Raw genomic sequence first — 57671 nt, 5'->3', positions numbered from 1 at the left:
CCGAAGCCCGAACCGAGCGAAAAGCCGGAGACGCCGAAGGTGCAGCCGACGCGCGGCAACGACAAACCCGTTGAGCCGACCGCGACGCCGAAAGAACCTCGGTAGCGGTGAGGTCCAGGCCACCGTCGGACCCCCTTCCCCGAACCCGGGCGAGCCGCTAGACTTGGGAAGTCTGTGGAAAACCGCAGGCGCATGCATGACCCTCCTGCCACGGAAGGACCGTGGCCGCGATAGACCACAGGAGGTGGGGATTTACACATGCGTAAGTACGAAATGGTCGTGATCCTGGACCCGTCGATCGACGAGCGTACCGTGGACACCACTTTTGAGAAGCTCATCAAGGTTGTTCCTGCTGAGGGCGGCACCGTCGACAACACCGACGTGTGGGGCAAGCGCAAGTTCGCCTACGAGATCGACAAGAAGCAGGAAGGCATCTACGTCGTCCTGAGCTTCACCTCGAAGCCCGAGACCGCCAAGGAGCTCGACCGCCAGCTCGGCCTCAACGAGTCCGTTCTGCGCACGAAGCTCATGCGCGTCGACGAGAAGTAAAAACCTCGTTTACAAGCCACACCGCACCATCAGCTGAAGGAGAGTCATGGCGAACGATACCGTCATCACCGTCGTCGGAAACCTGACCGCCGATCCCGAGCTGCGCTTTACGAACTCGGGGATTCCCGTCGCGTCGTTCACCGTCGCGTCGACCCCCCGCACGTTCGACCGCCAGTCGGGCGAATGGAAGGACGGCGAAGCTCTCTTCCTGCGCTGCTCCATCTGGCGCGATGCAGCCGAGAACGTCGCCGAGTCCCTCACGAAGGGCACCCGCGTGATCGTTCAGGGCCGCCTCCAGCAGCGCTCCTACACCGACCGCGAAGGCAATAACCGCACCTCGATCGAACTCCAGGTCGACGAGATCGGTCCTTCGCTTCGCTACGCGACCGCGAAGCCGACCCGCACTCAGCGCGGCGGCAGCGGAAACTTCGGTGGCGGTTTCAACGGTGGTAACAGCGGTGGCGGCAACTACGGTGGCGGCCAAGGCGGCTACTCCAACCAGGGAGGCTACGGCGGTAACCGCGGTGGCGCCCAGGGTGGACCGCAGGGCGGCCAGAACCCCGCCGATATCGATCCCTGGAGCAACGGCGGCGCTGAAGAGCCACCGCCCTTCTAAATCGCGCCGTGCCACTCGGCACACATCCTCAATTTATCCATTCCATCCCGGGTAGAAAGCCCGGGCTCCCCTCACTCAAAGGAGCACCACGATGGCGAAGCCAGAGCTTCGTAAGCCCAAGAAGAAGCAGAACCCGCTCAAGAGCGCCGGTATCGAGAACATCGACTACAAGGACCCCGCGGTTCTGCGTAAGTTCATTTCGGATCGCGGAAAGATCCGTGCACGCCGCGTGACCGGCGTCAGTGTCCAGGAGCAGCGCAAGATCGCGAAGGCCGTCAAGAACGCCCGCGAGATCGCCCTCCTTCCCTACTCGACCTCCGGTCGCTGAGCCAAGGAAGGATAGAGAAAAATGGCTACTACCAAGCTCATCCTCACCAACGAGGTTTCCAAGCTCGGCGGCCCCGGCGATGTCGTCGAGGTCAAGGCCGGCTACGCGCGCAACTACCTTCTGCCGCGCGGCCTTGCCACGCCGTGGACCAAGGGCGCTGAGCGTCAGCTCGAGCAGATGGCTGCCGCAAACTCGAAGCGCGCCGTGGCGTCGCTCGAGGATGCGCAGGCACTGCGTGACCTCCTCCAGACCAAGCCGGTCGTCGTGGCCGAGCGCGCGGGCCAGAACGGCCGCCTCTTTGGCGCCGTGACCGCCGCCGAGGTTGCCGAGGCCGTTAAGGCTGGCTTCGATCGCGAGATCGATCGCCGCAAGGTCGAGTTCACCGCGCCGATCAAGTCGCTCGGCGAGTACACCGTGACGGTGCGCCTGCACGAAGAGGTTTACGCAAACCTCGTTGTCCAGGTCGTTGCCGCGAAGGGTGCGCGCGCCTGAACGGCATAGCGTAAACGCTCGAATGAGAGCGAACGAGGAAGCGGCGGGTCCACACCCGCCGCTTTTTCGTGTCATCTGGTGGTCTTTCGCGCGCCCTGCCAAAAAATTGAATACATTTATGCAATGACCTCGCAATCCTCACACCCGCCTACGGCCGGCGATCCCCACGAACACGGCCACCTTTCCCGATCACTTACGCATCGGCAGATGGCCATGATCGCGATGGGCTCCGCACTCGGTACCGGCTTGTTCCTCGGTTCCGGAGATGCGATCGCCGTGGCCGGTCCCGCCGTGATCATCAGCTTTGCGATCGGCTCCGCCATTGCCATGACGATCGCCCTCGCGATGGGCGAGATGGCCTCGCGTCACCCCGTCCAGGGTGGATTTGGCACACTCGCCGCGCGCTACCTCTCGCCTTTTTGGGGGTATCTCGTGCGGTGGCTCTACTGGATCGTGACGGTCGGGGTGACCGCCGCAGAACTGTATGCGTGCAGCCTGTATCTCCAGTTCTGGGCTCCGGATCTTCCTCAGTGGGCGGGGGTCGCGATCCTCGGCGCGATCGTCGTTGCGATCAACGTGGTGAGCGTCAAGAGCTTCGGCACGATCGAGTTTTGGCTTTCGAGCATCAAGGTCATCGCGGTCGTCGTCTTCATTCTCGTGGGGCTGTGTCTCGTGTTCTTCGGGCTCCCGGGAACACCTGCTGCCGGGGTCTCGAACTGGACGAACGACGGTGGCTTCATGCCCTTTGGTTTCAAAGGCGTGTGGGTCTCGATGGCGCTCGTGATGTTTTCCTTCGGCGGCATCGAGATGCTGTCGATCTCGGCCGCAGAGGCGAAGGATCCCGCGCGGTCGATCCGCACGGCCGCGCAGTCGACCGTGGTTCGATTGAGCTTCTTTTACGTCGTGGCGATCGGGATTATCGTCGCGCTCGTGCCGTGGAAAGAGGCCTCGGGTGCCGCTGGTGACGTGCGCTTGTCACCGTTCGTCATGGTGTTCCACGAGCTCGGGATTCCCGCCGCGGCGGGCCTCACGAACCTCATCGTGGTGATCACCGCGCTTTCCGCCGCGAACGCGAACGTGTATGCGGGCTCGCGCTTTCTTCACTCGCTCGCCGCGGATTCGCTCGCCCCGCAAATGCTCGAGCGCACGACCAGGCGCGGCATTCCGCTGCCCGGCATCATCGTGCACGCATGCGGGATCCTGGTCGTCGTGGCACTTGCAATGACGGGCATCGGCGGCCTGTTCCCCCTCATCATGTCGACCGTGATCTTCTCGGCGGTCATCGTGTGGGTTTTGATCCTGGTGACCTACGTGGTCTATCACCGCACGCGCGACGGCCGCGAATTATTCCGCATGCCCGGTGGCGTGGTGACGGCGATTGCGGGCATTGCCGGCCTCCTTTTCGTGTTCTCGACGGTGATCGCCGTTGAGCGCATGCAGCTCGCGGCCATGGTGGGCATCCCGTTCGTGCTGCTCGTGACCCTCGCGTACGTGCTCGTGTTCCGCCACCGCATTAGCGTTGAGGCCATCGACGCGAGCTTTGCCGAGGCTGAAAAGGCGCGCGCCGACTTCTCGTAACCTTGATCCCATGCCTTCGACACCTCAGCGGCGCTATGTGCCAATGCTCGATGTTGTGCGTATTTCGGCGATCGTCGCTGTCGTAGGCATCCACTGTCTCGCGCCCGTCGCCACTGCCGAAAGCGCCCCCTGGGCTCTCGTTGTGTTCCGCTCGATGCTGAACGCTGCAGTGCCCGTGTTCATCATGATCTCCGGCGCCCTGAACCTCGCTCCGGTGGCGATGCGCAATGGAGCATGGCCGTTTCTACGTTCGCGTTTCGCGCGGCTCATTCCCGCGACCATCGTGTGGACGCTCGTGTATGGCGTTGTGATCAATGGCGTGGTTCTGGGTCGCGACCTGACCGCGGAGCGGCTAGGCAAGGAAGCGCTCATGGGGGATCAGTCCCCGCAGCTGTACTTTCTGTGGCTCATCATGGGACTGTCCATCATTACCCCCGTGCTCGGCTCGTTCGTTGCGCATTCGAAAGCGCGTGCGTGGGCTGCCACCGGTGTGAGCCTCGCGTGGGGTTTGTCTGTGTATCTTGCTCCGAACGCGTTTGAGGCGGTCGGGCAACCCACGGGTGTGATTTCCGGGGCGGTGCTCACCTACTGGATTTTCTACGTAGGGCACTACCTTGCCGGTCACGTCGCGTTCGCCCACCCGGTCCGACGGCGCCTTGCGCCCGCCGTGCTCGCCCTCGGTATCGCGCTGCTCGTGGCTCTTGGCGTGTGTGGCGGTCTCGGTATTGAGAACGAGGGATGGGGCAAGCTCGTCAGCGGCAACTACCGCTCACCCTTGAATGTCGGTGCGTCGTTCGCGCTTGTGGCGGGCCTTCTTGCCGTGAGCCGCGAGTGGGAGGTTTCCGATCGCGTGCAGGGTGTGTTGCGGCGCCTCGGCGATGCGTCGTTCGGCGTGTTCCTGTGCCATTTCGTTGTGCTCATAGGTGTGCGCCTCCTAGTGCCCGGGCTCGACTCGAGCGGAACACTCGCGTGCGTGGGCGCATGGGTGCTCGTGCTCGGGCTTTCGTGGGCAGTGTCGCTTGTCGCGGCGCGAATCCCTTATGTACGAGCGGTGTTTTAGCGCCGCGGCCTCGTAAGGCGCCTGGTAGCCGTCGGACCCTGCCTGCCGCTCGAGCGTGCGGCCTTTCCTTCACAACCTCCACACTTTGCAAAGTCTTTACTTTTTGCGTGGGGCGCGGGAAGATATGTCAGCACGCACTTCCCTCGTGCCCATGTGTAGAGGAGATTATCCATGTCGATGAGGTCCACGTTCCGCGGCGCATCCGCCGCGTTCGCCGCCGCGCTTGTGCTCGCTTCGTGCGGGGCTACGGGCGGTGAGGTGTCCACGCCAACCGAGACCCCCACCCACGCACCCGAAACGGCGAAGCCGAGCCCCACCCAGATTCCCTCGGCCAAAGAAAGCGACAAGCCGAGTGCGGAGCCGAGCGCGAGCGAGGATGCGAGCGCAACGCCGAGCGAGAGCTCGAGCCCAACCGCTTCTTCTGATTCTGAAGCCAAGGTGGGCGCGGCTCCCGCGATAATTGCTCACTTCACGGAGGACACCAATCCGGATATCGGCGACTTCCCCTTTAGCCGCGACGTGATTGCTACGTCCATCTCGGGCGTCTTCGATGATGGCGGTGAGGCAACCGTGGAGTGCGATGGCGATATCGACATCACCGCGGGCAAGCCGAAGACCCACTGCACGGTGACGACGGGAGACAGGACCCGCGAGGCCTACGCTTACGGCACCTTCTCGAATGTGCAGGGCCCCGGCCTTCTCGTCGCCTTTGACAACGACTTCGATGCCTCGCTCAGCGCGAAGTTCACCGAACCCGGAACCGAGGTTCTCGCCTACGGCATCGGTGACATGTGGGCCGTCGATTCTCCCGTGGATGGCGCAACGGTGTCCGAAAAAGCACTCAAGGCGATGCAGTCCCTCGAGATGCCCATCTCGAAGTTCGAGTGCGCGGGTGAGATGTCGATCGCCGAAGGGCGCAACTCCCAGAAGTGCCCGATCGAAGCGGAATGGGGCAAGGCAGAGGCGACGGTCATCGCAGCGACGATCCTCAATTCCCAGGACTCGGGTGTGCTCGTCGTGACGCAGGTGCCTACCGACGACTAGTTCGCCCCGTGGCGTTGCCCACCTGGCCCGTGCGCGGATTCGCGCGCGCGAGGCGGTGGGGCTATATTAGGGAGCGCTTCGATCTCGGTGTGCCGTGAAACCCGGTGTCGAAGTACCCGCGCAAGTGGCGGAATTGGTAGACGCGCACGGTTCAGGTCCGTGTGCCTTTGCGGGCGTGGGGGTTCAAGTCCCCCCTTGCGCACCCCATGCGGGCCCCTCCTAAGGGAGGGGCTTTCGCGTATCTGCACGCGTGTACTCGGGTGAGGGGTTGAGCAGCATGAGTGAGGAGACACCCTCGGGCTCGCGCACAAACTCATGGCTCGGTGCCGTGGGGGAGGGCGCGGGGTTCGTTCCGACGGCTGCCGATCGGGCCGCCGCTGCCGGCGTTTTTGACAACCTTCCCCTCGCGGGTGCGCAGCTCGAGCTTCCGGACGTGCACGATCCCGACTGGTGGATCAAATCGCGCATATCCTCCGGCGAATTCGATCGCGAGGCGCTGCTGCCCGCCGCTGTGGTGCTGCGCAAGGAACACGATATGCTCGCGCATACTCTTCGCTCGCTCCCATCGCAAGACGCGGTGCGCGAATACCTCGAGGACTACAACGCTAGGGCGCGCCGCGAAAACAGCGCGGCGGTCCGTGACGCTTCGCTGCGGCCCGCCTCAAGCGAGAAACCTCCGCTTCTCGTGCCTCTCGTCGATGTCGAGGGCTGGGTCTCTCGCTGGCACCGCCTCCGCGAGCAGTGAGGGCCTGCCGCCCGGCTGTGCACGCCCTCAGGGCAGAGGGGGCGCGGCGGCGAAGGGATCCGAATCGCTATCGGTGTTGGCCGTGTATTCGGCCTTCGCGAGGGCCCGATCACGTGCCTCGGGGCCGCACAGGGAGGCGATGAGGGCGGCGGTCATGTCCATCCCAGCGGCCACGCCCGAGGACGTCCAGCGATCACGATCCTCAACCCAGCGAGCCTCCCTCTGCCAGGCAACCGCCTGACCGAAGGTGCGCGCCCACTCGAACGCGGCTTTATTGCTCGTTGCGCGGTAGCCTTCGAGCAGCCCAGCCGAAGCGAGGAGCGCCGAGCCCGTGCACACGGACGCGAGGAGCCGGGCACGCGTGCCGGCCTCGGTAAGCCACGCGAGAAACGGCGCATCGTCGACGAGCGTGCGCGTGCCGGGCCCTCCCGGGACGAGAAGGATGTCGATCGGCTCCTTGGAGAGCTCCCGGAACGAACGCGCACACTCCACGCGAAGGCCCTGCGCGCTCGAGATGAGACCCGCCTCGGGCCCCACAAAGTCGAGCGTGATGCCCTCGACGTGGCTCAAAAGCTCAACCGGCCCGCACACGTCAAGCAGCTCGAATGCGTCAAAGAGGACGACGCTTACTCGTCTCGTCATCGATTACTCTCCTTTGAGATGCGCTGGTCGAATCACGTCAATATCGACCTTCGTGGAAATTCCGTCAACTGTGCCGTCAAAACGCAGCTGCCATACCGCCCAGCGATCCTCCTTGGGTCGCGACGACTCGGAAAAGAGCCAGGTTGGGCGGCCTTCGGCGTGCGGGAGGTCGTAGTGGCGCCGCCACTCGGCACTCGAGTAGATCACGAGCTTTCGCCCCCACGCCTTCTCGACAATGCTCACGAAGTCGGCGACCTCCGCGTTTGCGTGCTGCGCCTCGGGGCGTTCGTCGCACGCGCCATCAAACTCGAGGTCGAGGGCGGGTGGAAGCGCACCCGAATCCGGAGGGGCCGCCTTCAAGAAATCGCGCGCCTGATCCGCGCCGGGGGAGCACAACGTGAAGTAGTGGTAGGCGCCCGGGGTGATGCCGTTTTTCGTGGTGCCCTCCCAGTTCGCGGCAAACTGCGGGTCTTTATAGCCGGTGCCTTCGGTCGCCTTGATGTACGCAAAGCTCACGCCCGCATCGGCGACATCGCCCCAGTCAATCGTCTTTTGGTGCGAGGACACATCGATGCCGAGGCTTTCGCCCTCGCGCAGATCCACCCCGCGCGGCAGGTTTGTGAGGGCGGAGGCATCCGCGGGGGTGTCCGGGATGGTCATCACGCGCGCCTTCACGGGTGCGGGCGCGGCGGGGACCGCCCGTTGGTCCGACGGCTGCCCGGCCGCAATGGTGCTCACGAGCGTGCCAATCGAGACGAGCACGCAGGACGCGGCGAAGATGGCGACGATCGCTTTGTATTGGCGCCGATAGACGTCGGCGCGAGAAAAGCGCGGCATACCGAAAGTGTAGTGGTCAAGCGCTCACGGATGTGGGTGCGACGCTAGATGAGCAAGCGTCGGAACGGACCCTGTAGCGTGGTGGTGTGCCCTCCCAGTTTCCGCCACTGACCACCCAGTTCGCGCGCGAGTTTCCCGATCTCGTGCGCGAGTGCGCGCCCAGCATCCCCACCGATACGCGCGTGGGGGCCGCGAATGCGCCGCTCGGGAGGGAGCTCGGGATCGATTCCGGGGCGGAAATCGAGGCGGTCGAGAGCCTCGCGCGCAGCTTTGCGAATGCGCACAGTGCGCACGCCATGGCGTATTCGGGCCACCAGTTTGGCACCTTCTCGCCCGTCCTCGGCGACGGCCGCGCCCACCTCATGGGCGAGCTGACCTGCGGCGATGCGATCGTGGACGTGCACCTTAAGGGTAGCGGGCTCACGCCGTTCTCGCGTCCTGGATCGGACGGCAAAGCGCCGCTCAGCGCGATGTATCGCGAATACCTCGTCTCGGAGGCGCTTGACGCCCTCGGCATTCCCACGAGCCGCGCGCTTGCGATTCTCGAGACGGGGGAGCGGATCAGGCGCCGCGCACCCGAGCCGGAACCTGCGGGGATCCTCGTGCGCACGGCTGCAAGCCACGTTCGCGTGGGCACCTTCCAGTTCGCGAGGGTCGCGGGCGATCAGGGATCAATCGCGGCGGATACGCGCGACACGCTCGTACGATTCGTCCTCGATCGGCACTACCCCGGACGGGAAGAGAGTGCCGACGCTCGCCGGCGGCCTGCCCTTGCTCTCCTTCGCGGCGTCGCAGCGCGCCAGGCGCGGCTCGTGGCCCAGTGGATGGGGGTGGGGTTCGTGCACGGCGTTCTCAATACCGACAACGTCAGCGTTGCGGGCGAATCGATCGACTTTGGGCCGTGTGCCTTCCTCGATCGGTACGAGGCCGGGGCGTGCTTCAGCTCGATCGACACCGGCGGCCGCTACGCCTACGGCCAGCAGCCGGCCATTACGCAGTGGAACCTCGCGCGCTTCGCCGAAGTCCTGCTCGACCTCATCGACCCGGATCCGCAGCGCGCGATCGACGACGCGAGTGCGGTACTAGCGGAGTTTGAGGAGGAGTACCGCGCTGCCTTCACGCGAGTGTTCGCGCGAAAGCTCGGAATTGAGGCGGAACCGGACGCCGCGTTGGCGCAGTTCGTTGCGAACACCCTCGAGTCCCTCGAGCGCGAGCACATGGACTTCACCCTGTTTTTCAGGGCCCTCGCCGAAGGAAAAAGCATCGACGGAGAGTTTGCCGCGGGCAGTGCGTGGCGAGCTGAACTCGAGGAGCTTCGCTCGCGCGGGGGAACGAGCCTCGAGCGCGCGGAGGCGCTCATGCGCGAGACGAACCCGATCTACATTCCCCGCAACCACCACGTCGAGGCAGCACTGCGCGACGTCGAGCGCGGCGAGCGGGGAAAATTCGAGCGCCTCCTTGCCGCGATTCGCGAGCCGTGGACACGCCGCGACGGATTCGAGGACCTCGAGGCGCCACCGCCCAACGCTCGATTCTTCACGAGCTTTTGCGGGACGTGAGCCGCTTTCCCGAGGATCGATTCAGCCGCCGAGCTCGAACGCGAAGCGCTCGAGCGGAGTGTGGCCCGCCTCGGTGACCGAGGTGGCGCGGTCATTCGTGCCATCGCGCTTATCGAACGCTTCGGCAAGGGGAAGCGCCGTGCTGCGCGCCGCTTCAATGAACTCCTCGACGGTTGTGTCTTCGCCGTTGAGGCCCTTGATCGCCATCGCGCCGTACCCGGCGCGCGTAAGCTCGCTCGCCACCACGATCAGCTGCTTGAGCGCCGCAAGGTACATGCTCGGGGCGAGGCCCTCGTGGCGTACGTTCGGCAAGTGGCGCACGAAGAGCATCGCCGCCATGCGCACATTGCCCGTCGCGAGAAGGAACAGCATGTGGTCGATCTGGTGGCTGAGATGCATCGGTGAGGACATGATCAGCGGGTAGGAAAACTCCGCGAGTGCCGCGGCCTCGGGAAGCCTCCCGGCGCGCGCGAACGCGAACAACGCCTCCGAGGCGATCGACTGGGGCTCTTCCGCGCACTCGTAGCCCCGGTCGAGGATTTCGTCCACGAGGCGAAGCGCTGCCTCCGGCTCGTCGATCTGCCACAAAATCGTGGCTTCCTGCGCCCTCGCGCACGCGTCGCAATTGGAGTATTCGTCGGGAGGGCACGCCTTGATGCGAGTGAGAACCTCGCGGGCTTCGTCGACATTGCCCGTCTCGAGCGCGAAAGAGAGTTCAGCCCACAGGATTCCGGCTTCCCCGGCTCCTTCGCGTTGATAGGCGGCGCGCATCATGTCGAGCGCGGAACGCACCTGGGAAAGCGAGTACTGGGGGTAGCTCAGAAGCATGACCGTGAGCCACTTGTACCACCACAGGAGGTCGACGTCCGGCTGAGTCTCGAGAGGACGCACGGGGTAGCGAGAGGGATCGGAATCGTGCATGTGCGCGCACCACAGGAACAGCGTGAGCTGCTCCGTGGCCTCGGCTGCCTGGAAGGCGAAACCTACGAGCCGCATGCGGATCTCGTAGAGGGCTCGCTTATCGCCTCGCTCCTCTGCGAGTCGCTCGGCGCGCTTGCCGATCTCCCACCGCTCCCGCGGCGGCATCGGCGCAGGGGAGTCGAAGCGGCGCGCGAGGCTTTCGACGGTCTCTGTTTCGCTCATCGCGACTCCGGGGTGCCCTTCCACCACGTGTCGGTGATGGTCACGGGCGTTGTGCGCTTGTGTCGCGACGAGAGATAGCGGCGCTCAATGTTCTCTGCGGAGGGCGCGGGGATGTCTCGGCCTTCGAGGTAGTCGTCGATGTCGTCGTAGCTCACGCCGAGCTCGTCCTCGTCCGTGCGCCCGGGGTTGCCATCGAGCAGGTCGGCGGTCGGCACCTTGGTCCAGAGCGGATCCGGTGCGCCCAGATGTTCGAGAAGCGAGCGGATCTGGCGCTTGTTGAGCCCGTAGAGAGGGAGGATGTCCGCGCCACCGTCGCCAAACTTCGTAAAGAACCCGACCGTGGACTCGGCGGCGTGATCCGTGCCGATCACGAGGAGCCCTTCGTCACCGCCGATCGCGTACTGAGCGACCATGCGCAGGCGCGCCTTGATGTTGCCCGCGTTGAAATCGCTTGTCTCATGCCCCGCCGCAGACGCAAACTCGTGGCGAAGTGCATCCGCAGCGCCCTTGATGTTGATGGTCATCTCGCGGTCCGCGCCGATCCACGCCATTGCCGCGGCCGCATCGGCCTCATCGTGCTGCACCCCGTGTGGAAGGCGCACCGCGACGAAATGAGCGTCGCCGCCCTCGGCACGCACCTTCTGAACCGCGAGCTGAGCGAGGCGGCCCGCGAGAGTCGAATCGACGCCGCCGCTAATGCCGAGCACAAAGCCGTTCGCGCCGGTCGAACGCAGGTACTCGGTCAGGAAAGCGACGCGGCGCTCGACCTCTGCCGCAGGGTCGATCTGGGGCTTCACGCCCATCTCGTTGATAATCGATGCTTGGAGTTCACGCATGGTCCCAGCCTAACTTTCGGTGCCTTCGCCCGGTTCGAGAAAATCCTCGATCGAGAGATCGCGCCGCATGAGATTCGTGGAAAGCGCGAGCATGTCGGAAAGGGACTCGTTGAGGATCGCGCGATCCGCGGGCCGCAGCGGGTTGTGCCCCGCGAGCATCGCCTGCACGTAGATGAGCCGCACCGTTCGCGAGGCCACCACCTGATCCTCGCTCTCGATGCCCGCGAGCATTTTCACGAGGGGGCTATTCCAGTTGAGAACGAGTGTGGCAAGGGTGGGCAGGCTCGAGTCTGGGCCTTCCGGCGCACGCTCCGTTTCCGGTGAGGAGGCCGTGACCTCACGCATGAGGTCGCCCCAGAAGCCGCTCGTCGATTCCTCAAGGCGGCGCAGCTCCATGCTCCTCAAAACATCGGGATCAACGACGTAGAGGGCCGGGACATCCTCGGGAGTAAATGCGCGCACCTGGACGTCGCAATCGAGCCCAAACAGCGCGGTTTCGGCGAATGCGCGCACGCGTTCGGCGGCCTCTTTGTCTGGACCGAACACCGCCCCGAACTGCGCAATCACATCGCCAAGGGTGATGGGCGCGGCGCTCGCGGACGCAATAGTCTCGCCGAGCATCCGCATGAGGTCTTTTTCGTACACGTAGCCGGCATTGACGACGACCTGGTCGCTCGGGACTACGCCCGCGAGCTGGCGGAATTCCTCCGTTGTTTCGGCGTAGCGCACACGCGGGTTCGCCTCGACGATCTCGCTCACGAGCATGCGCCCCTGGTTCGTCTCGAACGTGAAATGAGGCAGCACGATCCGCGCGAGCTCCACATCGTGAACGGCGAGGGAGCGCAGGGCCAAGTCGTGAATGGCAAGGAAACGCTGGAGGCCGCGCGGATCGCTCTCAGCAAGCGAGAGGATCCAGGACCGCAAGGTCGAGGCAATCGCGCGCTTCGTGACCGCGAGCGCCTCATCGTTGACGAAACCTTCGCGCGAGGCGGTGGGGGTGAGCCCCGTGGAATCGAGAACGACTCGCACGAAAAATGCCCATTCGGGCAGGAGATCGGGGAGGGCTTCGGAGACGAGAAGCCCGCCCATGTAGGCGCGCGTGGCCTGCCGCGCGCCTGGAGAGGGGGAGGCCGGAAGAACGAAAGCGGTTCCTCGCGTGCCCGTTTCGGGAACGGAAATGTCGATTATGTCGAGGGGTTGTGCACCGAGAAGTTCAGTTCCGTACTCGGCGAGGTGCTCGAGATCCCGCTCGAGGGCCCAAGCGTGAAGGTCATCTTCGCTGCCCTCCACGGGAGCATCTGCCGCCGAGGGGAGCACCCCGGGGGAGAGGTGACGGGTAAAAAACGGGGTGCGGTTGACGAAACGCTCGGTTCCACGCGGCCCGCAGACCTCGAGCGTCACGGGGAGGAACTCCGCGAACGTGGTCGCGAGCTCCCACACGCGAACGTATGACGTGAGCTCGCGAGCATCCGGCCGGGGGGTGAGCCGCACGCTCGTGCCGACTGCAACGTGAGAGCCGGCCGAACCCTCGAGAGATTCGAGCGTGAACGTGCCGTCGCTGCGGCCCACCCAACGGCTCGCCTCCCCACCGGAGGCGGGGCGGGTCTCGACCACGATTTCATCGCTCACCATGAAGCAGCTCAGCAGCCCGATGCCGAACTGCCCCAGCCGATCCGTGCGAGGCAAGTCGAAAATGTCCCGCTTGCTCGATTGGCCGACGGTCGAGAGGAGCTCCGCCATTTCCTCGCGGTGCATGCCCGCGCCGTTATCGGTGACAACGAGCTCGCCAGATTCGGGGCCCACGGGCGTCACCTGGATGAGGGCATCATCGAGGGTCAGCGTGCCCGCCTCGATGCGCGTCATGATCGCATCGCGAGCGTTCTGAATGAGCTCGCGCAGGAACACGCGCGGATTCGAGTAGATGTGCGTGCTCAGAAGCTCGACGACCGCGTGAAGGTTGACCTGAAACGGATGGGAGGGAAGCGTCATGCCTCGATCCTACGGAAACAGGTGAGCCTTGGCAGTCGTCGGACCCTCGATTGTGGATAACTCGCGCCCGGTGCCCGTCAGGCCTTCTCCCCGGGTGCCGAACCCTCACCGCTCTCGGGCGTTTCGGATTCGGCCGCCTCGCCAGCGTCCTGCTGCTCTTCAGCAACCGCGGACTCCTCGGTGTCCTCCGTGTCCTCGGCGCCCTCAGCATCACCGGGCTGCGGAGCATCCTCCGTATCCGAAGAACCGTCGGACTCCTCAGCGCCTTCTGCACCCTCTCCAGTCGACGCTTCGTCCTGAGCCGCGTTCTCGACACGGTCGTGAAGCTTCTTCTTGATTTTCTCCACCCGGCGCTTCGCACGGATACCGAACAAGAGCATCACGAAGGCGACCGCCGAATAGGCAACCATGATCCAAATGAGGTGGGCGAAGTTGATCGAGCCGCCCGCGATCGCGACCCTCAGTGCGTTCACGACCGACGTGAAGGGCAAGTACGGGCTGATGATCTGGAAGAACTTCGGAGTCGTCTCAATCGGGTACGTAGCACCCGCCGACGCGAGCTGAAGCACCGTGAAGATGAGCGACATGAAGCGCCCCACGGGGCCAAAGCACGCGACGAGTGCCTGGTTGAGAGCCATGAACGTGAGCGAGGCGATGAACGAAATAAGGAACGCCTGGCCAAGACGCATCATGTCGATCCCCACGAGGAAGTGCACGGTCGAAACCATGAGCACCGACTGAAGCACGCTCACCAAGGCACCCGGAAGGTAGCTCGCAAGGGCGACCATTGCGGCAGGCATGTTGCTGCCCACGCGGCGACCGCTCAGGGCCGGGAACACCAGGAAGAACGCGAGCGCGCCGATCCACAGCGAAAGCGTCATGAAGTACGGGCCAAGGCCGTAGCCGTAGCTTTCAACCTCGTGCAGGCGGTGCTTCGACAGGTCTACTTGCTGAGAGGCAACGCTCGCGAGATGATCCTTCTCAGACGTGGAGTAATTCGGCACTTGCTCGACGCCATCGGCAAGGCCGTCGTGGAGCTCGTTCGCGCCGTCCTTGAGTTCACCGAGGCCGCCACCGAGTTTGTGCGCACCGTCGTCGAGCTGACCGATGCCGTCATCGAGCTTGACCGCGCCGTCGTTGAGCTTGCCGAGACCGCCGTCAAGCTGGATTGCACCATCCTTGAGCTTCGACGCACCATTCGACAGATCGCCAGTGCCGGTCGCGAGGCGCTGCGCGCCGTCGTTGAGCTTGCCGCTCGCGGCATCGAGTTTCTTCGCGCCATCGGCGAGGGTCGAGGCGCCCGCATACGCGGTGCCCGTGCCGTCCTTGAGCTGGCTTGTGCCGTCCGCGAGGCGTCCCGTGCCGTTCGACAGCTCTCCCGCACCGTCGGAAAGCTGACCGAGGCCACTATTGAGCGAGTTCGCGCCGGTCGCAAGCTGGTTGATGCCGTCAACGAGCTGGGTGGATTTCGCATCCAGCTCCCGCACGCCGTCATCGAGCCGCTTGAACTTATCGGCGACCTCGCGCGATTTCTCTGCCGCCCGATCGAGCAGTGCGGGAAGTTCGTCGACCTTCTTATCGACCGCGTGGGCAGCGAGGTCGAGCGGCGCGATGATCTTCAGGTCGAGATCACTCACGCCCGCATTGATCGTGCGGGAGCGCTCCGCGATCTGATCCGCGCCGTCCTTGAGGCCGTCGATCGTTTGCTTTTGCTGTTCGGGGCTCATTTCGTCCCAGTGCGCCTGAATGTCCGCGAGCGACTCGGCGTAGGCCTCGGTGCCCTCGACATCCTCGGTCGTGAGCTGCTTGAGCTGCACGGCCTCGTCGTGCGCACCTCGCGTCTTGTTCTTGAGGTCGTGGAGGTCCTCCACAATCTCGGGGCCGCGAGCATCGAGATCGTCGAGGCGCTCGGCGATGAGCTCGGAACCGTCGGCAAGGGCTGCCGATCCCTTCTTAAGTTCCGCGACCGCTTCCGGCAGGATTGCCGTTTTCGAGTTCAATTCATTGAGGCCAGCGGCGATCTTCGCCGAGCCGTCCTGGGCATCCGTGAGGCCGTCGCGAAGGCGCAGAGCACCGTCATTGACCTGCGTTGCGCCGTCGTTGAGCTGGTTTGCGGCCGAGTCGAGTCGACCCACGCCGTTTGCGAGATCACCCGCACCGGAGGCGGCGCGGCCCGTCGCATCCTTGAGCTGGGTCGTGCCGTTCGCGAGGGTGGAGGCACCATCCGAGAGCTTGACCGCGCCGTCCTTGAGATCCCCGAGGCCGACGACGAGTTTGCCCGAGCCATCCTTCGCGGTCGCTGTCCCGTCGGCAAGCTGGCCGGCGCCGTCCTTTGCGCTCGTGGTGCCGTCGGCGAGCTTGTCGGCGCCGTCCTTCGCCTCCGAAGAACCGTCGGCGAGCTGGCCTGCGCCATCTTCGGCATCCGAGAGCGAGTCGTGCATGTCGTTGAAGCCCGCGTAGATGTTGTGGAGGTACTCGTCGCTCACCTTTTCGTTGAGCGAATCCGTGACCTTCGTGAGGATGCTCTGGGCGAGGTTGCCCGAGATCATATTTTTCGCGTCGTTGGTCGTGATTGAGAGTTCGGCTTTCGCGGCCGTCGAGGGGTCGTCGTTTCCAACAGAGGCGACGTTGGTGCTGAAGTTCTCGGGGATTGTCAAGACCGCGTAGACCTCGCCGTCTTCGAGTGCCTGGTTTGCGCGCGACTCGGACATCTCCGTCCAGTCGAGGTTGTTGTTCGAGGTCGAATCGAGGAGTTCATCGGTCAGCTCGTCGCCGAGGTCGAGGTCGGGATCGGTGTTGCCCTTGTCGAGGTTGACGACGGCGGCGGGCACCTGGTGGAGCCTGTTGATGGGGTCGACGTTCGACCACGTGAGAAGCGCCGCGTACACGAGCGGAACGAGCGAAACGCCGATCACGAGGATCATGACGCGAATGATGGAAAGGCTGTTTCCGGAACTGCGGAGGCGTCGCGCGATGGAATTGGCCTTGGCCGTGCGCATGGCCTTCAGATTGTTCTGTGACATAAAACGTTCTCCTTAGGCGGCCTTGTGGCCAGTCGCGGCCGCGAGGAAGTCGGTTGTCGTTTCGACCATCGCTGAGACCGGGAGGTCGTCGCGGAGGTCCTTGGTGGCTTGCGAAATGAGACCCGCCGAGAGGAACTCGGCGTAGCGCGCGGCGCGGGGACCGGTGAGACAGGTCAGCGCGTCGCGGAGCGTGCCGATGCCGAGCATGCGCCCTGCAAGGAAGCGCGTGAGTTCGCTTTCGGCGGCGCGCCCGCTCGGGCCGTCGAGAACCGCGAGGTAAAACGTGCGGTTCTCGCTCAGGTGCGTGAAGAGCGCCGTAAAGCTTTCGGCTGCGAAGCGGGTCCAGTTTTCGGGGTGGTCGGGGTTGTCCGACGCCTGCTGGGGGAGCGTCGCGAAGGCCTCTTCGAGGCGAGCCATAGCCGCGGCGTGCATGAGCGTGGGAATGTCCCCGAAGTGCTGGTAGAACGTGGGGCGGCTCGCGCCGGCGCGTCGAACAAGTTCGGAGACGCTCGGGGGCTGCGGGTTTTCGTCGAGGGCGTCGACCATGACGCGGATGAGCGATTCGCGCGATTTTTGAGCGCGCGGATCGATCGGCGTCTCCTCGACGTGATGGCTGAGGGCGCGCCGTGCGGCATACAGGACAGACATGGGGCCTCGACTCTGCTCTTTCTTACAGGTGCCAGTTTTTTCGACCGGGTCAAACGTAAAGCACTGATTTACAGATGTAAAGAGCGCTGGCTTACGTTTGTAAGAAATGTGTCATACCTCGCGTTAGGTAGTTCCTAGCCTTTATCGGTGCAGAACACTGTTACTTTATTGTCATCCCCTCAATGCTGAACCTTTTCTCCCTAGGACCCCCGTGCCCAGATCCAGCAAGAAAGAGTACGCCCTTAAGGTGGCGTACCACCTCGTCACCGAGACCGGTTGCGTTGACGGCCTCACCTTCGATTCGCTCGCGGCAGCCACAGGTATGTCGAAGTCGGGCCTCATCTATCACTTCCCTTCTCGTCACGATCTCCTCGTCGATCTTCACCAGTACGCCGCGAAACTGTGGGAGCGTGAGCTCGCCCGCGTGAGCGGCGGGAAGGCCCCCGAAGACCTCACGCCGGCCGAACGTGAGCGTGCCCTTGTAGTCGCCCTCGAGCGCGAAGAGCCCCTCGCAGAAATTCTTCTCAATATCCAGGCGCTGAGCCACCGTGACTATGAGCGGGCATGGGACGAGATTGATGAACGCTGGCTTCTCAACCCGAGTGAGGATGTCGAGAGCGACGACGACTTAGAGCGACTTGAGGATCACGTTCTCAGTGCTGGGCTTTGGGTGTATAACCACCTCAGCGGGCGCCCGATTTCCGAAAGGAACAGGGCGAAGCTCGTCGCGCGACTGGTAGCGCGAGCCGAAGCGCGCGGGTTGCGCGCCTAAGCGGCTTCGGGAACCGCCCTGATCGCGTTCGCGATCTGAGCGCTCAACTCGATGCGCTGCCCGCCACCTTCGATGCTCATGAGGCCCGTCGAATCCATTTCCTCGAGGATCGTGATTCGGGTGCCCGGGGCGAGCATGCGCTTCGCGCAGTAGCGAAGGATGTCCGGGTTTTCGTCGGAGACGCGCGAAATAACTCCGCTCTCGCCCCTCTCGCAGCGCGTGAGCGGAACGCCGGGGTCGGGCGCGTCGTGAATATCGCACGGGATCGGATCGCCGTGGGGGTCGACTGCGGGGTGCCCGAGCATGTCGTCCATGCGCGCAATCAGTCGGTCGCTTGTCGCGTGCTCGAGCTTGTCTGCCTCCTCGTGAACCTCGTCCCACGCGAGGCCGAGGTGCTCGACGAGGAAGGTTTCGAGGATCCGGTGTCGCCGCACGACCTGACGCGCGATCGTCTCGCCCTCGGCGGTGAGGGCGATCGCGCCGTAGGGGTGGTAGTCGATAAGGCCGTCGGTCGCGAGGCGTTTGAGCTGCGCTGACACCGTCGAGAGCGAAACCCCGAGTGCGGAGGCGATCGCACTCGTTGCGGGGGTGTGCCCGTCGTCGGGCCACTCGCTCGCCTTCCAGATGACGGCGAGGTAGTCCTCGGTGACCCTGGTTGGTTCGGGCGTGGCGTTCATGCGGGGTGAGCCTCTCGTGGGCGGGCGGCGAAGGGCCCTACGGCCCGTGTCAAGAATCGCCCGCGCGCTATTCTCCGTCAAATTGTTTGGACGTCCTCACTTTCGTTTTCCTCTAGACACACCGCATGTCGAGGCGAAAGTGTTGACAGACGTGGACATCATCGCACTCCTGCTCGTGGGCGTCGGGCTTGCCGCCGATGCCTTCGCCGCCGCTCTCACGCAGGGTGTGCACATGCGCCAGTTGTCCTACCGCGTGGCGCTCCTCATCGCCGTCGTGTTCGGGGCGTTTCAGGGCCTCATGCCCGTGCTCGGGTGGGCACTCGCATCCCAGTTCTCCCAGGTGCTCGCCCCCATCGACCACTGGATCGCCTTCGCGCTGCTCGCGCTCATCGGCGCGCACATGATCCGTGAGGCTTTCGTGGTCGAGGAGGAAGACGCTAGCGGCGAGCAAGCGGCGATCAACCTCAAAACACTTCTTCTTCTGGGCATCGGCACGAGCGTCGACGCCGCCGCGATCGGCGTGTCCTTCGCGATGCTCGCCGTCAACATCGTTGAGGCGGCTGCGATCATCGCCCTCGTCACCTTCGCCCTGTCGTTCGTTGCGGTCATCATTGGTCATCGTGTCGGGGCCCGATTCCGAACTCCCGCCGCGGTAGCGGGCGGCCTTGTCCTCATCGCTCTGGGCGCCAAGATCTTGATCGAACACCTCACAACGTGAGTTGATGCGGGCGATGATGCGCGCGCCTCGCGAATGGTTTTATCCTGAGGCACGTGCCTTCTCCCCGCGTCTCTCGTCATCGCCGGACATTTCTGCACGCGATTCCCGCCGAGGCGAGGGTTCATGTCGGCTCGAGCGCCCGGACCTTTGTGACCCTCGGCGAGGCGCGAGGCGAGTTCGTCCCCGCGGTGCGCATCTCCTTTTCGGTTGCGGTCCCCCTCGTGATTCTCCTTTTCTTGGGACGCCTTGATCTTTCACTCTTTGCGTCATTTGGCACCTTCAGCTCGCTTTATGGCCGATTCGTTCCCACGCGCGAGCGCGTGCGGCAACAGGCCATTGCGGGAGGCGCCCTGGTAGCGTGCGAGGTTTTCGCGACCGCTGCGCGCCACGCGGAGATGCTGGTTCCGACGTTTCCTGGGGCCTGGATCGTCGTCATCGTCGGCACGATGGTGGCGGCCCTGACGTCGGGCCTCGTGCCTCGCTTTTCGCTGAGGCCGCGGGGCGTGCTCTTCTTCGTTTTTGCGGCGACGGCTATCGCGACGAGCCCGCACGTGTTCCCGCTGTGGATACCGCTTGTATTCGGCGGCGGAAGCGTGCTGATTTCCTTAGCGTTCAGCGTGCTCTTTCACGTGCTCGGCGAGGCCAACACGGGCCGCCCGGTGCCGGTGCCGGAGCGCGTGAGCGTTGCCGATTACGCACAGGATGCGGGCCGCTTCGCGAGCGCGGCATTGATTGCGGGGTCGATCTCAACGGCGCTCATGATTCCTTCGCCATATTGGGCGCAAGTGGCGGCCGTGGCTCCTCTTTCAGAAACCCGCCGCGTGGGGCAGGTCAACCGTGCCCTTCACCGCGTTGTGGGGACCGTCCTTGGCGTCGCCATCGCGGCGTTCCTCATGTCGTTTCCGAGTCAGCCGTGGCAGACAGTCGTGTGGATCGTCGCGATGCAGTTCCTCGCGGAGATGTTCGTGACGCGCAATTATTCATTTGGGCTCGTATTCGTCACGCCGCTCGCCTTGCTCATGGTGCATCTTGCGAACCCCGCGAGGCATTACGAGATGCTCGTTCCCCGCATCGTCGAAACATCGATTGGTGCGGGCGTCGGCATTGTCGTCGTCATCGTCGGCCTCTTTGTGGAGCGCTGGTGGATGTCGCATAAGATGACGTGAAATCTATGTCCTTAGAAAGAGATGGAGTGTTCACGTGGTTGCGCGTCGAAAAATTATCCAGGCTGCCGCAGTGTTGCCTGCACTGTCACTGATTGCCGCGTGCGGATCCTCGGAGAATTCGGCGCGGCCTCTTCGCGTCAGCGCGATTCCGGATCAGGATCCTGACGTGCTCACCGAGCGCGAAGAAGCGTTTGCTCAATACCTCGCCACAAAACTCGAACGGGATGTCGAATACGTTGCCGTCCCCGACTATTCGGCCTCGGTAGCACAGCTCGGCACTGGCGACCTGGATCTCGTGTTTTACGGCGGTCTCACGGGCGTGCAGGCGCGGAAGCAGAGCCCGGACGTCACGATTATCGGCCAGCGCGATATCGACGCGACGTTCACGAGTACTTTCATCGCCAATTCCGATTCGGGGATCGAGCCCGTCAGTGACGTGGCAGGGCTTTCGGTGTACGCCGGCAAGCGCTTCACCTTTGGTTCGGAGACATCGACTTCGGGCCGTCTCATGCCATCGTCGTTCCTTGCGGAGGCCGGCGTCGAGGAGAGCGACCTCGCTGGTGAACCTGGTTTCTCGGGCTCTCACGACAAGACTATCGAGCTTGTCCAGGCAGGCACCTATGAGGGCGGCGCCGTGAACTCGCAGGTGTGGAAGAGCCGCCTCGAAGAGGGCACGATCGACACGGCCAAAGTGATCGCCGTCCTCGAATCACCCACGTTCCACGACTACCACTGGATTCTTCGCGAGGAGGCGGAGAAGGACTTCGGCGACGGGTTCGCTCAAAACCTCAAGGACGTCCTTTTCGCGATGCACGAGGATGAGGCTGGCAAGTCCGTTCTCGAACTGTACAAGGCCGCCAGCATTATCGACGCGAAGCCGGAAGATTACGCGCGCATCGAAGAGGCAGCCGAGAAGCTGGACCTTCTTGGCTGAGATGTCCGGCAGCGATGACGCCGCCGCGTGCCTCGAGAACATCGAGGTTCGCTTCGGCACGCGCCGTGCTCTCGCCGGGAGTGTGAGTGTTGCCCCAGGCGAAAGGGTTGCGCTCATTGGTCCGAGCGGCGCGGGCAAAAGCACCCTTCTTCGACTGTGTACGGGGGCGGTGAGCCCGAGTGCGGGGACGGTGCGCATCGGCGGTAAGAACCTCGCCGAACTTTCCGGCCGTGAACTTCGCTCTGTGCGAGCCAGCATCGGTACGGTGCACCAGGGGCTTCACCTCATCGAGCCGCTTTCGGTGCTCCAGAACGTTCTCGCGGGCAACCTGGGCCGGTGGGGGAGTCTCCGAGCGCTCGCGTCACTCGTCTTTCCTCGCGAGCGCGAGGTTGCCGAGGATGCCATGGATGCACTCGGTATCGCCCACCTCGCTTCTGCGCGTACTGGCCTTCTGTCGGGCGGTGAACAGCAGCGCGTCGCTCTCGCCCGCATCCTCGTACAGCGACCCGGGCTGATCCTTGCCGATGAGCCTATCGCCGCACTCGATCCCGCTCGTGCTCGTGAGGTTATGTCGATCCTGTCCGCGGTGGTCGACGAGACGGGGGCGGCGCTCATTGTGAGCCTCCACGATCCCAAGGTTGCGATCGACTTTGCCGATCGCATCGTGGGTCTGCGCTCGGGGAAGATCGAGTTCGACCTTCCGGCGGGCGATGTGGATCTCGAGCGCACGCGGGCCCTCTACAGGATCGACGCATGACTAAAGCGCGAAGCGCGCGGTGGTGGAGTATTGCCGCTATCGCGGCTGTTCTCGTTTCCGTCGTAAGCGTTATGCCGGGCGTCGCTCTGGCACCGGGGGGAGTTCCGACGCTTGCCCGGTTCTGGCTTGCGGCTTTTTCTCCGGACCTGGACCTCACCTATATTTCACGCATCCTCGGGGCGACACTGACGACACTCGCGTTCTCCGTGCTCGGCACGCTCCTCGCGGTCGCGATCGGCTTCTTCGGCGGCGTGCTCATGAGCGAAGGCTGGTGGCGATCCCGCGGGGGGTGGCTCACGACGCGTCTCGCATTCGCGCTCCCGCGTGGAGTCCACGAAACCGTGTGGGCGGTTGTGCTTTTGCTTGTGCTCGGAAGAGACCCACTCGTGGGCGTTCTCGCGATTGGCATCCCGTTCGGAGCGATCACCGCGAAGGTCTACGCGGAGATTATCGACGAAACCCCCACGGGCCCCTCGGATGCACTTCGCCTCGCGGGTGCAGGTAAAGTCGCGGCGTTCGCGTATGGCACGCTCCCGCGCGTGTGGAGGGACTTCGTGGCCTACGCCTTCTATCGGCTCGACTGTGCGCTGCGCGCTGCGGTAATCCTTGGCATGCTCGGCGTAGGCGGGCTTGGTTTTGAGCTCTCCACGGCGTTCCAGGGTCTCGCGTTCGAACGCATGTGGACCGTGATGTACGCGCTTCTCCTCGTGGGACTCGCGTGCGAATGGTGGAGCCGGAAGCTTCGCGATCCATCTCGTCGATTTATGGCATGCTCGTCGATCGCGATCGCGGCGCTCACCGTTCTTTCGACCTTTCACTTGCGCGTGAGCATTCTTGAGCTTGACCTTTCGCGCATCGCCGAACGCGCAGCTCGGGTCGTGCAGAAAGCCATTCCGCCCACGCTTCCCTCGACTCTCCCGCAACTTCTCGTGGACTCGGCGCTCACGCTCACGATGTCGATCGCGGCTATTGCCGTGGCCTCACTTCTCGGGGGTTTCATGGCTTTCATTGCGACTCCGCCGCCCGTCACGCCCGAGGGCACCCGCGGCCCGCTTCGGCTCGCGCGCGAAGCTCTCGGTTTCCTCGCGCGAGCGATCCTTTTGCTCGTGCGCGTGACCTCGCCGCCCGTATGGGCGCTCCTCTTGCTCTTTTTGCTTTTCCCGGGTCCGCTTCCCGGAACCCTCGCCCTCGGAATTTACAACGCGGGTGTGCTCGGGCGCCTTTATGCAGAAGCCCTCGAAACGGTCGACCGCCGGCCATCTCTCGCCTTGCGCTATGCGGGTGCACATCGACTCATCGAGGCTGTGTATGGGGTGATTCCACTCGTCAAAGGGCGTTTTTCTGCCTACAGCCTTTACCGGTGGGAGGTGACGATCCGGGAGAGCGTCGTGGTCGGGGTCGTCGGTGCAGGAGGGCTTGGTCGCGTGCTCGAAGCCGAACGCACGGCCTTCGACTATTCGTCGATGCTGACCGTTGTCATCGCACTGCTCGTGCTCTCGATCCTCGTGGATCTCGTGAGCGCCTCTGCACGCAAAGCCTGGAGGTAGATGGGCAGGCGTCGGCCACTCTTCCCGGGCGGGCTACTGCGCTGCGCGCTGGAGCCGGTATTCGAGGTGCGCGCGCACGGTGGGCCACTCGTGGTCGAGGATCGAGTACAGCGCCGTGTCGCGTGTGGTGCCGTTTTTGAGAACTCGGTGGCGCCGCATGACCCCTTCAAAGGTGGCGCCGAGTTTTTCGATCGCCGCGCGTGAGTGCCTGTTGAAGGTGTGGGTGCGCAGCTCGATGCGCTGGAACTTTTCGACCTCAAAGAGGTGGCGCAAGAGAAGGAACTTCGCTTCCGGATTCACCGCGGTGCCCTGCACGCTCTGCGCGTACCAGGTTGCGCCGATCTCGGCGACCCGGTTCGCCCGGTCGATGTTGATGACGTTCGTCATCCCGGCGATGTAGCCGGAATCCTCGTCGACTTTGCGGATCACGGTATAGGGGAGCATCGAGCCTGCTGCGCACAGGTCGAGACGCCTCTCGATGTCCTGGCGCATTTCCGCGGGCTTCGCGATGTTCGCGTACCAGAGTTTCCATAGTTCGCCGTCGTTCACCGCGTCCTTGAGTCCCTCGAGATGTTCGAGTGAGAGTGGTTCGAGGACAACGAAGTCGCCGGCGAGGCGAAGGGGTGAAGTGGGCATGCGGTGCATCCTACGCCGCGCATTCTTCGAGCCCTTTGAGAAGAGTTGTTGCGTTGCGCCTCCATTCCTCGCTCACGGTGAGGCTCCCGTTCTTCACGTCGGCGCGGTAGCTCGTGTAACCGAGCAGCGGCTCCACGAGATCCATCCGAAGCGATGCGGCGACGGGGGTGAGCGCGCGTGCCGCATCGAGCCCGCCGTTGGAGTAGCCCCACGCGATGATGCCGAGCGGCTTGCCTTCCCATTCCGCGGAGAGGTAGTCGATCGCGTTCTTGAGCGGCGCCGAGAAAGAGCCGTTGTACTGCGGTGTTGCCCAGACTATTGCGTCAGCTCGCGCGACGATGGCTGCCCACGCACGCGTGTGCGGGCGCTCGTAGTTCCCGGATCGAGGGTGGTCGAGCTCGTCGAGGAACGGCAGGTTAATGTCCTTGAGATCCGCGAACTCGACGTCGAAGGTCGTGGTCTCCTTCGCAAGGCTTTCGAGTGCGCGCGACACGAGGATCCCCGAGCGCGATGGACGCGTAGTTCCGTGAATTATCAATAACGTGGGCATGTGTCGAGGTTACGCCTCAACCGCTCAATTCGGCCCGCGCTAAGTCGCGCATGACACAGTGAGAACATGAAAAGCTACACCGCAGAGCACGTTTTCGCCCTCGGGTATCGCGCTGCCGCTGACGCCCTGACGGCAGCTCTCGCCTCGGGCTTCGATCCGGCAGGCGACCCTGAACGCACCTTCACGAGTGTCGGGACCGGCGAATTCCTCACGATGCCCTCAAGGGTCGGTGACGATGCCGGCATCAAAATACTGACCCTTGCGCCGCACAACCCGGACAAGTCTCTCCCGTTCATCCAGGGCACGTATCTGCTGTGCGACGCGCAGACGCTGACGCCGCGCTCGCTCGTCGACGGGATCGCCCTCACCGCGCTTCGCACGCCCGCGGTGGCCATCGCCGCGGCACGCCCGGCATTACGCGCGATCGCCGCGCACGTCACGCGCCGGCCGAACGTCGTCGCCTTCGGCGCGGGAGTTCAGGGGGAGGGGCTCGTGCGGGCGCTCGCCGATGAGTGCGGCAGCGGGGGCGTGGGCTTCGACGCTCTCGGGTCTGTCACCTACGCCGTGCGCAGCCCGGAAAACGTGAGTGAAAGCGCGCTCGCGGTGGGCGCGGGCGGGAGTGCAGGCGAGGTTGGAACGGTGAAGGCAGGTTCCGACGCCTGCCGCGCTGCCGTCGAGGCCGCCGACGTGATCGTGTGTGCGAGCGCGGCAAAGGAGGCGGTGTTTGACGACGCGTGGGTGCAGGCGCACGCGGCCGTCCTCGCCGTCGGCGCGCATACGCCGCAGACCCGCGAGGTCCCCGCCGAGACGATGGGACGTGCCCGCGTGATCGTCGAGGATCAGGCGGTCGCCTTGCGCGAGAACGGGGACGTCGTGCGCGCGATCGCCGACGGGTTCCTTGCCGACAGCGCCCTCGTGAGCATGAAGGCGCTCCTTGGCGAAGAGGCGACTATGGCGGCAGGTGAGGTGAACGTTCCGGATACCCCCACGGTCGTGACGACCGTGGGTATGAGCTGGCAGGATCTCGTCGTGGCCGCCGCGGTTGCCCGCCACGCGGATGAGAACGCAAGCTTCAGGAAGAGTTGCGAGAATTGAGGCATGAGTGAAACCACCGCACAGCTGAGCGTTATTGAGCGCAGCAAGCGCGTCGCCAGGCGGGCCGCACTCGCGACGACTGCCGGTATTGCCGCATCTCAAGCAGTCGCCGTGGGCACCCTTCTCGCCATGGACGCCTACACGAAACGCGGGCGCAAGAAGCGCCGTGCGCCCAAGCCCGGGACGTTCGATTCGAGCGTCGAGAAGTCCGACATCAGGATCTTCACGAGCGGCGAGGAACTTTACGATTCGATGATCGAGTCGATCGACAATGCCGAGCACACGGTTATGCTCGCGACCTTCATCTGGAAGGGAGACCGCGTAGGCCAGCGCTTCATGGACGCCGTGAACAACGCGGCTGCGCGCGGAGTCGATGTGTTCCTCATTTGGGACGTCTTCGCGAATCTCGTGGTTCCTCGCCAGTTCTTCGAGCAACTTGATGAGCGCATCAACGTTCACCGCATGTACCCCATCTCGGGGTCGTTTTGGCGTGCCCCGATCCGTTCGACCGGTCTGCTCCACTCCAAGGTCCTCGTCGTCGACGACGAGGTGGGGTACGTGGGCGGCTTCAACATCGGCGATGCCTACGAGAGTGAATGGCGCGACACCCACGTGCGCGAGGTGGGGCCCGCCGTGTGGGAGCTGCGCCAGGCGTTCGTCAACGTGTGGAACGAGGATCGTCGCGCCGATGAACGTATTGACTGGATCGCGCCACACGCATGGAATACGCGCGTCGAGGTCCACCCCAACCTCCCGCTCCAGGCCGTCTACCCGATTCGCCGCATGTACCTCGCGGCCATCGAGCGCGCCCAGAAGAACATCTGGCTCTCGACCCCGTACTTCGTTCCCGACGGCAAGCTCCTCGAGCCGCTTCGTGCCGCTGCCGCGCGCGGGGTCGATGTGCGCCTCATGCTCCCCGAACAGTCCAACCACGTCGTCGTCGACTGGGTCGCGCGGGGCTTCTACCAGGATCTACTCGACGCTGGCGTGCGCATCTTCCTCTACACGCCCGCGATGAACCACTCGAAGATCGCGACGATCGACGGGATGTGGGCAACCGTCGGAACCGCCAACCTTGACCGGCTTTCGCTCGCGCTTAACTACGAAACCAACCTCGAGGTTGCCGATCCGGCATTCGCCGAGGCTCTCGAGAAAGTGTTTGAGGCCGACTTCAAGGACTGCTTCGAGGTGGATCCCGAGAAGTGGAAGGCGCGCGCAGGAATCGAGAAAGTTACCGAGAAGCTGCTCGTTCCGCTGCGCCCCATAATGTAACGCGGCTCGTTCACCTGTAGGCCACCGTCGCGTCAACCGCCCGTGGAATTGCCACCTTAGCCTGGCCCGATCACGCGCGGTCGACATGCGTGAACACGCCCCACGAAAAAGGAGTTTCCCGTGAAGTACACGCACCGAGTGCAGGTCTCGGCGCCCTTCGATGTTGCCCTTGAGGCGGTGCGCCACGCCCTCGCCGAGGAAGGCTTCGGGGTGGTGTACGAACTGAACATGCAGGGCACCCTCTCCAACAAGATCGGCGCTGAAGCTGGCGCCGAGCTCGGCCCGTACGTGATTCTCGGTGCGTGCATCCCGGCGCTCGCGAGGCGCGCTCTTAATGCCGATCCGTCGATGGGGGCGCTTTTGCCGTGCAACGTCGTCGTGCGCGCGGGGGGGAGCTACGAGCAGAGCATCGTTGAGTGCATCGACCCGACCGTCATGAGCGGGCTCAGCAGGGGCGAGGAGGTCCGCGCGATGACGGAAGATGCCGACCACGGCCTCCGTACCGTTCTCGCGAGCATCGACCATTTCGTCCCCGCGCAGGGAGCAGGAACCGGCGCCCCCGCGGCCGTCACGGAAGCGCCCGCCGTGCGCCCGCCGCAAGCATCGCATGCCGAAGGCGTCGAGGTCGCGGGGGTCGAGGGCTACCGACCCGTGATCGTTGGCCACCGCGGAGCAGCGCTCGTGACGACCGAGAACACGCTCGCGGGCTTCCGCCAGGCAAAGACGGACGGCGCTGGCGTCGTCGAATGCGACGTGCACCTGAGCGCCGACGGCACGCCGATCATCATGCACGACGAGACGATCGACCGCATGGCCGATCCAGCTTCTATTCCCGCAAAAGGCGCTATTAAGGACCTCACGAACGCCGAACTTGCACAGGTGTCACTCCAGGGTGGCCACGGCGTTCCGCTTCTCACGGAGCTTCTCGCGATGGACGACCTCGAGCTTTATGTCGAGGTCAAGGTCGCGTCGGCCGCGACGGCTTCGGCGCAGCTCATCCACGATAAACGCCCGGGGCACGGCGAGCGCGACACGGTCATTTCCTTCGTCCCCGAGGCTCTCGCGGCTGTGCACGAGGTTGCCCCGCACGTGGGGCTCGGTCTCCTCGTGGATGAGGTCGAGGAGTCGACGTGGGACACGCTCGAGGAGCTCGGCTGCACGTGGCTGAGCTGCAGTGTGGACGGTCTCACCCCCGAGGCCGCGAAGGAAGCGCACGCGCGTGGTTACAAGATCAACGTGTGGACGGTGAACACGGAGGAGCAGCTCACAAGGGCCATCGAGCTCCGCCCCGAGTCGATCTCCACGGATGATCCCCGCTGGGCGATCGAACAGCTCGCGGCCCGCTAAAGCGTCGCGTCTCTCATCCTGAGACCGCGACTTCCCGAAAGGTGGCCGCGGCGTGTAAGTTTTCAAGAGCGCCTTTACCACTCAGTATCGACAGAGGTGTACGAAGACGACTGCATACACACACGACAAAGGATGATTGATGGCCACTTCACTTGATGCGACCCTTGACGCCGTTTTACGCCGTAATCCCGGCGAAGGCGAATTCCACCAGGCGGTCAGGGAGGTTTTCGAATCGCTCGAACTGCTCCACGCTCGGCGCCCCGAATACGCCGAAGCCGCGATCCTCGAGCGCATCGCCGAGCCGGAACGCCAGATCATCTTCCGCGTCCCCTGGGTCGACGATGAGGGCAAGGTGCGGGTGAACCGCGGCTTTCGCATCGAGTTCAACTCGGCGCTTGGCCCCTACAAAGGGGGATTGCGCTTCCACCGCAGCGTCAACCTCGGCATCGTGAAGTTCCTCGGCTTCGAGCAGATCTTTAAGAACTCCCTCACGGGCCTGCCAATCGGCGGCGGCAAGGGCGGCTCCGATTTTGATCCGCACGGCAAGTCCGACGCTGAAATCATGCGCTTTTGCCAGTCGTTTATGACCGAACTTTTCCGCCACATCGGCCCCGATACCGACGTCCCCGCGGGCGACATCGGCGTGGGCGGCCGCGAGATCGGCTACCTCTTTGGCCAGTACAAGCGGCTTGCGAACCGCTTCGATGCCGGCACCCTCACCGGCAAGGGCCTCAACTGGGGTGGCTCGCTCGTGCGCACGGAGGCGACCGGCTACGGGGCCGCGATCTTCGCGAACGAGATGCTCAAGGCGAAAGGCCTCGACTTCGAAGGTCGCCGCGTGCTCGTGTCCGGCTCCGGCAACGTCGCGCTCTATGCCATTGAGAAGGCCCAGCAGCTCGGCGGTACCGCGATCACGGCTTCCGACTCGAGCGGTTACGTCGTCGACGAGGAGGGCATCGACCTCGACCTGCTCAAGCAGATCAAGGAGGTCGAGCGCGGCCGCATCCGCGAGTACGCCGAACGTCGCGGCGGCAAAGCGCGCTTCGTGGAGGGTGGCAACGTGTGGGACGTCCCCGGCGAGATCGCCATTCCTTCCGCTACCCAGAACGAGCTCGACGCCGCGAGCGCAAAGACGCTCCTCAAGAACGGCCTCATCGCGGTGTCCGAGGGTGCGAACATGCCCTCGACCCCCGAAGCCGTGGACCTTTTCCAGGAGGCCGACATCGCCTTCGGCCCCGGCAAGGCGGCTAATGCGGGCGGCGTGGCAACCTCGGCCCTCGAAATGCAGCAAAATGCCGCGCGGGACTCGTGGACGTTCGAGGACACCGAAAAGCGCCTCACCGACATCATGGTGAACATCCACGACACGTGCGCCGCGACAGCCGATGAGTACGGCCGCCCCGGTGACTACGTCGTCGGCGCCAACATTGCGGGCTTCGTGAAGGTTGCCGACGCGATGCTCGATTTCGGTGTGATCTAGGCGTGCAGCTCGCGGTGGCGCGATGAACGCCGTCGTCTTCGCGGCGGTGATCGGCGTGGGCATCGGCCTCGTGGTCGGTGCCCTCGGCGCGGGTGGAGGCATCCTTTCTGTCCCCGTGCTCGTGTTCGTGCTCGGCATGGCGCCCCACGACGCGACCGGTGCCTCACTCGTCGTCGTGGGCCTCACTGCGATCGTCGCGCTCCGCCACCCCGCACAGCAGGGCAATGTCCGCTGGAGGGAGGGACTCACCTTCGGCGCCATTGCCATCGTCGGCGCCGCCCTCGCCTCGCGACTCTCCCTTTTCGTGCCCGAGCGAGCCCTGATGCTCAGCTTTGGTGCACTCTTGCTCATCGTCGCAATCGTCATGGCGCGCCGCTCCTACACGACGAGGCTCGAAGAGAACGTGAAAGAGAGGGGGCCGACGCTTGCTGGGCAACCGTCGGAACCCGAATCCCAACCGTCTCGGCTTGCCCTTGTGCTCGCCGCGAGCGCCACGGGGCTCCTCACGGGCTTTTTCGGCGTCGGTGGGGGATTCCTTGCCGTGCCGATGCTCGTGATCGCGCTCGGCATGCCCATGCGTGCGGCGTCGGGCACGAGCCTGCTCGTCATGATCATGACGTCCGCCGCGGCGCTGCTCGCGAGGATCGGAACCCCCACGCACATCGATTGGCCGTCGGTACTCATATTCGCGGCCGGAACGGTGCTCGGGGGGATGGCCGGTGGGCCCCTCTCGGCGAAGGCGCGGCCCTCGAGCCTCACGGCACTTTTCGCGGTTCTCCTCGCGGGCGTTGGGGTGTTGACGCTCGCGACCGCGTGAGCATTCGTATCCTTCAACACGTATGGATCCCCTCGGGGACCTTTCCACTTTCCCCTCGGGACAACGGCGTTTACTGTGGGGGTGTTCCTGCGTCTGCGACACGCCTAGGAGGTCCCAGTGGTAGAGACCTACCCGATCCTCACCCTCGTTCCGCCGATCCTCGCGATTCTCCTCGTGATCGTGACGAAACGTGTGCTCATATCGCTCTTCGCAGGCGTCGTGGCCGGCGCGATATTGATCGCTGACTTTTCTCCGCTCGGCTCGCTTGGCGAGGTCGGTAAGGCCGCCCTCGGACTCGTGTGGGAAGACGGCGGGCTGAACTGGTACACGATCCTCATCATCGCCTTCCTGCTCGAACTCGGCACCATCACGTCTCTCGTCCTCATGGCTGGCGGGACGTCGGCGTTTTCGGACTGGGTGGAAAAGCGCGTGAAGACACGGCGCGGGGCCCAAATTCTCACGGGCCTTTTGAGCCTTTCGTTCTTTATCGACGACTACTTCAACGCTCTTTCGGTGGGGCAGATCGCGCGGCCCATCTCGGATCGGCAACGCGTCTCGCGCGCCAAGCTTGCATACCTGATCGATTCGGGCGCGGCCCCCGTCGTCGTGCTCATCCCGTTCTCGAGCTGGGGTGCCTCCCTCATCGGCATCATGGCCCCGATCCTCGCGGCCTCCGCACTTCAGATGAGCGAGGTCGAGGCCTTCGTGCGCGCCGCGCTCATGAACTTTTACGCGGTTGCTGCGCTCGTATTTGTGTGGCTCGTGATCGCCTGGCAGCTCGACTTCGGGCCCATGCGTAAGGAAGAGGAGCGGGCCTTCGCCGGCGACGGCGTGCACGCCGATGAAAAGGACGCTCCCAGCCAGGCGACTGACAAGCTCCCGCGTCACGAACCGGGAGCGAAGCGCGCGCTGCTCGTCCCGTTCGTTCTGCTGATCCTCGGTGTCGTGGGCGGAATGTACGTCACCGGTGGCATCGAGGCCGGCGCGTGGGATCTCTTCTCGACGATGGCCAATGCCAACGTGGCGCTGTCCCTCAACGTCGGCGGCATCATCGGCCTCATCGTCGCGTTCTACTACCTGTACCGTTACACGCTCTCCAACCCGGTCTTCTCCTCAACCGTGCGTTTCGGTGGCGCTTTCCAGGGCGCGAAGTCGATGCTTCCCGCGATTTCGATTCTTCTTCTCGCGTGGATGCTCGGCGCCGTCATCGGCGATCTCGGCACGGGCAGCTTCCTCGCCGACGTCGTTGCGAACGTGAACCTCCCGGCCCACTGGCTCGTCCCGATCCTGTTTGCGATGGCCGGTCTCATGGCGTTCGCGACCGGCTCCTCGTGGGGCGCTTTCGGCATTCTGCTGCCGCTCGCGGGCCAGCTCATGAATGCGTCCCCCGGAGGCAATGAGCTTCTGATCGCCGCGTTCGGCGCGGTCATCGCCGGCAGCGTTTTCGGCGATCACTGCTCGCCGATTTCCGACACTACGATCCTGTCGAGCACGGGCGCCGGCTGCAAGGTGAGTACGCACGTGAACACCCAACTTCCCTACGCGCTCGTCGCGGCCGGATCCTCGCTCGTGGGTTACGTCGTGTTTGCGGCAACGGGGATGGCACCAGCGGGCTTCGCCGTGACGCTTCTTGTGCTCGTCGCCGCGGCCCTCGTGCTGCGTGCGCGTTGCGGCGGTGAACGATCCGTGAACTCCGGTGTTGCCGCTGGTGCAACCTGAAATTCACCGACGGGCAAGACTCTGTGAGGACTCGATTTCTAGCCTGAGCTCGGCACTGTTTGTCGAGTTCAGGATAGAAATCATGCCCCGAGCATCCCGGTCTCGACACCCGTCACCTCAACCAGGTAACGGCAACCGTGGAAACTGGCGACACTGCCTACGTCGACGGCAACGGCACCACGGAGACCATCACAAAATCCAGCTGGCAAACGCCCCTCTCCGCCTGCTGCCAACCCGCCAGCAGACACAGCACCGACAACATCATCATCGAAGCCCACCCAAAGAGCTGACGTCATTCAACCTTGAGGGGACTTAAGTCCGCTTCTCGCTCCTTTTACGTGGCAGTAAAGTTTCTCTGACTCCCTCTTCGGGGCGTTACGGGAGCAGCAGTGATGCTGCAAGTGAGTAGAGGATTCTCGCGTGGGTGGCTGGTCTAGTAATCGTGTGTTTCGTCGTGCTGTTTTGTTGACGGCGTATGGGGTGTCGGCGGCGTTGGTGTCGGCGGGTTTGGTGCCTGCATCGCAGGCCTGGGCTGATACCACTCCTGCCCCTTCTCCTTCGCCTGTGGAGCAGGCCACTCCCACCTCGGGTGGTGTGGTTGATTTTCCGTCGGCTGTGATCCAGGCCCGAGCGACGGGCAAGCGTGTGGAGGTGACGGCGGAACGGTCGGAGTCCTCGAGCACGTGGGTGAATGCGGATGGGTCGGTGACGACAGAGCAGTTCGCGGCCCCGGTGCGGTTCAAGAACGATAAGGGTGAATGGACCTCATTCAATACTGATCTGGTTGAGAAGGCGGATGGTTCGCTTGCTCCCACGTCAGTGCCCGAGGGGGTTGTGTTGGCGGGTGAGGTGAAGGGCACAGATGCTCAACCGGCTGAGGTAGCGTCGCTGTCAGGTGGGGCAGCGGATTCGCAGATCGCGGTGACGTGGCCGGATTCGCTTGGTGCACCGCGTGTGGAGGGGCCGACGGCAACGTATGCGAAAGCGTGGCCGGGGATTGATCTTCAGGTAACAGCGACGCGCGATGGGTTCGAGCAGTCGTTCATTATTGCGGACCGCACCGCTGCCGAGTCTTATGCTGCGGACCAATCGGGTTCGCTGGTGACATGGGATGTGCCGTTGTCGATCCCAGAGGGTGTGACGGCCCGCGAAATCACAGGTGAGCGTGTCGAATTCGTTGATGCGGCTGGGAACGTGGTGTCTCGTTTCGAGGCCCCGATGGCATGGGACGCGTTCGTGGACGTGAAGAGTCGCGAGCACACACAGCACACGGGTGTGAGTGTGCAGCTCGTGGAGCAAGAAGCGACGGCGGTGACGCTTCGGTTGTCACTGTCGCGGGAGTGGCTGCTCGATGAGGCACGTGTGTTTCCGGTGACGGTGGATCCGGTGTATGCGTCTGCGACCACGCGGCCGACGTTTGACGCGTTCGTGCAGTCGAATGTTTCGTCGGATCGTTCGAGTGAGCGAGAGTTGAAGGCTGGCACGTATGACGGGTCTGCGAAAGCTCGATCGTTTCTCACGTTTTCGACGGCATCGTTTAAAGGGTTGAAGGTTCAGTCGGCGTCGTTGAAGTTGTATGAGTCGTGGTCGTATTCGTGCAGGCCGACGGCGTTGGAGGTGTGGTCGACGAACGCGGTCGCAACTTCGGCGGTGCGGTGGCGTGCGCAGCCGGGCCTGGTAGCTAAGCAGGGCAGCGTGACAGTTGCGAAGGGGCATAGTTCGTCGTGTGCTGCGGGCTGGGTGAGTATTCCGATCACTGGTCTCGCGCAGTCATGGGCAACCTCGAGCGCAGGTAGCGCATCGTTGGCGTTGAAGGCTGCGTCCGAGACAGATGTGAACGGGTGGAAGCGTTTCGCGTCGATGGAATCGACCACACCTCCCTCGATCGTGTTCACCTACGACCGCAAACCGAACGTGGCAGCAGTGCCAACGGTTGCCGGAACCACCACCTATGGTGCAGACACGTATGTGGCCTCGAAACGCCCGGTTGTGTCGACGGTAGGGACGGATCCGGATGGGAATTCGATGCGAGCGAATATCGAGGTGCATACCTCGACTGCGGGCACGACGGATTCGTTTGTGACAAAGTGTGCGACTGGTCTTGGGGCGTCAGGTTCCACGCTCTCGTGCACGCTTCCGGCTGATCTACCTGATAACAAGACGCTGTATGTGCGTGCGAAGGTCGTGGATGAGCTGGGCGTGTGGAGCGCGTCGTGGTCGGGCTGGAAAACGATCAAGACCGCCCAGGCGAAGCCTGCCGCACCAACCATCACCTGCCAGAGCTACAGCAATGGATCATGGACAACGAATGTGCCGGGCGCAAATGTGCCGTGCACGATCACTGCACCAGTGCTCACCGGTAATAACCAGGCCGTGCAGCTTGATTACCGGATTGATGGGGCTACGGTAGCGGCGACGGTTGCGGTGACTGCGGGCAAGAGCGTCACGGTGTCGTTGCCAAAGACGGCGGGCGGGCACCAAATCAGAGCCCGCGTGTCCACAGCATCACGCCTGACGTCCGATGCTGGCGTGTTCACTGCCGGGTGGGGCGGCCCGGCCTTGTATTCCCCGGGACGGCTCGAGGCATCTAACGGCGAGTTCAAGGTGCTCGCGAAAGCACCACCACGCACCGCGAACGAGATGACCGTCTCTGCGCAAATGCAGTGGCGCCCGTCGGGCAGCAACGACACCTGGATCAACGCGGGTAGTGCCACTGCTGTGACGGGTGCGCTGGGCAAAGAGACCGTGTTCACCGGCACGTTTGACGCAGCCGCGGCACTTGCGGCGGCGAACAAAGCTTCGCGTGGTCCGGTGCGCATGGATTTCCAAGTCTGCTTCACCTATTCGGGTGTGAAGACCCCCATGTGTACCGGTGGTGTTGCGCCGACTGTGGTGGTGCGCGTCCCACACGCTTTCGGCGACGGTTACCCAACCACGGATGTCGAAACCGGTCAGGTCGCTCTCTACACGGGTGAGTTTCAAACCTCCGACACGGACGTCACTGTCCCCGGGTACGGGTCAGATATTACGCTGTCGCGTTCGCACCTATCGTTTACGGGTAGTGGCGATGTGAAAGCGTGGCCAGTGGACCCTGTCACTGGCATCTTCGGCCCCGGGTTCACGGCAAACCTGGAAGGCGACGACTCCGCTGGTCTCGCCGGCGTGGAAGTGATTGATCAGCGCATGAGTGACGGGTCGATCGCTCTCATGGGGGAAGACGGCGACGCGCTCGTGTTCGTCAACCCTTCCGGTAAACGCGAAACGGTCACCGGCACCCTCGTGCCCGGAACGACCGACACGGAACTCTCCGGCGTAACGGCAAAGATCACTGGTACAGCGGCGGCCCCCACCCTCGTCGTGACTGAAGACGATGGGACCGTGACAACATTCCAACCTACGACTGGTGGTGCGGGTAAGAATCTTGACTTTAGGCCGGTGTCGATCGCCGCGGTGGGGGATGGGTCCTCAACCACGTTCGGTTACGACGCGACCACTGGTGTGGTGACGCGTATCGTTGCGCCGCTTCCTGATGGTCTTGCAGCCGGGGCGTGCCCTCCTTCGGGCGTGTTGCAGCCTGGCTGCCGCGCGGTAGAGCTCGCCTACACCAGTGTCACGGACCCGAACGGAATGAGCGTGCAGCGGCTTGCAAAAGCATCAGCGACACTGTTTGACCCTGCCACGAACCAAATGGTGACCACACCTGTCACGACCTACACTTACGACTCACTCACCAGGCTCTCGAGCGTGACGGATGTGCGCTCAGGGCTCAAGACCACCTACACGTGGGATGGAGCATCGACCAGGCTCAAGACGATCACCCCGAGTGGTCTTGCGGGTTACACGATGAACTACGCACCCAACCCTGACCCTTCGATCCCGACGATGATGGTGAAGAACGTCCAGCGGGACGGGCAAACTACCGGCGCCCCTCCCGTCCAGATCGCATCCATCGTCTACAACGTTGCCACCAGCGGGGCCGGGTTGCCGGATCTGTCACGTGCGGGTGTGAAGGCATGGGTGAAAGAGGCCGACGGCACGCCTGAGTTTGACGCTCAGGTCCCAGTCAACGGTTACGCCGTATTCGGCTCGGACCATCCCGTGAATGCCCTCGTAGGCAAAGACGTTCCGGCTGCGGACATGCAGTACGCCTCGTTGAGTTACATCAACGCGGACGCATACACGATCAACACGGCCAGCTACGGCGCTGGTGCGTGGCAGATTGATGCCACGTGGTATGACGCCAAGGGCAACGTGGTCCGCACCCTCGACGAGAATGCAGTCAACACGACCCTCGCTGACCCGGACATGTCGCAGGCCCAGGTGGATGACCTGTCCGAGCAGACCGTTTACAACGCAGAAATTAAAGACACTGCAGGCAATGTGCTCGTGCCCGCCGGGTCTCGTGTCGAGGAGACGTTCGGGCCTGCCCGCGACGTCATGCTCAATGACGGCTCCACAGCCAGGGTGCGACCGCATTCACGCACGATTTATGACGAAGGAGCACCCAATAACGGGATCAATGCCGCGACCGGTCAGCCGTACTCGCTTGCCACGACCGTGATCTCGGATGCGGTCACGACAGGTAGTGGCCCGGACGCGGTGAGCGTGGTGGAGGCTGTGTCGACCATAAAGAACGGCTACAACCCTCTTGACGGCTCGGCCGTGACCTCACCGACGTCGGGCTGGACTCTCGGAACACCGACCACCGTGACCGACAACGCCGGCCGCGTGACAAAACAGATCTTTGATCCCCGCGGCAAAGTTGTCACCACGATCGCGCCGACCTCGAACGGTGACGATGCAGGCACGACTCGCACCATTTACTACACGGCAGGGCCCAATGCTGCGGATGCTTCCTGTGGCAACACGGCGCAGGCTAAAGCCTGGGCGGGGGAGGTGTGTCGCACGTTCCCAGCCTCTGCCCCAAGCGAGGGGCCGAGTATGCCGAGCAGCAAGGTCACCGGGTATGACTATTGGCTCGCCCCCACTACAACCGTGGAGACATCTGGTGCCGCGACGCGGACCTCGAGCGTGAAATACGATGCCGCAGGCCGCGCTATCTACACGAAAACCTCCACGAGTGGACTCGCGGGATCGGTGCCGATGGATGCGATCTTCACCCAGTACAACCAGGCCACGGGCCTTGTGGACGCCGTCGGTGTCGCGAACAGTGCTGGTACTGGTATCGCGGGTGCGAAACAGTCCTACACCTACGACGCGTGGGGCAAACAGATCACCTCGACAAACCAGCTGGGGGACGTCACCACGACGACGTATGACGCGAAAGCCCGTGTGACCTCGGTCGATGACGGCAAGGGCGTGACCTCGTTTGAATATGACGGCACCGATGCGAATGGGAAAGCAGAGCGGCGCGGTCTGGTCACGAAACAAACCGTGACCCGTGGCTCATCCTCACCTCTGACGTATGCTGCGGCGTATGACGCCGCGGGTGCGATGACCACCGAGACACTTCCCGGCGGCATCACCGTCACCCACGAACTCAACGAAGCAGGCGAAGAAACCGGCCTCACCTACACCGGCCGGGTCACGGACCCTGAGACCGGAGTTGCTGCGCCTGGCGTGTGGTTCTCCTGGTCGCAGACTAATGACGTGTCGGGTCGTGTTCGCACAGACTCCTCGACATTCTCGACCGCTATCGCTACGACGGCGGGGCTGGCGCCGGATGTGGATGTGACGGAGGTGCTTGATGCGAGCCCGCTTGATTTCGATCATCGTTACACCTACGACAAGGCAGGCAATCTTGCGAAGGTTGAGGATTTGACTGGCCTGCCGGTAGGGGAGGCGACAGTGTCGCCGTATGTGGTGCGTGAGTACACGTTCACTGCGAAGGGTGCTCGTGCTGGGGTGAAAGAAACAATCCGTGCTGACGGCACCCCGACCGGTGCAGCAACCACAGGCAAGACACAGACCCTTACCTATGACACTGCTGATCGCCCGACGGGCGGGTATGTGTATGACCTTTTCGGCCGCCAGACCACGCTCCCGGCAGCACATGCTCCGAACCCCAGTGAGGGGAATATTAGCCTCGCGTATTTCGATAGTGATTTGCCGCAAAAGATCACCCAAGGCGACACCACCACAACGTTCACGCTCGATGTCTCTGCTCGCAGGCTCGTCCAAACCACGGTTACACCGGCGGGGTCAACTACGACGACGCGGCATTACGCCGATGATAGTGACAATCCGGCATGGGTGGACGTGAAGGAGCCGAACGGTGCCGTGGAGACGACCCGGTTTACGGGGTCGATTAGTGGGGATCTCGGCGCGACCATCAAGACCGACGGTGTCGCGGAGTTGACGTTGCCGAATATTCACGGTGACATCGTCACCACTGTGCCAATCTCCGCGACCGCGACCGCGGATACTCCTGCGGAGGCGATCGCTGGTTGGGCTGGGTACAAGGAATACGGCGAGGCCATTGACCCCACGCAAGCAGGCACGGTTGGGGGTCCGATTGGGTATGGGTGGCTAGGCGCGAAAGAACGCTCAACAACCGACGCCACCGCCGGTCTCACCCTCATGGGCGTACGCTTGTATAACCAGGCGACAGGAAACTTCACCTCCACAGACCCCGTCCCCGGCGGCAACTCCACGACATACAACTACCCCACAGACCCCATCAACCAGCACGACCTCGACGGCAAAAAAGGCTGGTGGAAGCGCAATTGGAGGAAAGTAGTAGGGGGTGGCGCAACCGTACTCGCGATCGGGGGTATGTTTGCATGCGGAGTTAGTGTTGTTTGCGGCGCTATCGTCGGAGGAGTGGCTGCCGGCGCTGGATATCTGTCGAAGCACTATGGACGAAAGTCATTTTCAAAATGGGGATTGGCTAGTTCCGTAGTAGGAGGCGGGGCTCTTGGCTTTTTCTCTTTCACAAAGTTTGTGCGGAATGGGAATAATCTGTTGAGAGTTGGTCGCACCTCCAAGGGTGCGCCGTGGCGTATATCGGGTGGACCGTCGTTAAAGCACTACAAGCGTCTCTCAACCTCCGCAAAGAAGAAATTGCGCAACCGTGGCTCTTTCCACTTTGAACGCAAATGGGGCGGTTGGCGAAACCATCGTACAGGCAAGGAAGTGGAGACGTGGAATTTTCGAAAGAAGGGCTAAGTGGATTGTCGGACCTGGTGCGCTCAATCATTGAGCCTGCTACGAAGCGCTTAAGTTCGTCGCTCGGAGTTAATGCGTCAGTAAACGGCGAGTTCGTTGTCTGGAACGTGGACAACGAATATGGACCGCAATTCTCGGTGAGGTACAACGAAAACCTTTTCCGGCTCTCGTTTCTTGAGTTTGGTCTTGTTTATCCGGTGCCGTCGCCTTGGAGCGAGGAGATGTTTATTGAGGTAGTGGAGGACATTCTCGCGATTGCAGAAATGTGCACCAAAGGCGAGTACCTCATTGGTCAGCGCAAGCGCAGGTTCTTCCCATCATACAACTTTCTTATTCTGGATTTCTTGGATGGCAGATATGTGGAGATTCCGGAAGTAGATGCATTATTTCCCACCTCTATTGTGCGACTCTAGTCTTTCTGTTAATATCAAAAGTTGTTACACGGGTGTTGTAGCCTTTCATGCAGGTAGAGCGGCGAGTTTGCCTTAAAGCGAACTGCATTTTGAGATTAGCGGAAGCGTTGAAAAAGGTGGAAATTTCGTAGTGGCGTGTGCGGTAAGAAATGTTCTTTATGATAGATATTTAGCGCGAGTGCGTTGGTTGGGAGTCGCCAAGTTAGAAGCGGAGGGGGCAAATCGTTAGTGGGAAAGGCGCGGTCGAGAATTACCGCACGGCACCGTCTGAGCCGCTCATGTCGGCCTAGGACCAGTCGCGCACGAAGGACTTGTAGTTTCGGTACTACAGCGAGAGCCCGCTTGGGAAGAGTAGGAAGCAGATACCGCAGAGGGTATGCGCACCGGGGGGCATTTAAGACTGCGGGTATTGTTAGACTCCAGTCGTTCGCGCTGTGGAGAGTGACCCGCTAAATTGGGTGAATGTGTTGAATTCTTGACGCTCGTCACGGTTTGTATCTCGCTCGCACTATTTGTTGCTGATACTGTTGTCGACATGTTCAATGCCCCCAAGGAGCTTGGGTTGTTCGCCAAATTCGTACATTGTAAAGCGCATTGGGTCGACCGAGCTAGCGACAAGACTTCTCTTGACAGAAAGCTTTTATATGGGACAGTTTTCTTTGAAGTTGTTGGGTGGGTGCTGTTGAAAGTTTCGGAGCTCCTGTAGCGAGCGGGGTCATGGATCTATCGTTGTGTGCGTCTGCGATAGCTACGACGGCGGGGCTGGCGCCGGATGTGGATGTGACGGAGGTGCTTGATGCGAGCCCGCTTGATTTCGATCATCGTTACACCTACGACAAGGCAGGTGATCTCGCGAAGGTTGAGGATCTGACTGGCCTGCCGGTGGGGGATGCGACAGTGTCGCCGTATGTGGTGCGTGAGTACACGTTCACTGCGAAGGGTGCTCGTGCTGGGCTGAGTGAAAGAATCCACGCGGACGGCCCGCTGGCCGGGACCGCCACGACGGGGAAGACACAAACACTTATCTATGACACTGCTGATCGTCCGTCGGGCGGGTATGTGTATGACGTGTTTGGGCGCCAAACCACGGTTACACCGGCGGGGACAACTACGACGACGCGACATTACGCCGATGATAGTGACAACCCGGCTTGGGTGGATGTGACACAGCCGAACGGGCTTGTGGAGACGACCCGGTTTGCGGGGTCGATTAGTGGGGATATCGGAGCCTATATCAAGACCGACGGTGCGGCAGAATTGGCTTTGTCGAGTACTTATGGCGATATTGCCACGACCGTTCCCATTTCCGCGACCGCGGTCACGGGCACCCCTGCGGAGACGATCGCTGGTTGGGCTGGGTACGAGGAGTACGGCGAGCTCGCGGATTCCGGCCAGGCGAGTACGGTTGCGGGCCCGGTTGGGTGTGGGTGGCTTGGTGCGAAAGGACGCGCGACGAGTGATGCTACCGCGGGTCTCACCCTCATGGGCGTGCGCCTCTACAACCAGGCGACAGGGACCTTTACCTCCACAGACCCCGTCCCCGGCGGCAACTCCACGGCATACAACTATCCCACCGACCCCATCAATATGTGCGACCAGTCAGGAAAGGAAGCCTGTAAACGAAAAAAGGGAAACTCGCGGCCACAGGTATCCAAAACGCGCCGGCAAACCACTGGAAAATGGCACAATGCAAAAGAAATATGGCTCTCTGCGCTCATCTTCGGGCAGACTTTAGGTCCCAAAAAAATACTTCAAAAAACTGGATTATGGAAGAAGTTGCCAAAATGGGCACAACGGGTTGCACCCTCGGGGATTGGCATCGACCAACTACAAAAGAAGAGTTTCTGGATATGGACCGAGTATAAAGAGTGCGGAAAAGGTGGTGTCATGAAGTACTGGTACCGCGGATACTCATTTCTTCAGTATAGGGCGAAATATTCCATCCTCTATTGGAGGACTTCATGGGTTTACTTAAAGGCTCTGCACACAAGCTCAACGGGAAGGATCTCTGGAAGGCTTCCCGGTTAGCCATGAATAGTAGGCGCACGGAGGTGTCAGGCAAAATGGCTAGTGAGCCAAAAGACGAAGACTTGGAGCCCACAGAAGAGTCCGGAGAAGGCAGTAAATTTCATGGATTCCTTATTTTGATAGATTCTGCTACTTATGTGACTCTTCGCACACTTCCCGACGGGTTAACACCCGTCTCAATCGCGGTAACGGTAGTGGCCAGTATTTTGTTGGCGTATACCGGGTACGAGTTCCTTTTGAAAGAGGACAAGAAATTTTCACAAGGTGGTATATGGTTAGCCCTTGTGAAGAGCCTGAGTGTCGCTTTAGGTACATCGCTTGTGACATCAGTGTGCACTCGTTCGATAGTCCTGACGGTGATCTCTCTGGTCGCGGCAATAGTGTTTGAGCTACTTCTGCTCGGGTGGACCAGACTTTGAGATGTGCGGCGCATAAAAGTGCGATTGTGTGGCCGGTGCCAATAGTCGCTGGGGAGCGCATCCCATCGGGGTACGGGGTGCTGGAATGTCGATGAGGGGTAGGCTCCCGCTAATGTCCTGGTGGCTGAGTAAGAATTAGGAGCACTTATGTGGGCTGAGAGCAATAGATTAACCTTCCGTAAGGTGCGAAAGATAATAATGCAAATTTTGACCGAAGAAAATCCAGCAGACCTCCCCGAATTTATTCTGCAAAGTTCGTCGTCTGTCTACTCTACCGAGGCGAATGCTATTTACAGATACTCTTGCAATAACGTTCAAGAGGGTATCAGTAGTGAGCAGGTAGAACAGGTAATATATGATGCTAGCCGTGACCCGCTAGATGCTAATGCTGTAAGTCGCGCAGCGCAGAGAATCGTGGAAGCGTTAGGGTAGTGTCACTTGCGGCATGGTGGATCCGTTTATCACGTCAAAACTGAAACAGGGTCTCGGTAGTAAATTCCACTTCAGTATCCAAAATATGGATTTAGGCAATCTAGATGCGGCAAAGTAAGCAATTCGAGTCTCGGCTGCAGCGGATCACGTCGCAGCCCTCGCATTCTCGGCCTGGCGGGCCGATGCTTGCTGGGCGCGAGCTTGGTTGGTTGCCTCTGCCGGGTGTGGGTGTTAGCTGTGTAGGTCGCCCAACGCCACGGCGAGGTTGTTCTGCTCGCCTACTCTACTGTCTGCCGGCGTTGCTTTTTTGATGGTGATGCCGAGCTTTTGCCACGGATACTCCTGCGGAGACGATCATTTGTTGGGCTGGATGGAAGGAGTATGACGAGCCCGTGGAAGCCTCCGAGGCGCGTACGGTTTCAGGTCCGGTTGGGTGTGGGTGGCTTGGTGCGAAAGGACGCGCGACGAGTGATGCTACCGCGGGTCTCACCCTCATGGGCGTGCGCCTCTACAACCAGGCGACAGGGACCTTTACCTCCACAGACCCCGTCCCCGGCGGAAGCTCCACGGCATACAACTACCCCACGGACGTTGTTTCAATATTCGACCTAACAGATCGCTGCGGATCTACAAGCACGGTAGTGTGCCGGAGCGATGCAACGTGAGGTACTCGAAGTACGATAGGGATGGACGGTCGCGCATCTGCAACGGGATCGGGACAGCGTAGTTCAGGTATGTCGACTAAGAGAGGCGCAGCAGGTTCAGGCAAGCCCAACAGTTCCAGCGTAAAAGGCAGGTCTGTGGACAAGCACGACCACAGATCAGGCCGTAATCTGACGTGACGCCACCAGAGGTGGCGCGCATTCAAGAAGGCGACAAAACCACCAAGAAGGAAGCTGTAGACGCGCCGGGGAGGGTGCGTAGATACGTGCTGTGGAACCGGAAAATAGACGACGCAGTTTATGGTGGAAACAGGAAAGATGGGCCAATGTGAAACTGCTACCGCATATAGTAGCTTTTGAAGGAGGTGGCTGTGTCACAAACGTTGCCAAATGGTGCACGAACTGAAGCGGGACTCGCCAAATATTCGACGATGGATTTCTTGGAAATTTGTGAGGATAATCTCGGCACGCTTTTAAAGGGCTTGGATGGTCATCTGTACTATCTGAAGGCCGATGAGTTGAGCCGGAAATGCATTCTCAAAAATATGCGCGAAGGTGCTGCTCTATACGTCAATCCCGAGGGTTACTGGTCATCCTCTGAAGCGGAAGCGCATAGAGGGCGGATCGGAAAATGGTTTACGGGGCGCGACGGCAGCGAAATTGCGCGGCGTTATGCCGACGATAAGGCTAAATACCCTCTAGTGTACTCTGCGCTATTTTGGAGCCACTTCGATTCGAAACGAGTCCTGTATCTTGAGGGGTATTCGCTGGAACCGCTGCTTAAATTGGGTCTAGAGGAGCGCAGGTGAACTCCCTTCAGTTTGGTTAGAGGCATCATTGGAATGGCCGCAGTGCTGCTTATCTAAATGTTGGGGTCTCTAAGACGAGACCAAATGATTCCATGGTGCCGATTCTGACGGGCCCAGTACGAGTGTTTGACCAGCCCGTAGTGACGATTCATTGCGTCGCCGCTTGCTTCGCAATCCTCGCCTTCGATGCTTGCTGAGTGCGCCCGCGCCGTTCTTGGTCGTGCCGATTGCGAAACCCTCGTGGGGGTAGGTTGTTGGGTTGGGCTGGAATATAGATGTCTCGCCGCGAATTCGCACCAGTTCCCCTGAAGCGCGAGAAATAGCCACCATTCTCATCGTTGAAGCTGCGCTGGCAGAGCCACGGTGAACGATCCGTGAACTCCGGTGTTGCCGCTGGCGCAGCCTGAAATTCACCGCTTGGCAAGACGCCGTTAGGACTCGATTTCTAGCCTGAGCTTGACACTGTTTCTCGAGTTCAGGATAGAGATCATGCCCCGTATCCCCGCCCCGGGCGAGGCTGCCACTGCCGGCGCTTCGCGCTCTCGCCGCACGCGCGGTGGCCTTCGCGCCCTCGCCATTGCCGCGGCCCTCGCCATCGCCGTTCCCGGTAGCTTTGCCCTCCCCGCCGATTCCCCCTCCGTTCTCGCGCCGGCCACGGCCCAGGCCGCGCCAAGCGAAGATGACGTTGCAAAGGGTGGCGTGTTTGCGGATTCGCAGACGCGCCGCGTCGCGCCGGGCCTCGACCTCACGACCTTCTCGCGGCTCGAGAGCGCGGGCTGGAACGAGGGCAGTGTCCTGACGGCCGATCTCACCGAGCAGACCCTCTCGATGGACGTTGTTGACAACGGCAAGGTCGCAAGCCGCTCTCCGCTCGGCGAACTCATGACCTCGGGCGAGCGTGGCGATCAGGCGGTTGCCGCGATCAACTCGGCGTTCTTCGACATCAACTTCAGCGACGCGCCCGTGTACAGCTCGGTCTCGAACGGGGAGTCGGTCGTGGGTTCGGATAGTCACCGCCCCGCCTTCACGATCGTGGGTGGCAAGGCCGTCGTGCAGGCCCTTACGACCTCGGGCAAGGCCACGCTCGGCGATGGCTCCGCGATTGACCTTGCAACCCTTAATGACCCGAGCCTCCCCGAGGGCAAGGTTGGCGTATATAACTCCCGTTGGGGCTCTTACACTCTCGATCGTCCCATCGGCGGACCCGACAAGGTGAGCGCTCACGCCGCTTACGCCCTCGTCCAGGACGGCAAGGTCGTCAAGGCGAGCGGCATCGTCGAGAAGGGTGTGGGGGAGCAGGAGATCCCCGAGGGCGCGCAACTCCTCCTTGGCCGCGAAGAGGGTGCCGACAAGGTCGCGGCGCTCAAGGTTGGCGACAAGGTCGACGTCGCGATCGGCCCCGACCAAGACGTCGACATGGGCGTTCAGGGCAGCGATCAGATCCTTACGAACGGTGAGGTCATGGCCATGAACGATGATTCGCTCGTGAAGACGAGCCACCCACGCACCGCGATCGGCGTGAGCAAGGACGGCTCGAAGGTGTACGCGATCGTGCTCGATGGCCGCAGTGCCAACTCCCACGGCATGACCCTCCCTGAGCTCGGCCAGCTCTTCAAGGACCTCGGCGCGTACAACGCCGTGAACCTCGACGGTGGCGGCTCCTCCGCGATGATCGCGCGCGCCGCGGGCGATGACGGTCCCGCGGTGTGGAATACGCCTTCCGACGGTGACGTGCGCTCGGTGAGCGACGCTCTCGTGTTCTACTCGAGCGCCCCGAAGGATGAGATCTCGGATGCTCAGCTCTCGGTTGTGCTCGAGAACGAGAATGCTGTGTTCCCGGGCCTTCACCGCACGCTTGAAGGCGAAGGCCTGGGCAAGAACCTCGCCCCGCTTGCCGTTGACGGTGAGTACACCGCTGAAGGTGCGGCGACCGTCGAGAAGATCGACCAGGGCACGGCGATCGTTGAAGGTGTTGAGCCGGGCGAGGCGACCATCACCTACGAGACCGGCGTGCACATGGATTCGGTCACGATGCGCGTCCTCGGCGACCTCCTCGCGATCCGCCCGAGCGCCCGCACCCTGAGCCTCCCGGATCCCGATTCGACCCGCAACGTCACCCTCACGGGTATCGATTCCGACGGTCACCGCGCCCGCATCGAAACCCAGGACGTCAAGGTCGAGGCGAGCAAGGGCTTCACCGTGACCGATGACGGACTCGGCACGTGGACGATCGCCGGAACCGGCGATGCCGAAGCCGGCACCGTGACGTTCAGCGTGGGAGAGGTTGAGACGACGATCCCCGTGAGTTACGGGACCAAGGAAGAGCAGGTCTTTGACTTCACCGATCTCGGTGCCTTCAAGGACGGCAACGCACGCGCCGCAGGCTCGCTCGAACCCGCGAAGGGCGAGAACGGCGAGGATCCCGCAGTCCGCATGCAGTTCGATTTCACGCGGGAAACCGCGACCCGCGGCTACTACCTCATCGCGAACGAACCCGTGACGCTCGAGGGCAATGCCATCTCGTTCAGCGCGGATGTCAAGGGCGATAGCAATGGCGTGTGGCCACGCCTCGAGGTCATCGATGCGAAGGGTACGAAGACGAACATCAATGGCGACAACATCACTTTCGATGGCTGGTCGAAGGTCGTTTTCAACGTGCCGGAGGGCCTCGCGCAGCCGCTTACGGTCAACGCCGTGCGCCTCATGGAGACCCGCCCCGGTGCTAAGTACAAGGGCGACGTGACGATCGCGAACCTGACCGCCACGACGACAACGGCGGTCGAAGCTGAGGCCGGGAAGGCCATCCACGACCCGGCGTTGCTCACGGTCGGTTCGGTGGCGGATCGCCCGCAGCGCGTGGCCGTTATGAGCGATGCGCAGTTCGTGGCGCGCGATCCGAAGTCCCCCTCGGTCGAGGGCGCGCGCCGTACCCTCCGTGAGATCAAGGCTGAAAAGCCCGACCTGCTCGTGATCAACGGCGACTTCGTTGACGAAGCAAGCCCCGAGGATTTTGCGCTCGCGAAGACGATCCTCGACGAAGAGTGGGGAACAGAGATTCCCTACCTCTACGTTCCCGGTAACCACGAAGTCATGGGCGGAAAAATCGAGAACTTCGAGAAAGCTTTCGGCTCCGTGACGAACGAGCGCACGCTCGGCCGCACCAAGATTCTCACGCTCAACACCGCTGGCGGTAGCCTCCGCTCCGGCGGCATCGATCAGATTGCGCAGCTCGAGGAGGCCCTCGACGAGGTCGAGAACTCTGACGCCCTCACCGGCATCGTCGTGTTCTTCCACCACCCGCCGAGCGACCCGCTCCCCGCGAAAACGAGCCAGCTCGCTGACCAGCGCGAGGCCCGCGAACTCGAGCGCGTGCTCGGTGAGTTCCGCGAGCGCTCGGGTAAGTCGGCTGCCGTCGTCAACGGGCACGTGGGGGTGTTCAACGGTTCGGCCGTCGAAGGCGTCACCTACCTGATCAACGGCAACTCGGGCAAGAACCCGGACGGTACGCCCGAGACGGGCGGCTTCACCGGGTGGACGATGCTTGGCATCAACCCGGGCGCAGGCAAGGTCGGTGCGAATCCGACGACTGCGGATCGCGTCGCGTGGCTCGCGGCCGAAACCAAGCCGTGGGTCGATGACATAACGCTCACGCTCCCCAAGGTCCTCGCCGAGGGAGAGAGTGCCGACTTCAGCGCCGTGTTCACGCAGGATGGCCGCACGGTTCCCGTTGCGTGGCCCGTCACCGCTCAGTACTCGGGTAGGGGAGTTCTCGTGGACGACGGTTCCGAGGCAGCCGAGGTTGCCGACGACAGCGCCGTGATCCGCGTGAACCCCATGACCGGTGAGGTCACGGGAATTCGCCCCGGCACGGCTGAGCTCATCATCACGATCAATGGCCGTAGCCACTCGCAGTGCATCACGGTCGAGGGCAAGAGTGCCCCGGCGAAGCCAGCCCCTGAGGAGGAACCGTCGGACTCCGGCGTGGCCCCGGCTGAGCCCGCACCCGCCGACGGCGATGCGGGGACTGGCGCTGAGGAACCCGAGGGCGCGCGACTCACGGACGAGGGCCCCGGCGCCGAGGGCCCCGCTAGTGACGGAAATGCCGCTGAGCAGGGCACGGGTGCGAATCGTGGGGATACCCAGTCGGGTGTCGCCGATATCGGCACGGCATCACGCCCCGCACGAGTGACCGCTCCAGCGGCGGGCGGCCATGCGCCCCTCCCACGCACGGGCCTCGAGCTCGGCGGCGCGATCGCAAGCCTCATGTTCCTCGGCCTCGGCAGCGTGCTCCTCGCACGCTCGCGTAAGGCGGGCATGAAGTAACCGAAGAGCCCTCGTTCGAGAGCTCAGGGGCGCCGGCATCGCGGTTATCGCGAGCCGGCGCCCACTCCTTTATTGAAAGTGGGAGCAGTTTCTCACACTGCGGAAACGACGTGCGCTCGGCAACCGTCGGACCTCGCCTACCCTGGAAGGGTGAAGGCACTTTCGAGAATTTTCCGCTTTACGAGCGAGCTGTGGCCGCTTTATCTTGTGATCGTCGTGTCGGCGCTCCTGACGACCGCGATGACCCTCGTGATCCCGTTCCTCATCGGTTCGGCGACCGACACCGCAACCGCGGCCGTTGCCGGCACGCTCACGCGCGACGAGGCGATGCACGACATCATCATGACGGCCGTGTGGATCTTCGTCGCGTTCATGGCGAGTGCTCTCATTCAGAACATCGGCGGGTACTTCGGTGACGTCATGGGCAACCGCCTTCGTGCGATGCTCTCCGTTCGCTACTACGACAAGCTGCTCAACCTCCCGCAGCGCTGGTACGACGAAGAACTCACGGGCACGATCGTCTCGCGCCTGAACCGTTCGATCGCCGAAATTGGAACGTTCGCGAAGATCGCCTCAAACGCCTTCATCTCGATGATCATCACCGCGATCGCCGTGCTCGCGATCAGCGCGTGGTACTGGTGGCCGCTCGCCCTCATCCTGTTCATCATGTTCCCGCTGTACCTGTGGCTGACCTCCCTCACGAGCGTCAAGTGGCAGCGACTCGAAGGCGAGAAGAACGAGCAGATCGACATCGCCTCGGGCCGCTTCGCGGAGGTCGTGGGCCAGATCCGCGTGGTCAAGAGTTTCGTGCGAGAAAAGAGCGAGCTTGCCTCGTTCACGAAGCGCTTCAACAGCACCGATGCGATCACGAAAGAGCAGTCGGTCCACTGGCACAAGATGGATGTCTACCGCCTCGCGGCGCTTAATCTCGCGTTCGCGGTGCTGTACCTCATCATCTTCATCCGCACGGTTCAGGGCGATTTCTCGGTCGGTGACATGGTCATCCTCATCCAGCTCATGAACCTCGTGCGCAACCCGATCGAGAACATGAGCTGGGTCGTGGACACATCGCAGCGCGCGGTTGCCGGGTCTAAAGACTATTTCGCGGTCATGGACACGAAGGTCGAGGTATGGCCGACGCTTGCCGACGGACGATCGTTCCCGGAGGCGGTGGAGGGTGCCCCGCGCATCGTTTTCGACCACGTGAACTTCGCCTACGAAGAGAACCACGACGTCCTGCACGACATGAGCTTCCACGTGGACTCGGGGGAGAAGGTCGCGCTCGTGGGTGAGTCCGGCGGTGGCAAGTCCACGATTGTGAACCTCATTCTTGGCCTGTATCGCACGCGCACGGGCGAGGTGCGCCTTCGCGGCCACAACGTGAACGATCTGCCGATCGACGTGGTGCGCTCGCGTGTGGGCGTCGTGTTCCAGGACGCGGCGCTGTTTAGCGGCACGATCCGCGAAAATATCGCCTACGGCCGCCCCAACGCGACAGACGAAGAGGTGCGCGAAGCCGCTCGGCGCTCGAACGCGAACCAGTTCATCGAGCGCTTCAACGACGGCTACGACACCCTGATCGGCGAGCGCGGCCTCAAGCTTTCGGGTGGGCAACGCCAGCGCATTGCGGTTGCGCGCGCGATGCTCAAGGACGCCCCGATCCTCGTTCTCGACGAGGCGACCTCCGCGCTCGACACAAAAGCCGAGCGGCAGGTCCAGGCGGGCCTCGATGCGCTCATGGAGAACCGCACATCGATCATCATCGCCCACCGCCTCTCGACGATCGCGGGCGTGGACCGCATTATCACGCTGCGCGATGGGCGCATTGACGAGATCGGCACGCCCGCTGAGCTTGCCGCTTCCGGCGGTATCTACGCCGAGCTGCTCGCGCTTCAGAACGCGGGAGGTTCGGAAGCGAAGAAGCTGCTCGAAAGGTTCGGTATTACGGGCTGAGCCTTCCGGGCAAGTCTTAAGAATGCCGCGCGCGGCGTCCGTACGATGGTGTCGTGAATACCGAGCGATTTTCACGAGGCCACGAGGTCGCGTTTGACGCGCCTGTAGGCAGGGTTATTGGCTGGCGCGACGGCGAGGTCATCCGTGCGACGGGCATCCCCTATGCGCGCGCGGGGCGTTTCGAGAAACCAGTTCCCGTGCTGGACCTCGGAGAGTTCGAGGCGCGCGAGTGGAGCCCTTCGGCGCCGCAGAACCCCGCGGAAGAGCCGCCGCTTTTTGGGCCTGAACTTCGCGACCTGGCCGTGAGCGAAGACTGCCAAAATCTCTCGATCACTCTCCCCGGTGATCTCCGCGAGGGCGAGAAGCTTCCCGTGATCGTGTGGATTCACGGTGGTTCGTATGTCGCGGGCGCGGGAGATTCGTCGTTCACCGACCCCGCGCGCTGGGTTGTTGAGCGCCGCGTGGTCGTCGTGACCGTCTCGTATCGACTCGGGGTGCTCGGCTTCCTCGGCTCCGCGCTCGGTCCTGCGAACCTCGGCTTGCTTGATCAGGCGGAGGCGTTTCGCTGGGTGCGGCGCAACATTTCGGTGTTCGGCGGGGACGGTGCGCGGGTCACGGCCCTTGGGGAGTCCGCGGGGGCCGACGCTATCCTCCACCACGCCGCCGCCATGGGGTACGCGATCCTTATGGGCCGAAGCGAGGAGCTTCTCTTTGATCGCGCGATCGCGCTGAGCCCGCCGCTCGGAATTCGCGAGGGGCGAAGCCGCATGAATGCGGTTGGCGCGAAAGTGCTCGAGCAGCGAGTGGAAAAGGAGTCGCCGATCGAGGAGCTTCTCGCCGCGCAGAAGGCGATCGAAGCCGCTTCTTCGCGGTTTGGCTTCGCCGGCTCGATGCCGTTCGGCGTGCAGTACGGCTACGATCCGCTCCCGCCCGAGAGCGAGGTCGTTGCGGCATGGCATGCGATCGCGCCGAAAATTCCGTTGCTTATCAGCTCCGTGGGGACCGAGGCGAGCTTTTTCGCGCACTCGATGCCCTTCGCGCGATTCTTGCGCGGGTTGCCGAGCGTGGGAGAGCGCGCCTACTGGGCGTTCGTCGAGTACTCGAGCCGAGCGGTGTTCACGAAAGGAATCGACTTTCTCGCGCACGAGTGGGCGGCCGCGGGCGGCAACGCGCACCGCGCCGTCGTGCCGTGGAGCGTGCCCGGCAACCCGTTCGGCTCGCCGCACGTCATGGACATCGCCCTCCTCTTTTCGCGCAAGGATTCGTGGCGTTGCGCGCTCCCGTTCGAGGGGGCGACGTGGGAAGAGATCGATCGCGCCGGCGCCGAACTTCGCCGGTATTTTGCGGAGTTTGCGAGCGGTGCGAGCGACCACCCCCTCACGAAGGAGCCGCGTGTGATCCGCGGCTTTGCTGCATAGGCGGGGCCTGATCGTAGCGGGAGGCGCAGCTTGGAGCGTAACCGCGGTCGTGAAGGGCAGAGGCGTCAATTCATACGTTGGCGACACTTAAGCCGAGATTTAAGTTATCGCTTCATAACGATCGACATGAAGTGTACCTCGTAAGTGACGCGCATCTCGCGCGCACGCGCTTTCTGCGCTAGGGTTGAAGTACCGCTGGATGTTACCGCCCTCTTTGGTCGTCCTTGGCTTGGAGTGGTGGCATACGAGATGAGGCTCCGGCTCTGCGCACGTCTAGTCGTTATTCGCCGAAATTCCAGATTTCTAGAGTTGAGGACAAAAGCATGATTTCATCCCATGAGCCAAGCGAACCCAAGCGCCTTCGGCGCTTGAGCGTCTCGGCGCTCACAGTGCTCGCGCTCGCCATGGGCACGCTTGGTGCTGTTCCACACAGCCCCTTTGTTCCCGAAGCCTCTGCAGCTGGAAGCTTCACCGGAGGCATCCGCGACAAGTCCGGCGCGGTGGAGAAGGACGCTCAGAAGGCTTCCGACCTGCCGGCTGGTTCATGTGTTGTCTCGGAAAAAGCTCCGGACGGCAGCCAGGCAGGCTTCACGTGGAAGAACTTGGAGCCGGGTGCAACCAGCCCCGACAAGACCTTGTGGGGCCTGAGCCTCTCCTTCGACAACTCGAAGGATCGCACATTCACCGATTGGTATTTCAGCAATACAGGTCTCCTTGGCGACTACTTGGGTACCGGCATGGTGCCTTCCATGAATGTCGGCCAGACTTTCCTCGACAAGAACGTCACCCACAAGGCCGACGAGAGCATCGAGATCACTGCTAGCCGCAACCAACGAAACCTGAATCTCTACGCAGATCTCACCGATGCGGAGGTCAAGCAGTTCGCTTCAGCCACTGCCGACAACCCCGTGCGCTATGCCTGGCAGGGGCGCTACACGAAGGACAACCCTAACGGCCTGAAAGCCACGCAAGGTCCCAATGTCATTTTCGCCGCTGTTGTCAACCCATGGCCGAGCGAGAACATTGAATGTAACCCGATCACGGTGTCGTGGGAGAGCCAAGAAAAACTGGTCATCAGGCCGGGCGAGGAGCTCAAGGTCGGCACGATCAACGTTCCTGCTGTGAAAAACGGTGGCACGGACGACTCGATGTCTCGCATGGTCGTGGAGGCCTACGACGCTCAGGGCAACTTCATCGGCACTAGCGATACCGCCTCTTCTGGTGGCGGCACGTCGAGCGTACGTATTGATCAGACTACCGGCGAAATCTTCTACACGATGCCGGAGTACAAGGGCACGAAGCTCACCGATCAGCAGGGTATGCGTTTTAGCGTGCTGGCAAAGCCGCGTACCGTGGATCAGCTCCAGGCTGCTAATGACAACAACAACCCCGAGGGCAATGGCAAGGCCTTCGGCAGCTCCAACTCGCTGCCTCGCTACAGCACGGCGAATGTAGTGAGCAACTATCAGTGGAGCTTCGATGATACGCAATTCCACAATCCGGAGTATTCTCCAGTTCAGCAGACTGTTACTTCTGGGGTGGATAAGACTACCAATACGGTAGTTACTGGGCCCCAGTCCCTTACTTATAAGCAGGTTGGTGACAAGATCGCAGACCTAGTGAGAAGACGTGAGGATGGCGGCGCTGAAGCCACGGTGAAGCTTGATAAGCGCTACGTTTTTAAGGGTTGGGATGCCAAGCTAGATCCAAACACCTATGACGTCACCGTCACGACCCCAGCCAATCCGTTGCCGGGCACGTTTGCTCAACCCCGTGTCATCGTCACCTATTCCAATGGCTCGCAGGATATCATTCCGCTGCTTGCAGTCGTCGACCCGAACAATACTCAGGTTACGGAATTAGCTGTCAGGGGAACGGTCGAGGGCCCAGCAGGTAAGGTACTTGTTTCCGAGCTTGATTTGAAGTCCAGCCTTGATGGATATGACCCAGTCCAGCCTAAGTCTTTTGATGTTGACCCTGCATCCGTTCCGGAAGGATGGAGAGTAACGGTTGATGATGACGGCACAGTGAAGGTCAAGGCAACGTCGCCGGAAGCTGCCGCGAACAACACTAAGATTTTGCCGAGGGTTATTGCTACCTACCCCGATGGGACGACCGATACGGTTGAAGTTCCCTTCCAGATCGTCAACGCAATCAAGGTCCCTGACTACACCGCGGAATCCGGTCACGTAAAAGAAACGGTCACACTCCAACCAACCTTGCCGGAAATCGGCCTGGGCGGCCGTACCGATGATGAGAAACCTAATCGGTACACCTTCCCCGACGGCTCTTTGGAGTATAAGGCTGGTGACTGGACAGTCACTATCGACGAGAATACTGGTGAGCTGACTTCGACGATTCCGGAGACAGCTGTGCCTGGCGCGCGACTAACCGTCCCAGTGAAGGCATACTACGCCACTGGTGCTACCCCGCAGGTGGTGACCGGCACTATTAACGTTATTGGTGACGGTACCGGCAAAGACTTCGCGTCTTATCCGCCGCAGGTGACCAAGGCCGGCGAGGCAGTGGAGTCGGACATTGATACCGCCCTTTCCGATCCGACGCTTGCAAAGTACAAACTCCCGGACAACCTGCCGAAGAATTGGGAGTTCAAGATCGATGAGAAGGGCACGATTACGGCCACCCCGAATGTGACCGTAGAGAATGGAACGACAGTCACCGTTCCGGTAGAAGTGACCTACCCGGACGGCTCTACGCTACTGTTCCAGCAGATTTTACTGTGATTGACGCTTATGCGCGTACGAATGATCCCCTGTACCCGACAGTCACGGGCCGACCAGGCGACGTGGTCGTGAGCCAGGTGGACCGTACCCGCCTGTACGATGCTGCGAAACCCCGTTTCTCCATCATCACGGATCCGAATGATCCGGACTATATTGCACCTCCGCGTAACTTGAGGTGGGAAGATGTAAAGATTGACCCGGTTACAGGTGTGATCACTACACCGATTAGCAAGCGTGCACTTCCTGGTACTTCCGCGGATATTCCTGTTCGCGTCACTTACAAGGACGGTTCGACAGACAAGACCATCGCGACCGTGGTTGTCGTGGCCGAACAACGCCAAGTCTATGAGCCGCAGTACATGCTGCAGACCACGACGCCAGGTGGCGTAATTACGTCCGAGATTACGGATGAGTCAAAGATCCCTGAACGAGACTTAACTAAGGATCCGAAACAGCGCTATCAGGTTCCTTCCGAGGTCAATGGATGGAAAGTCGGCGTCGATGAAAACGGTGTCGTTACCGCTACCGCACCGAAGGGCGCCCGACCCGGCGATAGCGTGAGTGTCCCAGTTACCGTCAAGTATCTTGACGGTTCCACCGACACGGTCTATGCGCCGTTCAATGTGAAGGAAAACCAGAAGGACATCAGTGAGCCGTCCTACTCGGTCGAATCCACCAAACCAGGCACCGAGGTGAAGCGCCCTGTTAATCGTGACGGTGCGCCGGAAGGCACGACCTTCTCCTTCGGCATGGATGGCGACAAGCCGAAAACTGAGGACACCGTTGACGGGTGGGCCTACAAGATCGATCCGAAAACCGGGGAGATTTTCGTAACCCCGCCTGCTGACTCTAAGCCGGGCGACAAGCACGTACACAACGTCATGGTGACCTACCCTGACGGCTCAACCGATGAGACACCAGTGACCACCGTGGTGAACTTGACCCAGAACTTCGAGGTCGATCCAACCTACCCGCCTGAGACTACTTTCCCTGGAGACACGGTTACCGCACCGCTTACTATTGAGCTGCCCGATGGCATCGATGTGGCTGAGAAGGACCCATACAAGATCAGTCCTGCCGACGGCTACACACCAACAAATGACACCAACGAATTTGGCAATCCGACGTATACGGTTAGGACTGCCAACGGTGACTGGATCGTGGGCTTGGACGATAAGGGCAACGTAGTGGCCACTGCGCCGACGACCGCGAAGCCGGGGGACTCTATCAGGGTTCCTGTGACAGTGACCTATGCCGATGGCTCCACCGATCGAATTTATGCACCGATCAAGATCCAGGATGCTCCGACTCGCGAGGTGCCGTACAAGGTCGAATACAAGTACGACGACACCATCCCTGCCGGCGAGTACAAGGTTGAGACCAAGGGCAAGCCGGGGTCGGAAAAGCAGAACAAGGACGGTAGCTGGGAGCAGACCAAGGCGCCGGTGAACGAGGTCGTTATCGTCGGCACTAAGCCTGCTAAGAGCGCCAAGGAAGTCACGTGGACGGTTCCGATCCCGTACCCGACCGAGGTTCGCGAGAACCCGGACCTGAAGCCTGGTGAAACCCGGGTTGTTCAGGAAGGTGAGAACGGCGAGAAGACCTACACTGTTAAGTTCACGGCCGAGGGCGATAAGGCTGAGGTAGCCGAGGAAGAGACAACCAAGGAGCCTGTCAAGCGGATCGTCGAGTACGGCCCGGGCCTTGCTCCGAGCGAGCTGGTGACCAAGACCGAGAAGCCGATTCCGTTCGAGACCGAGATCGTCTTCGATAACACTCTTGAAGAAGGTCAGCAGAAGGTTGGTCAGAAGGGTGAACATGGTATCGAGGTTGTGACTTCGACTCAGAAGATCGTGGACGGCAAGCCTGAAGGTGACCCGGAAGTGACGACTGAGCGCACCAAGGAGCCGGTCAAGCAGATCATCCGCGTCGGCACCAAGACTGAAGGCACTCACAAGACTGAGTATGAAGTCGATGTTCCGTTCGAAACTGAGATTCAGTTCGACGACACGATGGAAGCTGGAAAACAGGAAACTGTTCAGGAAGGCAAGCTCGGTAAGGACAAGGTCACCACTACCCTGACCATCGAGAACTCGAAGGTTGTGGACTCCAAGACCGAAACCGGGCGTGTGACCGAGCCGGTCAAGAAGATCATCAAGGTCGGCACGAAGGGCAAGCCTGCCTCCACCGAGATCGAGTGGACTGAGAAGACTCCGTTCGAAGTCGAGGTGCGTGTCAACCCTGACCTGCAGCCTGGTGAAACCAAGGTTGTCCAGGAAGGTAAGCAGGGCGAGGTCAAACACACCGTCAAGGTGAACGCCGAAAACGGTGAGATCTCCAAGGAGGACACCTCCGAGAAGATCAGCGATCCGGTCAAGCACATCATCGAGGTTGGTCCGGCCAAGAACCAGACCGAGCTCACCGATAAGCACACCGAGAAGACCCCGTACGACACCCTCATCGAGTACGACCCGAACCTCGAGGTCGGCAAGGTTGTTGAGGATCAGGCCGGTTCCTTCGGTGAGAAGGAAATCACCAAGACCTGGAAGCTCGAAAACGGCAAGCCGGTCGGTGACCCGGAAGTTAACGAGAACGTGGTGAAGGATCCGCAGCCGCGCAAGCTGCGAGTCGGCACCAAGTGCAACTGTGACAAGCCGACGCCTACTCCGACTGATGATCCCACCGTGGACCCGACTGACGATCCGACTACGGATCCGACTGTGGATCCCACGGATGATCCGACTGTGGACCCGACGGACGACCCCA

41 protein-coding genes and 1 tRNA gene (1 of these 42 running past the window's edge) are annotated in these 57671 nt (G+C 62.2%); 32 read left to right on the top strand and 10 right to left on the bottom strand.

The window, feature by feature from the left end:
• From HMPREF3176_RS01495 to HMPREF3176_RS01450, 10 genes are all read left to right on the top strand, one after another.
• Positions 1-105 carry the final stretch of a transglycosylase domain-containing protein gene (locus HMPREF3176_RS01495; protein ID WP_070457648.1) on the top strand. Its footprint begins 2310 nt before the window's first position, so only the last 105 of its 2415 coding nucleotides appear in the window; its start codon lies off the left edge, out of view; it ends in the stop codon at positions 103-105.
• 153 nt (positions 106-258) lie between these two features.
• Entirely contained in the window at positions 259-549 is a 291-nt protein-coding gene (gene rpsF / locus HMPREF3176_RS01490; RefSeq protein WP_061212179.1) for a 30S ribosomal protein S6, read from the top strand.
• Positions 550-595: 46 nt separating this feature from the next.
• On the top strand, positions 596-1165 hold the full coding sequence (locus HMPREF3176_RS01485) for a single-stranded DNA-binding protein (protein ID WP_070435665.1): 570 nt from the start codon (positions 596-598) through the stop codon (positions 1163-1165).
• Positions 1166-1256: 91 nt separating this feature from the next.
• Positions 1257-1493 carry a 30S ribosomal protein S18 gene (gene rpsR / locus HMPREF3176_RS01480; protein ID WP_016663507.1) on the top strand — a complete coding sequence of 79 codons (237 nt, stop codon included), beginning with the start codon at positions 1257-1259 and terminating at the stop codon, positions 1491-1493.
• A 21-nt stretch (positions 1494-1514) separates the two neighbouring features.
• On the top strand, positions 1515-1985 hold the full coding sequence (rplI, locus tag HMPREF3176_RS01475) for a 50S ribosomal protein L9 (RefSeq protein WP_016663506.1): 471 nt from the start codon (positions 1515-1517) through the stop codon (positions 1983-1985).
• Between the two features lie 123 nt (positions 1986-2108).
• Positions 2109-3563 carry an amino acid permease gene (locus tag HMPREF3176_RS01470; protein ID WP_070457647.1) on the top strand — a complete coding sequence of 485 codons (1455 nt, stop codon included), beginning with the start codon at positions 2109-2111 and terminating at the stop codon, positions 3561-3563.
• A 10-nt stretch (positions 3564-3573) separates the two neighbouring features.
• Entirely contained in the window at positions 3574-4623 is a 1050-nt protein-coding gene (locus tag HMPREF3176_RS01465) for an acyltransferase (RefSeq protein WP_083286169.1), read from the top strand.
• Between the two features lie 171 nt (positions 4624-4794).
• Entirely contained in the window at positions 4795-5667 is an 873-nt protein-coding gene (locus tag HMPREF3176_RS01460; protein ID WP_070457643.1) for a hypothetical protein, read from the top strand.
• Positions 5668-5785: 118 nt separating this feature from the next.
• Positions 5786-5869 (top strand) — tRNA-Leu (locus HMPREF3176_RS01455).
• 75 nt (positions 5870-5944) lie between these two features.
• On the top strand, positions 5945-6412 hold the full coding sequence (locus HMPREF3176_RS01450; protein ID WP_141742323.1) for a DnaJ family domain-containing protein: 468 nt from the start codon (positions 5945-5947) through the stop codon (positions 6410-6412).
• 27 nt (positions 6413-6439) lie between these two features.
• Here the strand turns inward: HMPREF3176_RS01450 and HMPREF3176_RS01445 are convergent, their stop codons facing one another.
• Together HMPREF3176_RS01445 and HMPREF3176_RS01440 are read right to left on the bottom strand one after the other, a co-directional pair.
• A complete protein-coding gene (locus HMPREF3176_RS01445) occupies positions 6440-7054 on the bottom strand; it encodes a DJ-1/PfpI family protein (protein ID WP_070457641.1) in 615 nt (204 codons plus the stop codon).
• Between the two features lie 3 nt (positions 7055-7057).
• Positions 7058-7891 carry a glycoside hydrolase family 25 protein gene (locus HMPREF3176_RS01440; RefSeq protein WP_070457640.1) on the bottom strand — a complete coding sequence of 278 codons (834 nt, stop codon included), beginning with the start codon at positions 7889-7891 and terminating at the stop codon, positions 7058-7060.
• An 86-nt stretch (positions 7892-7977) separates the two neighbouring features.
• On the opposite strand from HMPREF3176_RS01440, the gene HMPREF3176_RS01435 reads away from it, so the two are divergent.
• The gene (locus tag HMPREF3176_RS01435; RefSeq protein WP_070457638.1) at positions 7978-9450 is read left to right on the top strand and encodes a protein adenylyltransferase SelO; all 1473 of its coding nucleotides are present in this window, start codon (positions 7978-7980) and stop codon (positions 9448-9450) included.
• Between the two features lie 21 nt (positions 9451-9471).
• Here HMPREF3176_RS01435 and HMPREF3176_RS01430 read toward each other — a convergent pair whose 3' ends face one another.
• The 5 genes from HMPREF3176_RS01430 to HMPREF3176_RS01410 all read right to left on the bottom strand — a co-directional run bounded on the left by HMPREF3176_RS01430 (position 9472) and on the right by HMPREF3176_RS01410 (position 17089).
• The gene (locus HMPREF3176_RS01430) at positions 9472-10593 is read right to left on the bottom strand and encodes a hypothetical protein (RefSeq protein WP_016663498.1); all 1122 of its coding nucleotides are present in this window, start codon (positions 10591-10593) and stop codon (positions 9472-9474) included.
• Positions 10590-11429, bottom strand: coding sequence for an ammonia-dependent NAD(+) synthetase (gene nadE, locus HMPREF3176_RS01425; RefSeq protein WP_016663497.1), 840 nt, complete (start codon positions 11427-11429; stop codon positions 10590-10592). Before nadE ends, HMPREF3176_RS01430 begins: the two co-directional genes overlap by 4 nt.
• A gap of 9 nt (positions 11430-11438) precedes the next feature.
• A complete protein-coding gene (locus HMPREF3176_RS01420; protein ID WP_016663496.1) occupies positions 11439-13418 on the bottom strand; it encodes an HSP90 family protein in 1980 nt (659 codons plus the stop codon).
• Between the two features lie 77 nt (positions 13419-13495).
• Entirely contained in the window at positions 13496-16441 is a 2946-nt protein-coding gene (locus tag HMPREF3176_RS01415; RefSeq protein ID WP_070457636.1) for a YhgE/Pip domain-containing protein, read from the bottom strand.
• Between the two features lie 12 nt (positions 16442-16453).
• Positions 16454-17089: a TetR/AcrR family transcriptional regulator gene (locus tag HMPREF3176_RS01410; RefSeq protein WP_070457634.1), complete on the bottom strand. Its 636-nt coding sequence runs from the start codon at positions 17087-17089 to the stop codon at positions 16454-16456.
• A gap of 211 nt (positions 17090-17300) precedes the next feature.
• Here HMPREF3176_RS01410 and HMPREF3176_RS01405 point away from each other — a divergent pair, with 211 nt between their 5' ends.
• On the top strand, positions 17301-17861 hold the full coding sequence (locus HMPREF3176_RS01405; protein WP_070457632.1) for a TetR/AcrR family transcriptional regulator: 561 nt from the start codon (positions 17301-17303) through the stop codon (positions 17859-17861).
• On the opposite strand, the gene HMPREF3176_RS01400 is transcribed toward HMPREF3176_RS01405, so the two are convergent.
• Complete coding sequence (locus HMPREF3176_RS01400; protein ID WP_070457630.1) at positions 17858-18538, bottom strand: metal-dependent transcriptional regulator; 681 nt, start codon at positions 18536-18538, stop codon at positions 17858-17860. The two genes, HMPREF3176_RS01405 and HMPREF3176_RS01400, sit on opposite strands and share 4 nt — an antisense overlap.
• 151 nt (positions 18539-18689) lie before the next feature.
• Here HMPREF3176_RS01400 and HMPREF3176_RS01395 point away from each other — a divergent pair, with 151 nt between their 5' ends.
• Genes HMPREF3176_RS01395 through HMPREF3176_RS01375 form a run of 5 tightly spaced genes read left to right on the top strand, consistent with a single transcriptional unit; the run spans position 18690 to position 23660 of the window.
• Positions 18690-19256: a manganese efflux pump MntP gene (locus HMPREF3176_RS01395; RefSeq protein ID WP_040386395.1), complete on the top strand. Its 567-nt coding sequence runs from the start codon at positions 18690-18692 to the stop codon at positions 19254-19256.
• Positions 19257-19309: 53 nt separating this feature from the next.
• The gene (locus HMPREF3176_RS01390; protein ID WP_141740624.1) at positions 19310-20422 is read left to right on the top strand and encodes an FUSC family protein; all 1113 of its coding nucleotides are present in this window, start codon (positions 19310-19312) and stop codon (positions 20420-20422) included.
• Between the two features lie 34 nt (positions 20423-20456).
• Positions 20457-21356, top strand: coding sequence for a putative selenate ABC transporter substrate-binding protein (locus tag HMPREF3176_RS01385; protein WP_246816522.1), 900 nt, complete (start codon positions 20457-20459; stop codon positions 21354-21356).
• 1 nt (position 21357) lies between these two features.
• Positions 21358-22113, top strand: a complete 756-nt coding sequence (locus tag HMPREF3176_RS01380; RefSeq protein ID WP_070457628.1) for a phosphonate ABC transporter ATP-binding protein — start codon at positions 21358-21360, stop codon at positions 22111-22113.
• Complete coding sequence (locus tag HMPREF3176_RS01375; protein WP_070457626.1) at positions 22110-23660, top strand: PhnE/PtxC family ABC transporter permease; 1551 nt, start codon at positions 22110-22112, stop codon at positions 23658-23660. The genes HMPREF3176_RS01380 and HMPREF3176_RS01375 overlap by 4 nt, the downstream gene beginning before the upstream one ends.
• Positions 23661-23693: 33 nt before the next feature.
• Here the strand turns inward: HMPREF3176_RS01375 and HMPREF3176_RS01370 are convergent, their stop codons facing one another.
• Together HMPREF3176_RS01370 and HMPREF3176_RS01365 are read right to left on the bottom strand one after the other, a co-directional pair.
• The gene (locus tag HMPREF3176_RS01370) at positions 23694-24296 is read right to left on the bottom strand and encodes a GNAT family N-acetyltransferase (RefSeq protein ID WP_083286165.1); all 603 of its coding nucleotides are present in this window, start codon (positions 24294-24296) and stop codon (positions 23694-23696) included.
• Between the two features lie 10 nt (positions 24297-24306).
• A complete protein-coding gene (locus HMPREF3176_RS01365) occupies positions 24307-24846 on the bottom strand; it encodes an NADPH-dependent FMN reductase (RefSeq protein WP_070457623.1) in 540 nt (179 codons plus the stop codon).
• A gap of 66 nt (positions 24847-24912) precedes the next feature.
• On the opposite strand from HMPREF3176_RS01365, the gene HMPREF3176_RS01360 reads away from it, so the two are divergent.
• From HMPREF3176_RS01360 to HMPREF3176_RS01285, 15 genes are all read left to right on the top strand, one after another.
• The gene (locus HMPREF3176_RS01360; RefSeq protein WP_070457621.1) at positions 24913-25941 is read left to right on the top strand and encodes an ornithine cyclodeaminase family protein; all 1029 of its coding nucleotides are present in this window, start codon (positions 24913-24915) and stop codon (positions 25939-25941) included.
• Between the two features lie 3 nt (positions 25942-25944).
• Positions 25945-27213 (top strand): phospholipase D-like domain-containing protein, encoded by a 1269-nt coding sequence (locus HMPREF3176_RS01355; protein ID WP_070457619.1) that lies wholly within the window; start codon positions 25945-25947, stop codon positions 27211-27213.
• A gap of 120 nt (positions 27214-27333) precedes the next feature.
• Positions 27334-28560 carry a glycerophosphodiester phosphodiesterase family protein gene (locus HMPREF3176_RS09955; protein ID WP_083286164.1) on the top strand — a complete coding sequence of 409 codons (1227 nt, stop codon included), beginning with the start codon at positions 27334-27336 and terminating at the stop codon, positions 28558-28560.
• A gap of 139 nt (positions 28561-28699) precedes the next feature.
• Positions 28700-30040, top strand: a complete 1341-nt coding sequence (gdhA, locus tag HMPREF3176_RS01345) for an NADP-specific glutamate dehydrogenase (RefSeq protein ID WP_210386441.1) — start codon at positions 28700-28702, stop codon at positions 30038-30040.
• A gap of 22 nt (positions 30041-30062) precedes the next feature.
• The gene (locus HMPREF3176_RS01340) at positions 30063-30857 is read left to right on the top strand and encodes a sulfite exporter TauE/SafE family protein (RefSeq protein WP_070457616.1); all 795 of its coding nucleotides are present in this window, start codon (positions 30063-30065) and stop codon (positions 30855-30857) included.
• 117 nt (positions 30858-30974) lie between these two features.
• Positions 30975-32576, top strand: a complete 1602-nt coding sequence (locus HMPREF3176_RS01335; protein WP_070457615.1) for a Na+/H+ antiporter NhaC family protein — start codon at positions 30975-30977, stop codon at positions 32574-32576.
• 564 nt (positions 32577-33140) lie between these two features.
• Entirely contained in the window at positions 33141-39704 is a 6564-nt protein-coding gene (locus HMPREF3176_RS01330; protein ID WP_141742321.1) for a DNRLRE domain-containing protein, read from the top strand.
• Entirely contained in the window at positions 39680-40117 is a 438-nt protein-coding gene (locus HMPREF3176_RS01325; protein ID WP_016663479.1) for a hypothetical protein, read from the top strand. The genes HMPREF3176_RS01330 and HMPREF3176_RS01325 overlap by 25 nt, the downstream gene beginning before the upstream one ends.
• Before the next feature lie 717 nt (positions 40118-40834).
• Entirely contained in the window at positions 40835-42145 is a 1311-nt protein-coding gene (locus tag HMPREF3176_RS01320) for an RHS repeat-associated core domain-containing protein (RefSeq protein WP_070457612.1), read from the top strand.
• Positions 42146-44029: 1884 nt separating this feature from the next.
• Positions 44030-44467: a hypothetical protein gene (locus tag HMPREF3176_RS01310; RefSeq protein WP_016663475.1), complete on the top strand. Its 438-nt coding sequence runs from the start codon at positions 44030-44032 to the stop codon at positions 44465-44467.
• 489 nt (positions 44468-44956) lie between these two features.
• Positions 44957-48790, top strand: coding sequence for a phosphodiester glycosidase family protein (locus HMPREF3176_RS01305; protein WP_070457610.1), 3834 nt, complete (start codon positions 44957-44959; stop codon positions 48788-48790).
• Between the two features lie 150 nt (positions 48791-48940).
• A complete protein-coding gene (locus tag HMPREF3176_RS01300; protein ID WP_070457608.1) occupies positions 48941-50743 on the top strand; it encodes an ABC transporter ATP-binding protein in 1803 nt (600 codons plus the stop codon).
• A 53-nt stretch (positions 50744-50796) separates the two neighbouring features.
• Positions 50797-52161: a carboxylesterase family protein gene (locus tag HMPREF3176_RS01295; protein WP_070457607.1), complete on the top strand. Its 1365-nt coding sequence runs from the start codon at positions 50797-50799 to the stop codon at positions 52159-52161.
• Between the two features lie 323 nt (positions 52162-52484).
• Positions 52485-54905: an adhesin domain containing protein gene (locus HMPREF3176_RS01290; protein ID WP_070457605.1), complete on the top strand. Its 2421-nt coding sequence runs from the start codon at positions 52485-52487 to the stop codon at positions 54903-54905.
• Positions 54902-57671 (top strand): G5 domain-containing protein (locus tag HMPREF3176_RS01285; RefSeq protein WP_210386440.1); only part of this gene is annotated, 2770 nt, incomplete at its 3' end. The genes HMPREF3176_RS01290 and HMPREF3176_RS01285, both read left to right, overlap by 4 nt.

The sequence above is a fragment of the Dermabacter sp. HMSC08H10 genome (assembly GCF_001807585.1).
Taxonomy (GTDB): Bacteria; Actinomycetota; Actinomycetes; order Actinomycetales; family Dermabacteraceae; genus Dermabacter; species Dermabacter hominis.
This window is presented reverse-complemented; position numbering and strand designations above follow the sequence as displayed.

Bases quoted from the DNA above. Each gene is read 5' to 3' on its own strand.
- HMPREF3176_RS01355 (WP_070457619.1), top strand. From the start codon at position 25,945: ATGAGTGAAACCACCGCACAGCTGAGCGTTATTGAGCGCAGCAAGCGC.
- gdhA (WP_210386441.1), top strand. From the start codon at position 28,700: ATGGCCACTTCACTTGATGCGACCCTTGACGCCGTTTTACGCCGTAAT.
- HMPREF3176_RS01365 (WP_070457623.1), bottom strand. From the start codon at position 24,846: ATGCCCACGTTATTGATAATTCACGGAACTACGCGTCCATCGCGCTCG.
- HMPREF3176_RS01370 (WP_083286165.1), bottom strand. From the start codon at position 24,296: ATGCCCACTTCACCCCTTCGCCTCGCCGGCGACTTCGTTGTCCTCGAA.
- HMPREF3176_RS01430 (WP_016663498.1), bottom strand. From the start codon at position 10,593: ATGAGCGAAACAGAGACCGTCGAAAGCCTCGCGCGCCGCTTCGACTCC.
- HMPREF3176_RS01340 (WP_070457616.1), top strand. From the start codon at position 30,063: ATGAACGCCGTCGTCTTCGCGGCGGTGATCGGCGTGGGCATCGGCCTC.
- HMPREF3176_RS01485 (WP_070435665.1), top strand. From the start codon at position 596: ATGGCGAACGATACCGTCATCACCGTCGTCGGAAACCTGACCGCCGAT.
- HMPREF3176_RS01410 (WP_070457634.1), bottom strand. From the start codon at position 17,089: ATGTCTGTCCTGTATGCCGCACGGCGCGCCCTCAGCCATCACGTCGAG.
- HMPREF3176_RS01305 (WP_070457610.1), top strand. From the start codon at position 44,957: ATGCCCCGTATCCCCGCCCCGGGCGAGGCTGCCACTGCCGGCGCTTCG.
- rpsF (WP_061212179.1), top strand. From the start codon at position 259: ATGCGTAAGTACGAAATGGTCGTGATCCTGGACCCGTCGATCGACGAG.
- HMPREF3176_RS01460 (WP_070457643.1), top strand. From the start codon at position 4,795: ATGTCGATGAGGTCCACGTTCCGCGGCGCATCCGCCGCGTTCGCCGCC.
- HMPREF3176_RS01440 (WP_070457640.1), bottom strand. From the start codon at position 7,891: ATGCCGCGCTTTTCTCGCGCCGACGTCTATCGGCGCCAATACAAAGCG.
- HMPREF3176_RS01360 (WP_070457621.1), top strand. From the start codon at position 24,913: ATGAAAAGCTACACCGCAGAGCACGTTTTCGCCCTCGGGTATCGCGCT.
- HMPREF3176_RS01320 (WP_070457612.1), top strand. From the start codon at position 40,835: ATGGATCTATCGTTGTGTGCGTCTGCGATAGCTACGACGGCGGGGCTG.
- HMPREF3176_RS01465 (WP_083286169.1), top strand. From the start codon at position 3,574: ATGCCTTCGACACCTCAGCGGCGCTATGTGCCAATGCTCGATGTTGTG.
- HMPREF3176_RS01380 (WP_070457628.1), top strand. From the start codon at position 21,358: ATGTCCGGCAGCGATGACGCCGCCGCGTGCCTCGAGAACATCGAGGTT.
- nadE (WP_016663497.1), bottom strand. From the start codon at position 11,429: ATGCGTGAACTCCAAGCATCGATTATCAACGAGATGGGCGTGAAGCCC.
- HMPREF3176_RS01470 (WP_070457647.1), top strand. From the start codon at position 2,109: ATGACCTCGCAATCCTCACACCCGCCTACGGCCGGCGATCCCCACGAA.
- rpsR (WP_016663507.1), top strand. From the start codon at position 1,257: ATGGCGAAGCCAGAGCTTCGTAAGCCCAAGAAGAAGCAGAACCCGCTC.
- HMPREF3176_RS01415 (WP_070457636.1), bottom strand. From the start codon at position 16,441: ATGTCACAGAACAATCTGAAGGCCATGCGCACGGCCAAGGCCAATTCC.
- HMPREF3176_RS01290 (WP_070457605.1), top strand. From the start codon at position 52,485: ATGATTTCATCCCATGAGCCAAGCGAACCCAAGCGCCTTCGGCGCTTG.
- HMPREF3176_RS01400 (WP_070457630.1), bottom strand. From the start codon at position 18,538: ATGAACGCCACGCCCGAACCAACCAGGGTCACCGAGGACTACCTCGCC.
- HMPREF3176_RS01420 (WP_016663496.1), bottom strand. From the start codon at position 13,418: ATGACGCTTCCCTCCCATCCGTTTCAGGTCAACCTTCACGCGGTCGTC.
- HMPREF3176_RS01450 (WP_141742323.1), top strand. From the start codon at position 5,945: ATGAGTGAGGAGACACCCTCGGGCTCGCGCACAAACTCATGGCTCGGT.
- HMPREF3176_RS01375 (WP_070457626.1), top strand. From the start codon at position 22,110: ATGACTAAAGCGCGAAGCGCGCGGTGGTGGAGTATTGCCGCTATCGCG.
- HMPREF3176_RS01445 (WP_070457641.1), bottom strand. From the start codon at position 7,054: ATGACGAGACGAGTAAGCGTCGTCCTCTTTGACGCATTCGAGCTGCTT.
- rplI (WP_016663506.1), top strand. From the start codon at position 1,515: ATGGCTACTACCAAGCTCATCCTCACCAACGAGGTTTCCAAGCTCGGC.